This window comes from Variovorax beijingensis (genome assembly GCF_007828835.1).
Lineage (GTDB): Bacteria > Pseudomonadota > Gammaproteobacteria > Burkholderiales > Burkholderiaceae_C > Variovorax > Variovorax beijingensis_A.
This window is the reverse complement of record NZ_VIVL01000015.1, coordinates 53,921-110,958: the sequence shown is the minus strand read 5'-3', so window position 1 is coordinate 110,958 and position 57,038 is coordinate 53,921. Positions and strand designations below refer to the sequence as shown.

At 62.8% G+C, this 57,038-nt stretch carries 57 protein-coding genes and 1 pseudogene (1 of these 58 cut by a window edge); 49 read left to right on the top strand and 9 right to left on the bottom strand.

Going from position 1 to position 57,038, the window contains the following annotated elements; genetic code table 11:
* Window positions 1-131 precede the first annotated feature (131 nt).
* From FB547_RS29730 to FB547_RS29645, 18 genes and pseudogenes are all read left to right on the top strand, one after another.
* On the top strand, window positions 132-935 hold the full coding sequence (locus FB547_RS29730) for an ABC transporter ATP-binding protein (protein WP_410000823.1): 804 nt from the start codon (window positions 132-134) through the stop codon (window positions 933-935).
* Window positions 928-1,632, top strand: a complete 705-nt coding sequence (locus tag FB547_RS29725; protein ID WP_145747218.1) for an ABC transporter ATP-binding protein — start codon at window positions 928-930, stop codon at window positions 1,630-1,632. The genes FB547_RS29730 and FB547_RS29725 overlap by 8 nt, the downstream gene beginning before the upstream one ends.
* 8 nt (window positions 1,633-1,640) lie before the next feature.
* Window positions 1,641-2,528, top strand: a complete 888-nt coding sequence (locus FB547_RS29720; RefSeq protein ID WP_145747217.1) for a branched-chain amino acid ABC transporter permease — start codon at window positions 1,641-1,643, stop codon at window positions 2,526-2,528.
* Window positions 2,529-2,535: 7 nt separating this feature from the next.
* Window positions 2,536-3,552: a branched-chain amino acid ABC transporter permease gene (locus FB547_RS29715; protein WP_145747216.1), complete on the top strand. Its 1,017-nt coding sequence runs from the start codon at window positions 2,536-2,538 to the stop codon at window positions 3,550-3,552.
* Window positions 3,553-3,667: 115 nt separating this feature from the next.
* Window positions 3,668-4,894 (top strand): ABC transporter substrate-binding protein, encoded by a 1,227-nt coding sequence (locus FB547_RS29710; protein WP_145747215.1) that lies wholly within the window; start codon window positions 3,668-3,670, stop codon window positions 4,892-4,894.
* A 31-nt stretch (window positions 4,895-4,925) separates the two neighbouring features.
* Window positions 4,926-6,020, top strand: a complete 1,095-nt coding sequence (locus tag FB547_RS29705; protein WP_261380451.1) for an Ldh family oxidoreductase — start codon at window positions 4,926-4,928, stop codon at window positions 6,018-6,020.
* 92 nt (window positions 6,021-6,112) lie between these two features.
* Window positions 6,113-6,691 (top strand): pyridoxamine 5'-phosphate oxidase family protein, encoded by a 579-nt coding sequence (locus tag FB547_RS29700; protein ID WP_186454292.1) that lies wholly within the window; start codon window positions 6,113-6,115, stop codon window positions 6,689-6,691.
* A 145-nt stretch (window positions 6,692-6,836) separates the two neighbouring features.
* On the top strand, window positions 6,837-7,691 hold the full coding sequence (locus tag FB547_RS29695) for an alpha/beta hydrolase (RefSeq protein ID WP_186454291.1): 855 nt from the start codon (window positions 6,837-6,839) through the stop codon (window positions 7,689-7,691).
* 140 nt (window positions 7,692-7,831) lie between these two features.
* Entirely contained in the window at window positions 7,832-8,218 is a 387-nt protein-coding gene (locus FB547_RS29690; RefSeq protein WP_145747212.1) for a hypothetical protein, read from the top strand.
* Between the two features lie 2 nt (window positions 8,219-8,220).
* Entirely contained in the window at window positions 8,221-9,036 is an 816-nt protein-coding gene (gene proC / locus FB547_RS29685) for a pyrroline-5-carboxylate reductase (protein ID WP_145747211.1), read from the top strand.
* 404 nt (window positions 9,037-9,440) lie between these two features.
* Window positions 9,441-10,655 (top strand): CaiB/BaiF CoA transferase family protein, encoded by a 1,215-nt coding sequence (locus tag FB547_RS29680; RefSeq protein WP_145747210.1) that lies wholly within the window; start codon window positions 9,441-9,443, stop codon window positions 10,653-10,655.
* Entirely contained in the window at window positions 10,652-11,467 is an 816-nt protein-coding gene (locus FB547_RS29675; protein ID WP_145747209.1) for an enoyl-CoA hydratase/isomerase family protein, read from the top strand. Before FB547_RS29680 ends, FB547_RS29675 begins: the two co-directional genes overlap by 4 nt.
* A gap of 442 nt (window positions 11,468-11,909) precedes the next feature.
* Complete coding sequence (locus tag FB547_RS29670; RefSeq protein ID WP_145747208.1) at window positions 11,910-12,878, top strand: Bug family tripartite tricarboxylate transporter substrate binding protein; 969 nt, start codon at window positions 11,910-11,912, stop codon at window positions 12,876-12,878.
* 90 nt (window positions 12,879-12,968) lie between these two features.
* Window positions 12,969-13,234, top strand: a pseudogene (locus FB547_RS29665) (IS3 family transposase); the annotation flags it as partial.
* A gap of 148 nt (window positions 13,235-13,382) precedes the next feature.
* Complete coding sequence (locus tag FB547_RS29660) at window positions 13,383-13,754, top strand: tautomerase family protein (protein WP_145747207.1); 372 nt, start codon at window positions 13,383-13,385, stop codon at window positions 13,752-13,754.
* Window positions 13,755-13,815: 61 nt separating this feature from the next.
* Window positions 13,816-15,171, top strand: a complete 1,356-nt coding sequence (locus FB547_RS29655) for an MFS transporter (RefSeq protein WP_145747206.1) — start codon at window positions 13,816-13,818, stop codon at window positions 15,169-15,171.
* Complete coding sequence (locus FB547_RS29650) at window positions 15,155-15,907, top strand: SDR family oxidoreductase (protein ID WP_145747205.1); 753 nt, start codon at window positions 15,155-15,157, stop codon at window positions 15,905-15,907. Before FB547_RS29655 ends, FB547_RS29650 begins: the two co-directional genes overlap by 17 nt.
* A gap of 32 nt (window positions 15,908-15,939) precedes the next feature.
* Window positions 15,940-16,863: a 3-keto-5-aminohexanoate cleavage protein gene (locus tag FB547_RS29645; protein WP_145747204.1), complete on the top strand. Its 924-nt coding sequence runs from the start codon at window positions 15,940-15,942 to the stop codon at window positions 16,861-16,863.
* Between the two features lie 9 nt (window positions 16,864-16,872).
* Here the strand turns inward: FB547_RS29645 and FB547_RS29640 are convergent, their stop codons facing one another.
* Window positions 16,873-17,742 (bottom strand): helix-turn-helix domain-containing protein, encoded by an 870-nt coding sequence (locus FB547_RS29640; protein ID WP_145747203.1) that lies wholly within the window; start codon window positions 17,740-17,742, stop codon window positions 16,873-16,875.
* 71 nt (window positions 17,743-17,813) lie between these two features.
* Window positions 17,814-18,293 carry a winged helix-turn-helix transcriptional regulator gene (locus FB547_RS29635; RefSeq protein ID WP_145747202.1) on the bottom strand — a complete coding sequence of 160 codons (480 nt, stop codon included), beginning with the start codon at window positions 18,291-18,293 and terminating at the stop codon, window positions 17,814-17,816.
* A 108-nt stretch (window positions 18,294-18,401) separates the two neighbouring features.
* Between FB547_RS29635 and FB547_RS29630 the strand changes: the two genes are divergently transcribed.
* From FB547_RS29630 to FB547_RS29585, 10 genes are all read left to right on the top strand, one after another.
* Entirely contained in the window at window positions 18,402-19,385 is a 984-nt protein-coding gene (locus FB547_RS29630) for an MBL fold metallo-hydrolase (RefSeq protein ID WP_145747201.1), read from the top strand.
* 8 nt (window positions 19,386-19,393) lie between these two features.
* On the top strand, window positions 19,394-20,287 hold the full coding sequence (locus FB547_RS29625; protein WP_145747200.1) for an alpha/beta hydrolase: 894 nt from the start codon (window positions 19,394-19,396) through the stop codon (window positions 20,285-20,287).
* A gap of 61 nt (window positions 20,288-20,348) precedes the next feature.
* The gene (locus FB547_RS29620; protein ID WP_145747199.1) at window positions 20,349-20,759 is read left to right on the top strand and encodes a hypothetical protein; all 411 of its coding nucleotides are present in this window, start codon (window positions 20,349-20,351) and stop codon (window positions 20,757-20,759) included.
* A 62-nt stretch (window positions 20,760-20,821) separates the two neighbouring features.
* On the top strand, window positions 20,822-21,235 hold the full coding sequence (locus FB547_RS29615) for a tautomerase family protein (RefSeq protein ID WP_145747198.1): 414 nt from the start codon (window positions 20,822-20,824) through the stop codon (window positions 21,233-21,235).
* Window positions 21,236-21,466: 231 nt separating this feature from the next.
* The gene (locus FB547_RS29610) at window positions 21,467-22,087 is read left to right on the top strand and encodes a flavin reductase family protein (protein ID WP_145747197.1); all 621 of its coding nucleotides are present in this window, start codon (window positions 21,467-21,469) and stop codon (window positions 22,085-22,087) included.
* Window positions 22,088-22,244: 157 nt separating this feature from the next.
* Window positions 22,245-23,141, top strand: a complete 897-nt coding sequence (locus tag FB547_RS29605) for an alpha/beta hydrolase (protein WP_145747196.1) — start codon at window positions 22,245-22,247, stop codon at window positions 23,139-23,141.
* 30 nt (window positions 23,142-23,171) lie between these two features.
* Window positions 23,172-23,960: an enoyl-CoA hydratase/isomerase family protein gene (locus FB547_RS29600; protein ID WP_145747195.1), complete on the top strand. Its 789-nt coding sequence runs from the start codon at window positions 23,172-23,174 to the stop codon at window positions 23,958-23,960.
* 162 nt (window positions 23,961-24,122) lie between these two features.
* The gene (locus FB547_RS29595; protein ID WP_145747194.1) at window positions 24,123-24,887 is read left to right on the top strand and encodes an SDR family NAD(P)-dependent oxidoreductase; all 765 of its coding nucleotides are present in this window, start codon (window positions 24,123-24,125) and stop codon (window positions 24,885-24,887) included.
* Between the two features lie 135 nt (window positions 24,888-25,022).
* On the top strand, window positions 25,023-25,790 hold the full coding sequence (locus FB547_RS29590) for an SDR family NAD(P)-dependent oxidoreductase (RefSeq protein WP_145747193.1): 768 nt from the start codon (window positions 25,023-25,025) through the stop codon (window positions 25,788-25,790).
* Window positions 25,791-25,844: 54 nt separating this feature from the next.
* On the top strand, window positions 25,845-27,221 hold the full coding sequence (locus FB547_RS29585) for an MFS transporter (protein ID WP_145747192.1): 1,377 nt from the start codon (window positions 25,845-25,847) through the stop codon (window positions 27,219-27,221).
* 251 nt (window positions 27,222-27,472) lie between these two features.
* Here FB547_RS29585 and FB547_RS29575 read toward each other — a convergent pair whose 3' ends face one another.
* The 6 genes from FB547_RS29575 to FB547_RS29550 all read right to left on the bottom strand — a co-directional run bounded on the left by FB547_RS29575 (window position 27,473) and on the right by FB547_RS29550 (window position 33,081).
* Entirely contained in the window at window positions 27,473-27,925 is a 453-nt protein-coding gene (locus tag FB547_RS29575) for a cupin domain-containing protein (RefSeq protein ID WP_145747191.1), read from the bottom strand.
* A gap of 82 nt (window positions 27,926-28,007) precedes the next feature.
* Window positions 28,008-29,027 (bottom strand): Gfo/Idh/MocA family protein, encoded by a 1,020-nt coding sequence (locus FB547_RS29570; protein WP_145747190.1) that lies wholly within the window; start codon window positions 29,025-29,027, stop codon window positions 28,008-28,010.
* A gap of 77 nt (window positions 29,028-29,104) precedes the next feature.
* Window positions 29,105-29,962, bottom strand: coding sequence for a shikimate dehydrogenase family protein (locus FB547_RS29565; protein WP_145747189.1), 858 nt, complete (start codon window positions 29,960-29,962; stop codon window positions 29,105-29,107).
* Window positions 29,959-31,281 carry an ABC transporter substrate-binding protein gene (locus FB547_RS29560; protein WP_145747188.1) on the bottom strand — a complete coding sequence of 441 codons (1,323 nt, stop codon included), beginning with the start codon at window positions 31,279-31,281 and terminating at the stop codon, window positions 29,959-29,961. The genes FB547_RS29565 and FB547_RS29560 overlap by 4 nt, the downstream gene beginning before the upstream one ends.
* 49 nt (window positions 31,282-31,330) lie before the next feature.
* Entirely contained in the window at window positions 31,331-32,164 is an 834-nt protein-coding gene (locus FB547_RS29555) for a carbohydrate ABC transporter permease (protein ID WP_145747187.1), read from the bottom strand.
* Between the two features lie 5 nt (window positions 32,165-32,169).
* Entirely contained in the window at window positions 32,170-33,081 is a 912-nt protein-coding gene (locus FB547_RS29550) for a carbohydrate ABC transporter permease (RefSeq protein ID WP_145747186.1), read from the bottom strand.
* Window positions 33,082-33,213: 132 nt separating this feature from the next.
* Here FB547_RS29550 and FB547_RS29545 point away from each other — a divergent pair, with 132 nt between their 5' ends.
* The 6 genes from FB547_RS29545 (at window position 33,214) to FB547_RS29520 (ending at window position 38,071) form a co-directional block, all read left to right on the top strand.
* Entirely contained in the window at window positions 33,214-34,035 is an 822-nt protein-coding gene (locus FB547_RS29545) for an IclR family transcriptional regulator (RefSeq protein WP_209536940.1), read from the top strand.
* Between the two features lie 185 nt (window positions 34,036-34,220).
* A complete protein-coding gene (locus tag FB547_RS29540) occupies window positions 34,221-34,898 on the top strand; it encodes a hypothetical protein (protein ID WP_145747185.1) in 678 nt (225 codons plus the stop codon).
* A 92-nt stretch (window positions 34,899-34,990) separates the two neighbouring features.
* Complete coding sequence (locus FB547_RS29535) at window positions 34,991-36,052, top strand: ABC transporter ATP-binding protein (RefSeq protein ID WP_145747184.1); 1,062 nt, start codon at window positions 34,991-34,993, stop codon at window positions 36,050-36,052.
* A 23-nt stretch (window positions 36,053-36,075) separates the two neighbouring features.
* The gene (locus FB547_RS29530) at window positions 36,076-36,354 is read left to right on the top strand and encodes a hypothetical protein (RefSeq protein WP_145747183.1); all 279 of its coding nucleotides are present in this window, start codon (window positions 36,076-36,078) and stop codon (window positions 36,352-36,354) included.
* Complete coding sequence (locus FB547_RS29525; protein WP_145747182.1) at window positions 36,351-37,130, top strand: hydratase; 780 nt, start codon at window positions 36,351-36,353, stop codon at window positions 37,128-37,130. The genes FB547_RS29530 and FB547_RS29525 overlap by 4 nt, the downstream gene beginning before the upstream one ends.
* Window positions 37,131-37,180: 50 nt before the next feature.
* Entirely contained in the window at window positions 37,181-38,071 is an 891-nt protein-coding gene (locus tag FB547_RS29520; RefSeq protein ID WP_145747181.1) for a fumarylacetoacetate hydrolase family protein, read from the top strand.
* A 91-nt stretch (window positions 38,072-38,162) separates the two neighbouring features.
* Here the strand turns inward: FB547_RS29520 and FB547_RS29515 are convergent, their stop codons facing one another.
* On the bottom strand, window positions 38,163-38,759 hold the full coding sequence (locus FB547_RS29515; protein ID WP_145747180.1) for a TetR/AcrR family transcriptional regulator: 597 nt from the start codon (window positions 38,757-38,759) through the stop codon (window positions 38,163-38,165).
* Window positions 38,760-38,842: 83 nt separating this feature from the next.
* On the opposite strand from FB547_RS29515, the gene FB547_RS29510 reads away from it, so the two are divergent.
* From FB547_RS29510 to FB547_RS29440, 15 genes are all read left to right on the top strand, one after another.
* Window positions 38,843-39,730 carry an SDR family oxidoreductase gene (locus FB547_RS29510; RefSeq protein WP_145747179.1) on the top strand — a complete coding sequence of 296 codons (888 nt, stop codon included), beginning with the start codon at window positions 38,843-38,845 and terminating at the stop codon, window positions 39,728-39,730.
* 365 nt (window positions 39,731-40,095) lie between these two features.
* The gene (locus tag FB547_RS29505) at window positions 40,096-41,712 is read left to right on the top strand and encodes a flavin-containing monooxygenase (RefSeq protein ID WP_145747178.1); all 1,617 of its coding nucleotides are present in this window, start codon (window positions 40,096-40,098) and stop codon (window positions 41,710-41,712) included.
* A gap of 124 nt (window positions 41,713-41,836) precedes the next feature.
* The gene (locus FB547_RS29500; RefSeq protein ID WP_145747177.1) at window positions 41,837-42,793 is read left to right on the top strand and encodes an alpha/beta hydrolase fold domain-containing protein; all 957 of its coding nucleotides are present in this window, start codon (window positions 41,837-41,839) and stop codon (window positions 42,791-42,793) included.
* On the top strand, window positions 42,790-43,677 hold the full coding sequence (locus FB547_RS29495) for a MaoC/PaaZ C-terminal domain-containing protein (RefSeq protein WP_145747176.1): 888 nt from the start codon (window positions 42,790-42,792) through the stop codon (window positions 43,675-43,677). The genes FB547_RS29500 and FB547_RS29495 overlap by 4 nt, the downstream gene beginning before the upstream one ends.
* 46 nt (window positions 43,678-43,723) lie before the next feature.
* Window positions 43,724-44,392 (top strand): nitroreductase, encoded by a 669-nt coding sequence (locus tag FB547_RS29490; protein WP_145747175.1) that lies wholly within the window; start codon window positions 43,724-43,726, stop codon window positions 44,390-44,392.
* Between the two features lie 12 nt (window positions 44,393-44,404).
* Window positions 44,405-45,547, top strand: coding sequence for a CaiB/BaiF CoA transferase family protein (locus FB547_RS29485; protein ID WP_145747174.1), 1,143 nt, complete (start codon window positions 44,405-44,407; stop codon window positions 45,545-45,547).
* Between the two features lie 350 nt (window positions 45,548-45,897).
* Entirely contained in the window at window positions 45,898-47,106 is a 1,209-nt protein-coding gene (locus FB547_RS29480) for an acetyl-CoA C-acetyltransferase (RefSeq protein ID WP_145747173.1), read from the top strand.
* Window positions 47,107-47,128: 22 nt separating this feature from the next.
* A complete protein-coding gene (locus FB547_RS29475) occupies window positions 47,129-49,249 on the top strand; it encodes a 3-hydroxyacyl-CoA dehydrogenase NAD-binding domain-containing protein (RefSeq protein ID WP_186454290.1) in 2,121 nt (706 codons plus the stop codon).
* A 15-nt stretch (window positions 49,250-49,264) separates the two neighbouring features.
* Window positions 49,265-49,684 carry a PaaI family thioesterase gene (locus tag FB547_RS29470; protein WP_145747171.1) on the top strand — a complete coding sequence of 140 codons (420 nt, stop codon included), beginning with the start codon at window positions 49,265-49,267 and terminating at the stop codon, window positions 49,682-49,684.
* Window positions 49,685-49,724: 40 nt separating this feature from the next.
* Complete coding sequence (locus FB547_RS29465; RefSeq protein WP_145747170.1) at window positions 49,725-50,888, top strand: acyl-CoA dehydrogenase family protein; 1,164 nt, start codon at window positions 49,725-49,727, stop codon at window positions 50,886-50,888.
* A 47-nt stretch (window positions 50,889-50,935) separates the two neighbouring features.
* On the top strand, window positions 50,936-52,597 hold the full coding sequence (locus FB547_RS29460; protein WP_145747169.1) for a CocE/NonD family hydrolase: 1,662 nt from the start codon (window positions 50,936-50,938) through the stop codon (window positions 52,595-52,597).
* Window positions 52,598-52,718: 121 nt separating this feature from the next.
* Window positions 52,719-53,435: a nitroreductase gene (locus FB547_RS29455; RefSeq protein WP_145747168.1), complete on the top strand. Its 717-nt coding sequence runs from the start codon at window positions 52,719-52,721 to the stop codon at window positions 53,433-53,435.
* 478 nt (window positions 53,436-53,913) lie between these two features.
* Window positions 53,914-54,891 (top strand): Bug family tripartite tricarboxylate transporter substrate binding protein, encoded by a 978-nt coding sequence (locus tag FB547_RS29450; protein ID WP_186454289.1) that lies wholly within the window; start codon window positions 53,914-53,916, stop codon window positions 54,889-54,891.
* 130 nt (window positions 54,892-55,021) lie between these two features.
* Window positions 55,022-56,098 carry a phosphotransferase gene (locus FB547_RS29445; protein WP_145747166.1) on the top strand — a complete coding sequence of 359 codons (1,077 nt, stop codon included), beginning with the start codon at window positions 55,022-55,024 and terminating at the stop codon, window positions 56,096-56,098.
* A gap of 40 nt (window positions 56,099-56,138) precedes the next feature.
* Window positions 56,139-57,038, top strand: the 5' portion of a protein-coding gene (locus FB547_RS29440; protein ID WP_145747165.1) for an acyl-CoA dehydrogenase family protein. 321 nt of this gene lie beyond the right edge of the window; 900 of the gene's 1,221 nt are visible here — the first part of the coding sequence; the start codon lies at window positions 56,139-56,141; its stop codon lies beyond the right edge, outside the window.

The window sequence follows — 57,038 nt, the reverse complement described above, 5'->3', positions numbered from 1 at the left end:
CCGCGTGTCTTAGAGAGGTTCCTTGGTAGGCACAGAATATGCATCATAGGCAAAAAGAGATCAATAAATTTCCCTATAGACAAATGTGCATGTCATGCACATCATTGTGTTTCTCATACAAACTTGAAACGATGACAGCTCCAGGCATTTCAGCCGGCATGACGGAGAACCTCCCCGACGCAGTGGGCAGTCACGCGCTCGTCGTCGAAGGCTTAACCAAGGACTTCGGCGGCTTCACCGCCGTGAACAGTGTGGACCTTCGAGTACGGCGCGAGACCATCCACGCCCTGATCGGCCCCAATGGCGCGGGCAAGACGACCTGCTTCAATCTGATCACTCGATTCATCCGGCCCACCTCTGGCCGCATCTTCTACAACGGGCAGGACATCACTTCGGCTGCGCCCGAAGACGTTGCCAGTCGGGGTCTCGTGAGATCTTTTCAGATCTCCGCCATCTTCCCGAAGCTCTCGCTTGGCGAAAACGTTCGTGTGGCGCTGCAGCGCCGGCTGGGAACGACGTATCACTTCTGGAAGCCGCTCTCCAGCCTCAAAGCATTGGATGCGGACGTGGACCGGCTTCTCGAGTCGGTCGGCTTGCTTCATCAGCGCGACCAAGTGGCAGGAACGCTGTCCTACGGCCGCAAGCGCGCACTGGAGATTGCAACGACTCTGGCGCTGGACCCCCAGGTGCTTTTGCTCGACGAGCCGATGGCGGGCATGGGACGCGAGGACATCGAGACCGTCGCGGCGCTCATTCAAAGGGTCTCGAAGGGGCGGACCGTCTTGATGGTCGAGCACAACCTGGGCGTGGTCGCGCGGCTCGCGAACACGATCACCGTTCTGTGTCGCGGGGAGGTGCTCGCGGAAGGAACCTACGAGGCCGTTTCAAAGAATCCCGAGGTCGTGTCCGCCTATATGGGAGGCGCTCATGGCTGAGGCCCATCTTCGTGTCGGCGACCTGCACGCGCAGTATGGCGAGAGCCGGATTCTGCATGGAATGAACTTCACCGTTCATCGAGGCGAGGTCGTCACCCTCCTTGGCCGAAACGGTGCAGGCAAGACGACGACGCTTCGCGCCATCATGGGCTTGGTCGCCAGGAAAAGCGGTTCCGTAGTGTTCGAGGGCCGGGAACTGATGGGGCGGCTTCCCGAGGCAGTCGCCCGCGCCGGCATAGCGTGGTGCCCAGAGGAGCGGGCCATCTTCTCCGGCTTGACTGTGCAGGAAAACCTCATGCTTCCGCCCGTGGTGCGCCCAGGAGGCATGGGCGTCCAAGAAATCCTGACGCTGTTCCCGAATCTGGCTCCGCGCATGAAGAGTCCTGGAACGAAGCTGTCCGGTGGAGAGCAGCAGATGCTTGCCATCGGCCGCATCCTGCGCACCGGCGCGCAGCTGCTGTTGCTCGATGAGCCGAGCGAGGGATTGGCTCCGGTGATCATCGAGCAGATCGGATTGACCATCCAGAAGCTCAAGGCGCGTGGCATCTCCATCCTACTGGTTGAGCAGAACGTGAGGTTCGCGACCAGCGTAGCCGATCGTCACTACGTCGTGGAGCATGGCGAAGTAGTCGACACGTTCTCCAGCACAGAGATCGACAACAAGAGCGCTCAGTTGAGCGCCTACCTGAGCGTGTGAGGCGCCACATGGGCATCGAATCAATTTTGGGCATCCCCACAAATGCGTTCATGAGTCAGCTCCTGCTGGGTCTGATGAACGGGGCGTTCTACGCCATGCTGAGTCTTGGCCTCGCAATCATCTTCGGCCTGCTCAATGTGATCAACTTCCTGCACGGCGCTCAGTTCATGGTCGGAGCGTTCGTGGCCTGGATGTTGTTGACGTGGGCCGGCGTCGGATATTGGGTTGCGCTGCTGGTGGCGCCGCTTGCCGTCGGGCTGGCAGCTGTGCTCGTTGAGCGGCTGCTGCTGCGTCACCTGTATCGCCTGGACCACCTCTACGGGATGCTGTTGACCTTCGGCTTGATGCTGATCGTCGAGGGCGTGTTTAGGAAGGGCTTTGGCTCATCGGGACTGCCTTACCCGAACACCATGCCAGGAGGAATGGACCTGGGATTTATGTTCCTGCCTTACTACCGGGCCTGGGTGGTGGCTGCGTCGTTCGCGGTCTGCCTGGCTACATGGCTTCTTCTCGAGAAGACCCGATTGGGAAGCTACCTTCGGGCCGCGACCGAGAACCCTGACGTTGTGCGGGCATTCGGAATCAACGTTCCTGTCTTGCTCACGCTTACCTATGCCTTTGGCGCGGGCCTCGCGGCACTGGCTGGGGTCATGGCGGCTCCGATTTATCAAGTCAGCCCGCTGATGGGCTCCAACCTCGTCATCCTCGTCTTCGCGGTCGTCGTCATCGGTGGCATGGGGTCGATCATGGGTTCCATCCTGACGGGATTCTCGCTGGGTGCCATCGAGGGACTGACCAAACTCTTCTATCCGCAGGCGTCCGCCACCGTGATCTTCCTCGTCATGGTCATCGTGCTGCTCGTCAAGCCGGCGGGACTCTTCGGAAAGATCAAGTGAGAACACCATGAGACAAGACGCTTCTTTGACACTTCGCCCGATCGTCTTCCTATTGGCGGCTGCAGTGATTGCGCCCGCGCTGATCTACCCCATCTTCCTGATGAAGGTGATGTGCTTCGCGATATTCGCGTGTGCGGTCAACTTGCTCGTCGGCTATGTTGGGCTGTTGTCACTCGGGCATTCCATGTTTTTTGGCATGTCTGCCTATGTCACGGCGTATACCCTCAAGGAATGGGGTTGGCCGTTCGAGATTGCGCTGCTCTGTGCCGTCCTGGCGAGCACGGTGCTGGGCTTTATCGCCGGCGCGATCGCGATCCGAAGGCAAGGAATCTACTTCGCGATGATCACGTTGGCCCTGGCACAGATGGTCTATTTCTTCTGCCTTCAGGCGCCGTTCACTGGTGGCGAGGACGGTCTGCAGAAGGTTCCTCGGCCAGTGGTCCTCGGCCTGCTCGACACCGCCAACGACAAGGCCCTCTATGTCATCGTGCTCGTGATGTTCCTCGCGGCGTTCGCCATCTATCACCGGACGATTCATTCACCTTTCGGCCAGGTGCTCGAAGCCATACGCGACAACGAGCCGAGAGCCGTCTCGCTGGGCTACAAGGTCAATCGGTACAAGTTGCTGGCGTTTGTGCTCTCGGCCGCGCTGACCGGGTTGGCTGGCGGAACCAAAGTGCTCGTCTTTCAGCTTGCTTCACTCACAGACGTGAATTGGCACATGGCCACCGAAGTGGTTCTGATGGTGCTGGTCGGCGGCATGGGTACCGTCCTGGGTCCCTTGGTGGGAGCGGTCTGCATTCTCGCCATGCAGGAATACCTGGCTCCGCTTGGTGAGTGGGTGATGGTGATCCAGGGGGTGATCCTGGTCACCGTGGTCATGGTCTTCCGTCGCGGACTGGTGGGTGAATTCGAGGTATGGCGCGCTCGCAAGAGTTCACTGACCGAGGCTGCTGAACACCCTGGCCATCAAGAACACGCTGTCGGGCTTGCCGCCCCGAAGGGTGCGAATCCACACCGCTGATCTCCACTTTTTTTGATTTTCAGTTTGCATGAGATGCAAAAGCGTTGCCCTGGACGCACGCGAGTGCAGACACCTTTTCCATGACCACTACCAACTTCCTCAGAAAGGAATGAACATGTCCTCGAAAGCGCTCAAGTTCTTCGCAGCCGGCTTGGCTGCGCTCACCGCCATCGCGAGCGTTGTTGCCTCGGGACCTGCCAGCGCGCAAGTGTCAGGCGATGTCGTGAAGATCGGCATCCTGAACGACCAGTCCGGCCTGTACTCAGACTTGGCCGGCGTTGGCTCGGTGGAGGCCGCCCGCCTCGCGATCGAAGAGTTCGGTGGCCAGGTGCTCGGCAAGAAGATCGAACTTGTCTGGGCGGACCACCAAAACAAGGCGGACATCGGCGCAGGCATCGCGCGAGCCTGGTTCGACAAGGACGGCGTCGACGCGATCGCCGATTTCTCGAACTCCAGCGTGGGGTTCGCCGTGCAGGCACTCGCGAACGAGCGCAAGAAGATCACGCTGATCACTGCAGCGTCCTCCGACTTCACTGGAAAGGCGTGCACGCCGTTGTCCACCCAGTGGGTCTACAACAGCTACAGCAACGGGTATGGCCTCGCCCGTCTCATGACCCAACGCGGCCTGGACTCCGTCTATCTCCTGACGGTGGACTACGCGTTTGGCCATGCCTTTGCGAACGATGTCCGAAAGGCCGTCACCGACAACGGCGGAAAGGTCGTCGGCGAGTTGCGTTTTCCCCTCAACTCCTCGGACCTGAGTTCGTACCTGCTTCAAGGGCAGGCCTCCAAGGCCAAGCTGATCGTGGCGGCGAGCGCCGGCAGCGACATGACCTCGATCGTCAAGCAGGCGACTGAGTTCGGCATCACCCCGAAGCAGGCGCTGGCGGCGCCCTCTGTCTTTCTGACGGATGTGCACAGCATGGGGCTGCAAGCCGCGCAAGGCCTGCAGTTCCTGACGGCGTTCTACTGGGACCGAACCCCGGACTCACGCGCATGGTCGGAGAAGTTCTTCGCGCGCCGCAAGGCGATGCCGACGATGACCCAGGCGGGGGTCTACTCCGCCGTGCGGCATTACCTCAAGGCCATCGAGGCCGCCAAGACCGATGACGCGGCTGCGGTCGCCGACAAGATGCGCGAACTGCCCATCAAGGACATGAACATCGAGAACGGCCGCGTCCGCGAGGACGGGCAAGTGATGCACGACATGTACCTCGTCGAGGTCAAGAAGCCGGCCGAATCCAAACGCGCCTGGGACTACTACAAGGTCGTTGCCACCGTCCCTGCAGAGCAAGCGTTCCAGCCGCTCGCCACCAGCGCCTGTCCGCTGGTCAAGAAGTGATCAATTTCCAAACCCTTCCAAGGAGAAAAAAGTGAGCGATTCCATCCGTATGAAACTCGACGAGGTCCATGAGCTCGCAACAACGCTGTTGCTCGCCCAGGGCTTCAACCAGGCCCACGCCAACGCCATCGCCAACACGGTGACTGCGGCCGAGCGCGACGAGTGCCGCCATCACGGCTTGTTCCGCATTCCCTTCTACGTCAATGCATTGCGCGCTGGGCAAGCTTCCGGTGATGCGGAGCCGACAGTCGACGACCTTGCGCCTGCCGTGGTGCGAGTCGATGCCCACTATGGCTTCTCACCGCTGGCGCTGGAAGTCGGCGATGAGCTCCTCGCCAAGCGGGCGCAGGAGACGGGCATCGCCGCACTGGCCGTCAACAACGCCCTCAACGTGGCGGCCTTGTGGCCAGAGGTCGAGCGCCTGGCGAACCGTGGCCTGGTCGCGTTCGCGTTTGTCGCCGCAGCGCCCTACGTTGCGCCGCATGGCGGCACCAAACCGCTTTACGGCACCAACCCCATGGCCTTTGCCTGGCCCCGGCTCAACAATCCGCCGATGGTCTTCGACCAAGCTTCGAGCGCAAGCGCACGCGGCGAAATCCAGGTTCGTCTGCGTGATGGCAAGCCACTGCCCGAAGGGTGGGCGGTGGGCCCGGACGGGAAGCCGACAACGGACCCGAAGGCCGCTCTTGCAGGCGCTCAGCTGCCGTTCGGTGGTGTGAAGGGCGCCTCCATTGCGATGATGGTCGAGTTACTCGCCGGTCCGTTGGTCGGTGATCTGCTGAGCTACGAGGCTGGCGAGAAGGATGCCGCGAACACCGGCGCGCCGTGCGGCGGCGAGCTGATCATTGCCATCGACCCTGTTCGATGCCTCAAGAACGGCAACCGCAAGGCGCAGTTGGAACACGGGGAACAGCTGTTCAGCAAGATCCTCGAGCAGGAGGGAACGCGGCTGCCGTCGCAGCGCCGGTATGAAGCCCGCGGACGTACGGTGGTGGAAGGCGTCACCGTGCCGAAGTCACTGTACGACACGCTGAAGCTGTTCAGCACCGGCACCTATGTGCGGCAGGACAACGCCTACGAGGGCGACGACCTGCTGCGTGGAAAGCCTGCAAAGGCAGTGGCCTGAGCATGGTCGCCCCAAGCCAGACTTCCCAGTACGCGCCAACGCCGCGTACCCAAGTCCGACGTCGGCCGGAGCGTGCCAGCTACGATCGTCAGTTGGTCCATTCGATCATCGACGAGGCGATCGTCTGCCACGTGAGCTTTATCTACGAGGATCAGCCGTGCATCATTCCGACGACGATCCTTCGCATCGATGAAGACATCTATCTCCACGGCAGCCCGACGAATCGAATGCTGTGCGTCCTCGCTCAAGGTGTACCGGCTGCCATCGCCGTCACCCACATCGATGCGGTTGTGGCGGGTCGGTCCGGGTTCGGTTGCAGCGTGGACTATCGATCCGCCATCATCTACTCCAGCGGGCAACTCGTGGAGGGACCGCACAAGGCGGAGATCGTCGACCGCGTGATTCAGTCCGTCGTGCCGGGTCATCGGGTGCGTGCGCCAAAGCAAAAGGAGCTCGACGCCACGATGGTGCTGCGCTTCCCAATAGTCGAGGTCTCGGCAAAAGTCCGCGACCTCGGCGTGCGCGACTACGAAGAGGACCTGGGGCTGGACCTGTGGGCCGGCACGATACCGTTGCGCGTCGTGGCCGGAGCACCGGTCAATGCGCCGGATCTGCGGCCGGGCATCAGGACTCCGGATTACGCGCTGAACTACCAACGCGGCCGGGGCTAGTCGCGGTTTCGGCTGACTGCGCACAAGGACCAGCATGTGCATTCGCGGCGTACGGAGGTCTGCTGCGCCGGCATGCCCCGGCGCCCGGCCGCCGCCTCGACAAGGGTGCACAAGCCTCTTCCACTACTTTCCATTTCGTCACCTCATGGCCACTAGAAGCTACCGTCAGCCGGCAACGCCGCTTGACTATCGGAACCAGGCAGCGGTTCCGGACCATCAACGCTATTCGGACAATTGGCGCGCGATGAGCGAGGCAACGCGAAGGCGCCTGGTACATTGGTCCGACGTACCGTACGGGCGGGGAGAACTGCAAACGTGCGACATCTTTCCTGCTCGGAACAACAATGCGCCGGTCTTCGTCTTCATTCATGGCGGCTGGTGGCACTTCCTGGACAAGTCGGACTACAGCTACGTTGCGCAGCCGTTTGTCGAGCGCGGCGCGGCATGCGTCTGCATCAACTATCCGCTTGCCCCGAAGGCAACGATCGGTGAGATCGTCGCCAGCGTGCAAGTGGCACTGCTATGGATACATCACAACATCCGTGAATATGGAGGTGATCCCGGCAGAATCGCGGTGGGCGGGCATTCTGCGGGCGGCCACCTATCGGCCATGTCTGCGTTCACGAACTGGGACAAGCTCGGCGGACCGGAGAACCTGGTCAAGGTCAATTGCGCCATCAGCGGTCTCTACGACCTTGTTCCCATCCTCGACACACCCCACAACGAGAAGATCCGGATGGACAAGGCGACCGCGGACGTGGCGAGTCCCGTCGATCTGGTCCGCCCTTCGGTTGCAAAGCACATCCTGTGCGTCGGCGCCGCGGAAACCGCTGGCTTCCTCTGGCAGCACGACACCTTTGTCGAACTTTGCAAAGAGCGAGGGTTGATCGTCGAGGATCTGCGCCTTGCAGGTGAGCATCATTTCAGCGTTGTCGACCAAGTGGCCAACGCTGAAAGCGAGTTGTTCAAGTCGCTTTGGACCGCGATGACTGCGGGCTAGCGAAGCGCTGCGCGTTGCTGGTCAGGCGCTCGATATGCCGCCATCCTGCAGTTCGCGCAGTATGCGGCGATCTACAGTCAAGTTCGCTCAAGGCCGTCAATACTTTGAATAGTTCTGCGAAATTCGAAAAATTCGAACAAATGTTCGATCGCTACAACTTGATGATAGCGAACAAGACATACCCTGCCATGCCCATGAGCACCCCCCCTGTTCACGTCTGCGAAACCTTCTTTCAGTCCTCTGTGTTAGCCGTGGGCGCGCGCGCGATCTGGCCCTTGGAGGCAGAAGCCCTCCTGCAGAAGCTGCCAATCGAGGTCGCTTTGGATTCCGTACTGCTTCCTGAGGCGGCGGATGAGGTCGAGCGCATTCAGCACCAGCTTGCTCGTCGTGACGGACCCGTCGTTTGCGTCGAACGCATGCAGCCCGGGGATGCAGACGTACCGCTCGAGCGCCTCATGATCGAGCGTGCCTTGAGCGTCAACACCGCGGCTGCCGGTGGGAATGCTTCACTTATGTCGATCGGTTGACTATGCACTATCAAATTGCGTTCGTGGGTGGCGGCAACATGGCCCAAGCGATGGTTTCGGGTCTGCTGCAGGTGGGGGTGCCTCCGCACGAAGTTCTCATCATCGACCCCGATGTCCAACAGTTGAAGCGAGTGCAGGAAGCCTATGGCGTGCGGGTTGCTGACACGCCGGAAGGGAATCTCGATGGCGTGGACTTGATCGTCTGGGCGGTAAAGCCACAGGTGCTTCGCTCGGCGGCGGAGAAGGCACTGCCTCCCGGCCTCGATGTCCTGCACCTGAGCGTCGCTGCGGGAGTGCGGCTCTCCGAGTTGACGACGTGGCTGCGGTCCGGGCGCGTCGTGCGCGCCATGCCGAATACGCCTGCCTTCGTCCGGGCGGGCGTGACGGCGCTACAGGCAGCCTCGGGTGTGGACGAGTCGGAGCGCCGCCTGCTCGAGCGCCTGTTGGGAGGGATCGGCCGAACATTCTGGGTGAACACCGACGCAGAAATGGACGGCGTCACTGCGGTCAGCGGCAGTGGACCGGCGTACGTGTTTCACTTCCTCGAAAGCCTCCAATCGGCCGGTGAGGAGCTCGGCTTCTCGCCCCAGATGGCGCATGATCTGGCGCTCTGGGTTGTGGGCGGCGCAGTGCAGCAGGCAGGCGCCAGCCCTGAACCGTTCGCGAAGCTACGCCGCCGGGTCACTTCCAAGGGCGGAACGACGGAGGCGGCGCTGGAAGTGCTGCACGCACGCAATTGCAAGAGCGCACTGGCTGAGGCGGTGAAAGCAGCGGCGGATCGCGCACGCGAACTAGGCGACCAAGTGGCACAGGGGTGACGAGGCGATCCGTCGCGGACGACGTCAGGGCCGGACGAACGCAGGCGAGATCACGCTCATGAAGGCGGTGGGGACCGCGCTGGAAGGCCGGTCCGCCGTGTCACTGGCTTTCGATGCGCTCCAGCCGGACGCGATGGGCGCTCCCGCAACGTCAAGCAACGGCGTCTGGACCAGACTGGTTGTTGCCAACCACCTCCTTGCCGGACGCAAGACGCGAAAAAACCGGTCGGGTGCTTCAAGAGGTGCATCGCCCGCAGATGCCGTCTCGCAAAGTGGCACCGTCCGAAAGCCATAAGTGGCCAGTAGGTCTGCGAATTGCCAGCCTAAGCTCAACCCGCGCCAGAGTGATTGGCACTCCGATCAAAAGATCGCGAGGTGGCGATCTTCTTCGAAACCCACAACGTATGTCATTGCCTAACGCCTCTGTCTTGGAGGGTGTTCTCGTTCTCGATGCGGCCACCTACATTGCGGCGCCGTTGAGCGCGGCGATCCTCTCGGAGTTCGGCGCTCAAGTGATCAAGATCGAACACCCGCGCTCCGGGGATCCGCTGCGGCGCTTCGGAACGAAAGGGACTGATCCCGGGGCCTCCATGCAGTGGCTCAACGAGAACCGCAACAAGCGATCGGTCACCATCGATCTCGGCAAGCCCGAAGGGCGAGACTTGTTCATTGCACTCGCAAAGCAAGCCGATGTCGTCGTGGAGAATTTCCGCCCCGGCACCTTTGAGAGATGGGGGTTGTCCTGGGAAACCCTTCACGCCGCCAACCCGCGTCTCGTGATGCTTCGGCTTTCCGCATTCGGCCAGGACGGGCCGCTCAGGGAGCAGGTTGGACTTGCGCGCATCGCGCATGCATTCAGCGGAGTCATGTCCATCAGCGGTGAGCCGGATCGGCCCCCCGCGAATCCGGGGCCGACTTCCCTCGCTGACTACGTCGCGGGCGTCTACGGTGCGCTCGGCCTTCTCCTGGCCCTCTTGGAGCGAGAGCGGTCGGGGCAGGGACAGTTCGTCGATCTGGCACTCTATGAACCCATGTTGAGGACGATGGATGAGGCCTTTGCCGTCTTCGATCGGACCGGCTTCATTCGCCAACGCTTCGGATCGCAAGTTGCCACTGTCGCACCAACGGCCAACTATGAATGTGCTGACGGCCGTTTCGTCACGATAGGCATTCCCGATGAGAAGATGTTTGCGCGTCTTGCCTGCGCGATGAACTTGCCCCATTTGGCACAACCCGGCTCCCAATTCTCGACCAACGCGATGCGCGTCGCGCATAGGACCGAGATCGAAGGCATTGTCCGCACTTGGGTCGGGTCGCATGACCGCGACACCGTGATCCGGTTGCTCCAGAACGCCGACGTTCCATGCTCGCCGATACTGGACGTGGGGGAGCTTGCGCGGCACCCGCACGTCGCGGCCCGCGAGAACTTCGTCACGCGCCCGGACGGTTCCGGCGGAACGATCACGATGCAGGCTCCCGTGCCGAAGCTTTCGCGCACACCCGGTCGGGTCTCAACCTCCGGCCCCGCGCTAGGGGAGGCGACAGACGAAATCCTGACCCGCCTGCTTGGATTGGGCGAGATGGAACTCGCTGATCTGCGTGCGAAACAAGTCATATGAGTTCGCACTTTCGGCAGTGCTCTACACTTGAACTTCACCGTTGCGACGGTGTGCTCGTGGTTTGTCTGAACCGTCCCAAGGCTCTCAACGCCATCAACCGAACGATGCGGGAAGAACTGCGCCAAACGCTTGGCGAAGCGCAGCGCGCTAGCGGCATATCGGCTCTTGTGCTGACAGCCAGCGGCAGGGCATTTTGTGCTGGGCACGACATCAAGGAACTACTGGCGCTCTCTCCATCCGCGGCGAGTGCGGTCATGCTGGAGATTGGCGACCTCTACCGTGACTTGCGCGCCTTCTCCAAACCCCTGGTCACTGCGCTCAACGGCATGGCCCTCGGGGGCGGCGTGGCGTTGGCGCTCTTGTCGGATACGCGTCTCGCCACGCCTGATTTCGAGTTCGGTTTTCCCGAGATTGACCACGGCCTGGTGACGGCACTCGGGCCGTGGTTGCTCGGGCTCTTCCTGCCGCCGGCACTTGCACATCAGATTGTGCTGAGCGGCGCGCGCCTGTCGGCCGAACAGTGCATCAAATACGGACTCGTCTCAGAAAGCGTCGAGCCGAACGATCTGCTCTCGAAGGCCATCTCCTGCGCGTCATCATTGGCAGAGAAGCCGCAGAGCGCGTTCTCCATCATGAAGGCGCGATTTGCTGCGGTCACCGACGCCGGTTTTCACGAGGCATTGGCAGCTGGTGCCGGAATGCAAGAGGTCGCGCATACGGCGCGATTGGAGGTCCGCTCACACTCGGAGAAGCACGAGCATGGTCCGGTCGAAGGAATCAGACCCCAACATTGCCAACGATCCAGCTCCTGATTGCACCTCTCGCTTCTGCCGCTTCCATCTCACTGTTCGGGCTGCCTGAAGAAGCCTCGCACGAACGCTTGATCTTCGCGACGAACCCGGACGGACTCCGATGCATCGTCGCCATCCAAAACACCCAGCGCAGTTCAGCGTTCGGCGGCTCACGCCTATCGAAATACCGGCAACGATGCAGATGTGATGGTCGAGGTCGGCTTGATTGGGGCGCGCGTCGTCAAACTTTTCGATCGCATGCGCAACGGAATTTCGCACTCGCGTGCAGCCGAACTCTGGGCCCGAAAGAAGCCTGGCATGGCGTAAGCGACGGCGCATTGAACCAAGAATCCTCTAAGTCCTTCAGCGTGCGCGAACTGGCCCCCCATATCCGAGCGAAGTGGTTTGCGCGGGGGGCGGGCTGCACAACTAGAGTGGCCAGGTCATTCCTGGGGAACCAACCATGTCTTTTCGCAATCTCGCACTGGGCGCCGTTTTGGCTGCCTTCCTGCTGCCGGTATCTGCACAGACCGACAACTTTCCACAGCGGCCCATCAGGCTTGTCGTGCCTTGGTCTCCTGGAGCTCACACCGACGCAGTTGCCCGCCTCATGGCCGATAGGCTGACTACCAGGCTCAAGCAGCCGGTCCTGGTCGATAACAAGCCGGGCGCCACCGGGATCATTGGCGCTACCCTGGTGGCTCGTTCGCAACCTGATGGGTACACGTTGCTGTTTGCGCTGCCGGAAACGAACGTGCTGAACCCATTGATCTACAAGAACATCGCGTACACCGCCAAGGACTTCGACGCAGTGGCGTTCATGGGCGTCGTGCCGTTTGCGCTCGTTGCCAACCCAAGCTCGAAAGCGAGCACGGTGTCCGACTTCGTTCGGCTGGCGAAGGAAAAGCCTGGAGCGGTCTCGGTTGCGACCTGGGGTATCGGGAGCACTGCGCATGTGGCTACTGCGTTGATTGAGCAGTCCGCGAACGTGCAACTGCTGCACGTTCCGTTTCCCGGATCCGCCCCCGCGCTGACGCAACTCCTCAGCGGGCAGGTCGACCTCATGTTCATGGGGACCCAAACCGCCGCAGACCTGGCCAAGGCAGGGAAGGTGAAGGTGCTCGGTGTGACGTCGGCCAAGCGGATGGACGCGTACCCGGAATTCCCGACGCTTGCCGAGCAGGGCTTGCCAATCGATGTTGCAGTCTGGTACGGCTTCATGGCTCCCGCAAACACGCCGGCGGCCATCAAGGACCACTTGGCCAAGGAGATTCTGGCAGTTCTGCAGGACCCTGCCGTGCTGAAAGAACTGCGCGATCGCACGATGGTGATCACGCCGCAATCTGCCGCCCAGTTCTCACGATTCCTGAGTGACGAAGAAGCGCGCTGGACCAGCCTCATCAAGGCCAAGAACATCCGAATCGACAACTGACGCGTTCCGCCTGGTACCGGAACTGGCCGAGATGGAGCGACAACTCGAATCGCTGCAGCGTGACATCCGGCATCTGCAACTCGAACGCCGATCTCCGAGAAGGTTGTGCAGCGGCTGATGAAGCAAGAGAGCCTGATCGTCGCCAAGCCCAAGCGGCGTCGGTACGGCTCATATCTGCGGGAGATCGGTCCAGCGCCCGAGAACCTCATCAATCGCGACTTCCACGCCGCAGCGCCAAACGAGAAGTGGCTCACCGACATCACTGAGTTCTAGATCCCGGCCGGCAGGTATACCTGTCGCCCGTCATCGACTGCTTCGATGGTCTGATCCTCAGCGGGTCCATCTGGACGCCGCCGGCGATGTCTTTCACGCATGCGCAAGCCTCACCAGCCGGAGATCCATGCGGTGGCACTTCGAAGCAAGGTTGGCGCTGCGCTGCAATCACCAAGGGCGACGTTCCGAGAGACTGGGGGCCTCAGCAACCCATCTTCACGGAGACACAACATGCCCGTCATTGTTTGCGAATGCAAGGTCGGAATTCAACCCGGCGTCAAGGCCAAGATCGCCACCGAAATCACGAGTGCGATCAGGGAAATCATCCTTTCGCCGCTCGACTTGATCAGCGTCGTCTTTCATGAAGCCACGTCCGAGAACACCTACCGTTCTGGAGAGCCCACCTCCGAAACGCTGATCTTCTGCCACATACGTGACGGGCGCAGCGACGGCGCCGTGCTGTCGCTGGCCAAAAAGGTGAGCGCGATCTGGAGCGCATGCACCGGCGCATCCGAGGACGAGGTCGAGGTTCTCGTCGCACTGTATCCCGCCAAGTACGTCGTGCGCGGCGGTGAACGCCTGCCTGAAGCCCCTCGCGTCTGAGGGTGGTGCGGCTGTAGCGCCGCACCTGAACGTCGCGCCAAAAATCAAAGGAGACAAGTCAATGAAATCACCCCGCCCGATAGATGTTCACAAACTGGCCGACGAGGCGAAGTTCAACAGCTTTCACCGATCCGTACTGCTCTGGTGTTCCGTCATCCTGGTCCTCGATGGCTACGACCTGGCGGTCGCCGGCACCGCGCTTCCGTCAATCATGAAGGCGATGAATGTCGACGCAGCGACTGCGGGCTTCATGGCCAGTTCGGCGCTGTTCGGCATGATGTTCGGCGCGGTCGGGCTCGGCGCCCTTGCCGACAGGATCGGCCGCCGCTGGGCGATCGCGATCTGTATGTTCATGTTCAGCGTGTTCACCGCCGCCGCCGGGTTCACCAGCGACCCGATCACCTTCAGCGTGATGCGCTTCCTCGCCGGGCTCGGCATCGGCGGCGCGATTCCGACTGCGGCCGCGCAGATGACCGAGTATTCACCGAAGAAGGTGCGCGGCCTGATGGTCACACTGATGTGCTGCGGCTACGCGCTCGGCAGCATGCTCGCCGCGCTGCTCGGCAAGCAATTCATCGAGACCTACGGCTGGCAATCGGTGTTCATCGCCGCAGGGGCCCCAGTTGTGCTGGTCCCGTTCATCCTGAAGTACATGCCTGAGTCGCTGCCGTTCCTGATCAAGCAGCACGACGACGCGCGTCTGCGCGAAGTGGTCCGGAAGATCCGGCCGGACATTCGGTTCGAGCCGCACGAGGAGTTCCTCGTTCCTGCCGGGGACAAGGCCGAAAGTTCGAGCGTAGCCAGGCTATTCCTGGACGGCCGCGGCTTCAGTTCGGTGATGTTGTGGATCGCCTTTATGACCTGCCTGTTCATGCTCTATGCGCTCAGTTCGTGGCTGGTCAAGCTGATGGGCATGGCCGGCTATAGCCTGGGTTCGGCACTGAACTTCCTGCTCGCCTACAACACAGGTGCAGTCGTCGGCGCCGTCGGTGGCGGTTGGCTCGCCGACAAGCTGAACATCAAATGGGTGACGGCGGCGTTCTTCGCGGTTGCCGCGGTCTCGCTGACTTTTCTCGGCTACGGCGCGCAGCCGCTGTTCCTGATCGTTGCCATCGTGGGCGCATCGACGCTGGGCACCCAGATTCTCCTTTACGCGTATGCCGGGCAGTTCTACCCGACGTCGATCCGTTCGACGGGCCTTGGTTTCGCCTCGGGAGTCGGGCGCATCGGCGCCATCGCAGCGCCCATCGCGATCGGCCTATTGGTCTCCATGGAGTTGCCGCTGGTGCACAACTTTCTTGCCATTGCACTGGCCGCCGCGATCGGAGGTGTCGCGGTCGCACTGATCAATCACAAATCGTCGGACACGCTCCGACCTACAACCAACCAAGGAAAATTCCATGTCTCGCAAACTTGAAGGCAAGATCGCAATCGTTACTGGTGGATCCACGGGAATCGGGCTCGCTACCGCCAAGCGGTTCGCTAGTGAAGGAGCCCACGTCGTTATCACCGGTCGCCGACAAGCCGAACTCGACGCTGCGGTCTCCGCGATCGGTGACGCTGTCGGCATCCGGGTCGATTCATCGAACATGGCCGAACTCGACACGCTGTTCGATCGGGTGAGGCGGGATAAGGGTCGGATCGACGTATTGTTCGTCAATGCCGGCGGCGGCTCGCGGCTGCCGCTCGGGACCATTACAGAGGAGCAGTATGACGACACATTTGGCCGTAACGTCAAAGGCGTGCTGTTTACTGTACAGAAGGCGCTGCCGTTGCTGGCGGACGGCGCATCAGTCATCTTGACTGGCTCCACCGCCGCCAGCGGTGGCACCGAAGCATTCAGTGTCTACGCCGCCTCAAAGGCCGCCGTACGCTCATTCGCCCGCAATTGGATTCTCGATCTAAAAGGCCGCGGCATCCGGGTCAACACGCTCAGCCCTGGGCCGACCAAGACACCAGGCTTCTTTGACCTGGCCGGGCCCGACGCCGCACGGCAACAGGGAATGCTCGATGCTATGGCCACGCGGATCCCGATGGGCCGCGTCGGCGAACCGGACGAAATTGCGAAAGCGGCAGTCTTTCTTGCCTCCGACGATTCGAGCTTTGTCAACGGCATTGAGTTGTTCGTGGATGGCGGCAAAGCCCAGATCTGAGTACGCAGCAAGCGAGAGAAGCAGAACATGTCATGAGCAAAGTCATCATCACCTGCGCTGTCACGGGTGCAATTCATACGCCCTCGATGTCACCCTATCTCCCGGTCACACCGGAAGAGATCATCGAAGCCTCTGTCGGCGCCGCCGAGGCGGGCGCGGCAATCATTCACCTTCACGCACGCGATCCGATCACGGGCAAGCCGGATCAGAGCCCAGAGGCATTCGGCCGATTCCTGCCGCAGATCAAGGCACGCACCGATGCGGTGATGAACATCACCAGCGGCGGCTCGCCTTACATGACGATCGAAGAGCGCATTCAGCCGTCAATACGCTTTGCGCCCGAGGTGGCCTCGCTCAACATGGGCTCCATGAACTTCGCGCTGTTCCCGATGTTGGCGCGGTTCAAGGAATTCAAACATGCCTGGGAGCGCGAAGCGCTCGAAGCCAGTCGAGACCTGATTTTCCGCAACACCTTCAAGGATATTGAATACGCCCTGGCCGAATGTTCTGCCAACGATACGCGCTTCGAATTCGAGTGCTACGACGTGAGCCACCTGTACAACCTGGCGCACTTCGTCGAGCGCGGTCTGGTCAAGGCGCCGTTCTTTGTTCAGACGGTGTTCGGCATCCTGGGCGGTATCGGCACGCACCCGGAAGACGTGTTGCACATGAAGCGGACGGCCGACCGGCTGTTCGGCAATGACTATCGCTGGTCGGTTTTGGGAGCTGGCAAGGATCAGCTTCGCCTCGCAGCAATGTCTGCCAGTATGGGCGGCAATGTGCGCGTTGGATTGGAGGACAGCCTGTGGCTGGGACGCGGCACGCTGGCCGAGAGCAACGCAGCGCAGGTGCGGCAGGTGCGACAGATTATCGAAGGGCTCGGTCTCGAAGTCGCCAGCCCGAAAGAGGCAAGGGAGATCCTGAAATTGAAGGGAATTGGGCAAGTCAACTTCTGAGGCGACGCATCAATGTGTTGCAGCCCTGCGGAATTCGGACGGCGTCATGCCAGTTGCCTGCTTGAATGCGGTGCTGAAGTGTTGAGCGTGACTGAAGCCGCAGTCCAGCGCGATTTCAGTTGCGGTGCGACGGGGATCCAGAAGGAACTCCTTAGCCCGCTCGAGACGCAGACTGTAAACAAAGCGTAGGGGTGTCTGCCCGGAACTCTCGCGAAAAGCCCGGATGAAATGCCGGGGACTGACACCGGCAACTCGCGCCAAGTCCTCGATCGTGAAGGGCCTGGACAAGTCGGCCTCGATGTAGTCGACTATGCGCCGGAAGCTGCTGGGGGCAAGTCCACCGCTCGGACGGACGGTGGCTGCCTGACTGCCGTCAATTCGCGCCAGAAGAGCGAGCGCCTGCATTGCCCAGCCCTCCGCGAACAACCCGTAAAGGCTGTCTGCATTGCGCGCCTCACGGCAAAGCATTGAAAGGCTACGCTGCAAATCTTCGCTGCCGAAGCCAATCAGGGGCCGATCGAAATGGCAGCCGGCGTCAGACGCAACGGCCGGGTCGAGGAAGGCTACCGTATAGTCGAACGAGGGCGCGACCTCGAACTCGCCTACGACGGAGGTCGAGGCCGGGAGCAGCGTCAGGCTTGTTCCCTTTCTGATCTCCGAGTCGATGCGGCGCCCGTCAAGTTCCAGATGCAGCTCTTTGAGGCCGCTGCGAAACCAGAACAGCGCAATCCGCGGTTGACGGAAACGCCAGGAGATGGGCCCGGTGGCTCGGCGCGCGAGGACTTCGACATGTGTGGTGCGCGAGTCGGCAATGGTGCCGGAGACGAGTTCACCTCCGACCTCTCGGTACTCGGTTTGTGGGTCCAGGTGACCATGCATTGCTTACCTCCGGCATTCTGGCGTGGATGGCTTTGCACTACACGATCTATGTCATGACGCAAAGATCGGTGCTAATTGGCGATTGCCGTCTCGTGGTCGGTCCGGAACTCCCCCAATACTGAGCGCGCGGGACGCGGTGCACCGAGATGCAGGTAACGTAGTTCATCCATCAAGGCACTCCAAAGCGAAGGGCCGCCCTTTTCCAGCAACTCCGAGCGCAAAGACGCCTCCGGATGCGTATGCCGAAGGCCCCAGGCTGCCATGCATGCGAGCAGAGGTACAAGCTGTATGGCCGCTTCCGTGAGGCTGTAGATGCCTTTCTGCTGATGATTCGGATCCGAAGATCGTGTCAGCAGGCCAGACGCGGTCAAGTGCTTCAGCCGGCTTGCGAGGATGTTCGAGGCGATGCCTTCCTTGTTTTGCTCAAGCAGAGCGCCATAGCTGCGCCTGTTCTCGAACATGACATCGCGGATGACGATCAGGCTCCAGCGGTCGCCGATCTGCTCAAGCGTCAGGTTGATCGGGCAGCCCGATCGTCTTGTTTGCGACAAAGCTCTCTCCTAAATTTCTACTTGCATTATGCAAGTTGTAGGCGTACCATTCAACCACTTGCACAATGCAAGTGCCGTAGAGATCTTGGCAGATCGTTAGGAAACACTATGAAATTCTTCACCATCACTTCGCGTGCCGTGCTCGCGGTGTCGCTGGCATTCGCTGGCACCTTCGTTGCGGTAGCGCCGGCCCAAGCTGCAGCGCCGCTGCAGCACAAGCAGGTACCGGGCTTCTATCGCGCGATGATTGGCGACTATGAAGTCACCGCGCTCCATGACGGCGGCGCCGGCATTGACTCCAGCCTCCTGCATGGCGATCCGGCGCTCATCCAGTCCCTCCTGGCGCGCTCCTTCCAAAACGATCCCAAGAATGTCTCGGCCACCGTCCAAGGCTACCTCGTCAATACCGGCTCCAAGCTCGTTCTCATCGATACGGGTGCAGGCGGCCACTGGGGCGGCCCGACGCTGGGCAAGCTCGTGCAGAACTTGAAGGCCTCCGGCTACAAGCCGGAGCAGGTTGACCTGGTGCTGGTGACCCATCTTCACGCCGACCATGTTGGCGGGATCTACAAAAACGGGAAACGCGTCTTCCCGAACGCGACCGTGATGATGAAGAAGGCCGACGCCGACTTCTGGCTGTCGAAGGAAATCACGGCCAAGGCCCCGGAAGACGCAAAAATCTTCTTCAAGGTGGCACAGGATGCCGCCGCGCCTTACATCGCTGCCGGCAAGTGGAAGCCGTACGAAGGCATGGACGAAATCGTCCCCGGCATCGCGCCGTATGCCATTCCCGGCCATACACCCGGTCACACCGGCTACATGATTTCCTCGAAGGGTCAGTCGCTGCTGGTCTGGGGTGACACCGCTCACGTCCTCGCCGTCCAGATGCCGCACCCGGAAATCGGCATCGCCTTCGACTCGGACGGCCCGATGGCCATCAAGACTCGTGAAGACCTTCTGGTGAAGCTTGCTGCGGACAAGACGATGATCGCCGCCGCCCACATGCCGTTCCCTGGCCTGGGCCGCGTTCGCAAGGCCGACACCGGCGCTGGATACGACTGGGTCCCGGCGACCTTCCTCAACCTGAAGTGAGATGAACCATGACCTACGATTCATCTTCCGTCCGCAAGCTCCGCGATGCGATGTTCGCCTTCAACATTGCGCATCCCGAACAAACCATCGAGACGCTCCGCGTTGGCATGGAGGCAATTCCACAGGCAAACCCGCCGGCGGCTGACCTGGCCGTGGAGCCGACCGAACTCGGTGGCGTGGCCGCGGTAGCGATCACGGCTCCCGGCGCATCCAAAGACCGTGTCATCTACCATTTCCACGGTGGTGGCTGGGTGGCTGGCTCTCCTGCCTCGCATCTGGGGATGCTCGGAGAGCTGTCTCGCACGGCAAAGTCCCAGGTCATCGTTCTGGACCACGCCAAGGCACCAGAGCACCCATTTCCGGCTTCCTACGACGAGTCCATCCGCGGCTACGAAGCACTGCGTGCACTTGGCAAGCCGTTCGCCGTGACAGGAGACTCCAGTGGCGGTGGCATGGTTCTCAACGTTCTTGCCTACGCGTCCTCGAAGGGCCACAAGGACGCGCGAGCAGCGCTGCTGATCAGCCCATGGGCAGACTTAACGCTGACGCTGCCCTCGTTGACGCAGTTGGCCGACCGCGACCCCATGGTCAACGCGAGTGCAATGCGGGAGATGGTCGAGGCTTACGCTGGCAACCACGATTTGAAGGATCCGCGCATCTCACCCATGTTCGCCGACATGCACGGTTTTCCTCCACTGCTCATCCATGTCGGAAGCGACGAGGTACTTCTCGACGACGCGCTTGAAATTGACCGAAAGGTGCGCGCGGCCGGCGGCGAGTCGCACCTTGAGGTCTGGCCGGAGATGCTGCACGTCTGGCACATCCAGACAGGCTCATTGCCTCAGGCCCACGACGCGCTGCAGAGAGCCGGCGAGTTTCTCGTCGGGCACCTCGAGAAATAGAAGTCGTAGACATGCGATGGGAATATCGCAACGACTACCGAGACCAACCTAGGAGATTGCAATGACTACTGACACCAACGCGCCAGGAACGGCATGGATGCAAATCGTCAAGAAGAAAGGAACGAGCGAGTTCGCGGCGTCGTTCACCGCTGACGCCAGCCTTCAGACCTCCCCCCTCAGCAAGGCCGTGGTCGGCCCGACACTCATCGGGGCGTTCTTTACCGCGACGAGCACGATGTACGAAGACTTCGTGTTCACTGCGGAGACGGTCGACGGTGGGAAGACTTACCTTGAGTGGGAGGCCATCCACGGTGGCAAGCCGATCGCCGGCGTCACCATACTCACTCGGAATGAGTCTGGCCTCATCAACAACATCAAGCTCTTCCAAAGCCCGTTTCCCGTCGTTCGTGAGTTCTCGTCTGGCCTCAAGGAGCGACTCGCAGGATCACTCGGTAAGGAATTCTTTAGCTGAGCCGGGAAAACAGCCAGCTTCATCGCCTCATTCAACCTGAACAACACAACCGAGGAACACTCGTGCCAACATTTCACGCCCACATTCCGGCTCAAAAGTTCTCCAGCGAAGAGAAGCGGGCCCTGGCGGATGCCTTGAATCTCGCTCTTCATGAAGCCATGGATACGCCGATGGATGACCGTTTCGTCATCATCAGTGAGCACAAGGACGATGAATTCTTCATCCATCCGACCTTTCCGGCCATGGAGAGATCCGACAAGCGCATGGTCGTAACGGTGACGTTCGGTACGAGCAGGACGGTGGAGCAGAAACGCAAGCTCGCGGAGTTGGTCACCCGATACGCAGTAGAAAAGGTTGGCGTCAGCGAAGACGATATCAGCCTGATGATGTATGGCATTCCCTTGGAGAACATGAGCTTCGGCCGTGGGAAGCTGGTCTCTGACATCGACCTCTCTATGCCTTGGGTAAATAAGTAAGAAACACGAAGCTGCCCTGTTCCTTGGAAGCGTGGCAGCGAAATTGACTTGAAACGGATGTCTCGTTCGTTTCTCAGGCGTGGGTCTCATCTGGCTTCGATCCGACACCATTCTCTGGACGGGTATCGGAATGAATACAGCCACCACTCCGGCCCTGGTGCCGCGGACGCGCACCGAGCCGGAGGCGTTGGAGGCCGCATTCCTTGCGCCCGTCCCAAAAGAAGTAAAGCTATGACCGACTGGCATTTCTACGAACCGGCGCAAGGGCATTCCCTGCGTCACGATCCGCTCAACGCCATCGTCGCTCCGCGACCGATTGGCTGGATCAGCACGGTCTCCAACGACGGCGTGCGCAACCTTGCGCCCTACAGCTTCTTCAACCTGTTCAGCTACAAGCCGCCGATCGTCGGCTTTTGCTCGCTTGGTGCGAAGGACTCGCTCGCCAACGCGCGTGACACCGGCGAGTTCGTATGGAATCTGGCGACGCGTGAACTCGCCGAGGCGATGAACGCCTCCGCGGCGATTGTGCCAGCACACGTCGATGAGTTCGAGTTGGCCAAGCTGGAGACGCTGCCTGCTGCCAGGGTGCGGCCATCGCGCGTTGCGGCTAGTCCGGTGCAGTTCGAGTGCGTGGTCACCCAGATCGTGCAGCTCGAGGCGCAGGACGGCGCGGCGCTCCCGGCGTGGCTGGTGTTGGGCGAAGCAGTAGCGATCCACATTGACCGGCAGCTGATCAAGGACGGCGTGTACCAGACTGCGCGGGCGCGCCCGATCCTGCGCGGCGGTGGGCCGGCCGACTACTTCGAAATCGGCGCGGGGCAGCTCTTCACGCTTGAGCGACCGGGTGATTGACTCGACGTCGAGCGAAATCGTGCACGCAGCAATTCATCGCCGGCCGCTTGATGGCGTCCGGAAATTTTCCGCGGAACTCGGCCGCCGTCTGCAAGGCAAGGTCGATGCCAGTCACTTTGACGGCGTCGCCTGACATCTTTCTACAAGGAGAACTCCCATGTTTCACCGTACCGATATCGCGTTCGAAGCCGAGGGCGGCGTCACGCTGCGCGGCTGGCTCTATGTGCCCACCGGCGGCACTGGCCCCTATCCCGCCATCACCATGGCGCATGGCTATGCTGGCGTGAAGGAGCACGGCCTGGAGCGATTCGCCGAGAAATTCGCCTCCAACGGCTTTGTCGTCCTCCTGCACGATCACCGCAACTTCGGCGCCAGCGACGGCACGCCGCGACAGGATATCGACCCATGGCGTCAGATCGCCGATTGGCGGCGCGCGATCAGCTTTCTCGAACACCAGGACGTCGTCGATGCGAAGCGCATCGGCTTGTGGGGCACGAGCTATTCTGGCGGCCACGCGCTCGTGCTTGGCGCAACCGAACGCCGCTTGCGCGCGGTCGTCACGCAGGTGCCGACGATCAGCGGCTTCGAGCAAGGACTGCGCCGCATTCCGCCCGACGCCGTCGCCGCCATTGAGGAGGCCTTCTCGGCGGACGAACGCGCGCAGGCGCGCGGCGAGCCGCCGCGCCGGCAGACGATCGTCAGCGCCGATCCGGCCGTCCCTGCTTCATACCGCGCCAAGGACGCCATCGAGTTCTATCTGCAGCCCGTGCCGGAGGGCGCCTGGGAGAACAGCGTCACGGTGCGCTCGACGCGCGCCGCGCGCATGTACGAACCGGGCGCGTGGATTGCGCGCGTGTCTCCCACGCCGCTGCTGATGATCGTCGCGCTGCAGGACACGATCACGCTGACCGATCTCGAGCTGGCCGCCTACGAGCGCGCCCTTGAGCCGAAGCGCCTCGTGACGATCCCCGGCGGTCACTTCGATCCGTACATCGCCAGATTCGATCAATCCAGTGCCGCCGCACTGGATTGGTTCAAGGAACACCTCGCATAACCGCAACTTGCGACAACACAGGAGCCTGACATGTCTCATCTCACCCATGCCATCGAGCATGGCATTGCCACGATTGTTCTCGATCGCTCGTCGCAAAACCGCATCGGCGACCAGATGGTTGACGAACTGGCCACGGCGATCAACGCGATCGAACGCAGTGACGCGCGCGTCGTGCTGGTGCGTGCCGAAGGCGAAAACTTCAGCTTTGGCGGCGACATCATGCCCTGGCCCGACGACACCCCCCGCCAGTTGCGTGCGCGCTTCGAGGGTTACATGGACGTCTTCAATCGCTTCGAACGCCTGCCCTTGCCTGTCATCGCGGTGGTGCACGGTTTGTGCGCCGGCGGTGGTTTCGAGCTGGCGTTGCGCGCCGATGTCATCTTTGCCGCCGAAAGTGCAACGTTCTGCCATCCGGAACAGTCGCTTGCCTTGGTGACCCTGCTGGGCGGCATCTACCGCGTCGCCGAACGCGCAGGACGCGCACGTGCCATGGAATGGGCACTGACTTCCGAGCGCGTCCCCGCCCCAACGATGGAGCGCTTCGGCGTGATCAACCGCGTCGTCGCTGATGCCGAGCTGCTTGCAGAGGCGCATGCCTTCGCCGCGAAGTTCGTGCACGGCCCGACACGCGCCCACGCCGCGCACAAGGCCTTGCTGCGCGCCTGGGCCAACGGCGGTGTTCAGGCGGCCGACGATGTGATGTTCAACGTTGCCATGCCCTTGTTCGAGACAGAAGACGCTAAGGACGGGCTTGCCTCGGCCATCAATGCCCTGAAGGCCGGCACGCCCCGCCCGCTGCTCGAATTCAAGGGCCGTTGATCCGCCACGCAAGCCCTGTCAAGGAGCGGAACATGCACGAGTTGCTGGAGCGGGTGATCGAGGCCCACGGGGGGATTGGCGCGCTGGACGCGGCATGAAACGCTCAGCGTCGTGACGGGTTGACCTGCCCCAGTCCTCACTTACTTAACCGAAGGAATTCACATGCCTCATCCATTCCCCGATTTTCGCCTTACTGGCCAGGTCACCGTCGTTACCGGTGGCGGTAGCGGTATCGGCCGGGCCCTGGCACATACGTTTGCTGGCGCGGGTGCCCGGGTCGTTGTACTGGATACAAATGGCGCGGCGGCAGAGCAGGTGGCCAGCGAGATTGGCTCGATGGCACAACATGCGGTTGCGGACGTGTCCAATGAAGACGCAATCGAAAGCGTCATGAAGGACGTCGCCCGCCAACACGGTCGAATTGACGTGCTATTCAACAACGCAGGTATCAATCGGCGCAACACCTCGTTTGATTTGACCATCGCGGATTGGAATGCGGTTGTAGCAGTAAACATGACCGGCATGTTTCTTTGCGCCAGGGCCGCCGCGCGGCATATGCGCGATGGCGGCGGCGGGCGAATCGTCAACACTGCATCGATACTTGGTATTTCCGGCGGTTGGTATCCGAATATTGTCTACCAAGCTACTAAAGGCGCAGTGGTCAATATGACCCGTTCGTGGGCTGTCGAATGGGCGCCCTACAACATCCGCGTCAACGCTGTAGCGCCGAGCATTATTCGCACTCCAATGACCGAAGCGCTCACAAGTCAACCGGAAGCGGTTGCGAAGTTCGAAGCGCTGACACCGCTAGGACGACTGTGCGAACCTGCGGACATGACTGGGCCAGTATTGTTTCTTGCTACTGCCGCATCGAGCATGGTTACCGGCCATATCCTTCCCGTCGATGGCGGCGTGTTGGCGCAATAAGAGTTGAACCCAACCGATCCAACAGATCGTCGATCCAGATTTGGGCCACGGGTTTCCTGTGCAGTACGCCACACAATTTGCCGGTTCTGCCCCGCAATTTCTGAATTAATTAAATTGAGACATGGAGAAAACACTATGAATTACAAGGGGTTTGACCTTGCTGGAAGAGTCGCAATAGTAACCGGCTCGACTTCCGGAATGGGGCTGGCCATTGCTCGTGGCTTGGCCCAATGTGGTGCGCAAGTCATTGTATCCAGCCATCTCCAGTCGGACACCGATGCGGCAGTGTCGTTATTGGCAAGCGAGGGTTTCGACGTCAAAGGTATCCCCTGCGACATCACAAATCTGGACGGCGTCAAACGCTTTGCCGAAGAATCCAAACGCGCTTTCGGTCGCGTCGATATTGTCGTTTGCCACGCGGCCGGCCCGGTCCCGGTCGGACCGATTGCCGATACCGACATTGATCAGCTGGGCGCTTTGCTCCTCACAACAGTGCGAAATAACCTGGTGTTGGTCCGTCAATTCTTGCCGGAGATGGCCGAACGCCGCTACGGGAGCGTTCTCATGACGTCCAGTATTGCATCGGAACGCGCCAGTCCGGCCCTCGGCGCCTATGGTGCCGCCAAGGCTGCGCTGAACGGCGTGGTACGCAGCATCGCGGCGGAATGGGGGCAATGGAACGTTCGCGCCAACGCCTTAGCCCCGTCGATGGTACGCACGGCGTTCTCGCAAATCATGTTGAACACCCCAGAAGCTGAAAAAGCGATGGCCGCAAAATCGCCCTCTAACCGCATCGCCGAACCAGACGATGTCGTCGGCGCCGCGATTTTGCTGGCGTCGCCAGCCGGATCGTACATATCTGGCCAAACCCTGCTCATCGACGGCGGTCGTTCAATCATTTAACCCATACTACGGCGCGCTTTGCGCTGACCCACGCAAAAAAAAACGGAGACAACCATGTCGGAGAATCAAAAAATTAATGTCCGTTCATTCATCGATGAGCGGCCGGTCGGACGCTATCAAATCTTTATTATTATCCTGGTTTTTCTGGTCGTTGCATTTGATGGCATGGATGTCGCGATCATGGGTTTCGCTGCGCCGGAAATCATTCGGACTTGGGGCATTACAAAGTCGCAAATGGGCTCGATCTTGGGAGCAGTTTTCTTCGGCGTAGCGGCCGGCGCCCTCATTGCAGGCCCCATCGGCGACCGCTACGGCCGCAAGCTCATTCTGACCGCGAGCGTGTTCTGGTTCGGCCTGCTGACCTTGGTTTCCTCTCAGGCGGCAGACGTCAATACGTTGATCACGCTGCGGATCTTGACAGGCCTTGGCCTCGGCGCGGCATTGCCGAACGCTGTTACGCTGATTTCCGAGTATGCACCCATGAGAAAACGCTCGCTGATCGTCACGATCGTCTACAGCGGCTTTACTGGCGGGGCTGCCGTTGCCGGGCTGATTGCGGCATGGCTACTTCCGGCATTTGGATGGCGAGCAATGATCGCAATCGGGGGGCTTCTCCCGATCGCATTGGCCTTCGTCCTGGCCATGTGGCTGCCCGAATCGGTCGCATTTCTCACGCTGAAAGGAAAACGTCTTGCGGCGATCCCTAAAATTCTCCGCAAAATCGACAAAGGCTCCAGCGCCCTCTCGGATGCCACGTTTTGGATTCCGACGCCCGTTGATCAATCAAAGGGATCTGTCGCCATCTTGTTCACAAAAGCATATGCCATGGGGACTTTTTTGCTCTGCTTGGCGTATTTCATGGGCGTATGCGCCACGTACGTCATGGTCAACTGGCTGCCAGTCATTGCCAAGGACGCTGGTTTCACCCTCGGGCAGGGCGTGGTCATCACGTCCCTGATCACGCTTGGCGGCCCGATCGGATCGATCTGTATCGGTGCGATCATGGATCGAGTACGTCCGCACTGGGTACTGGTACCGACGTTTCTGATCGCTGGTGCATTCCTCGCCTCCCTCAGCGTCGCACCAAGAAATTTTGGTGCCTTGTGCGTATTGATGTTTGCCTTGGGGTGCTTCTTCCATGGATCAATGACTGGCTTGCAGGCGCTCTCGGCCATGTCGTTCCCAACGGCGGCCCGCTCGACAGGCATTAGCTGGATGCATGGCTTCGGCCGCTTGGGTGCTATTGCCAGCGGCTTTATCGGCGCAACCATGATGGGCTGGGGATGGGGACTCGGACAGATTTTCCTGGCGCTGGCGGTGCCGATGGTCGTCGCATCCTGCGCCGTCGCTCTTTTGGGCATGCGCAATGAGCGCACTCGTATTGGGCGTATCGAGATAGGTAACTCACAGGCACTCAGTTTGCGAACCTGACCCAGGCACCGGAGCATCGGCGCTGCGGTGAGCGAATGCCGCAGCGCCAGTATTGCAGGTCACCGCCAGAGGTAATAACCGAGGCCGCCTGCCCGGCAGCTCAGCCCAGAAGTGCTGCAAGTTTGCAGGCAATGCGGGCCTAATTGGACGCCTTTATGCAATGTATAGAGGAGGCATCAATGCATCGATCTGGATCACTCCAAGGCACCCAAGGACCCATTTCTGCCGTCCTACGCCGAGTCCATCTGCGGCTACGAAGCAGTGCGCGCGCTTGGCAAGCCAGAACATTCGACCGTCACATAGTCAGCGGGCGTGTTGATCTCTATCAGCTCTAGGTCATCAGACTGGCGAATGACGTTGTGCGCCACGCCGGCGGGCTGACTGAGGCAGGAGCCGGCAACGACGGTCACCGGTTCGGGCATGCCGTCAAACCTGAATTCGACCCAGCCTTTCAGCACGTACACGAAGTGCGCGGTCATGTCGTGCCAGTGCCAACCGGTCTCCTTGTCGAACGGCTGGACAGCGCGGATGTGCTTGGCGCTGATTCGACCCCCCGAAGCCTCCGCCATTCCGAGATCCCGGTACTCGACATTGGCGCGGGGGCCATCCCGATGAAAGCGGCTGTCCTCCAGAGGGGTGAGAACAAACTTGGATTTCGCCTGATCGAGCGGCAAGGGACCTTGGTATCGCGCAGTCTTGCTCATCGAATTTCCTTTCAGTTGATTGGTCAGCGAGTGCTGCCGAGATGCACGGCGCTGGCTTAGGTGCGATGGGCGGTTGGTCGGATCACACAGCAATCGGCGCCAGAGTCTGGAGCGCGCCCCCTTGCCGGGCCGAAGCGTAGGCCGCGTCCATGATCTGCATCATTGCCTCGGCGTCGTGCAATGACGCGATCGGCTTTGCACCTGTGCGAGATTCAGCAAGGACCCGCTTGACGAACAGGGGGTAGTAGGCGTCGGTGTCCAACTCGAGGCGCAGACTCCGGGTGCCGGCCGCCAGATGGGTTCGGTCGCGGAACTCGATCCGGTCGGGGCCCGATTTCGCGTACATGCGATCGGACGAAAGGGTGAACGAGAATTCGCGCTGTTCGTCCGGAGTGCTGGGGAAGCTGTATCCGGTCTCCACGAGTCCGATCACGCCATCTTCGGTCTGCATCGTCAGCAACGAATAGTCTTCAATCTCGCCTCGGTGCGTCCGGGCGTTCATGGTCGCTGCGACGCGCGTGACTTCCTTGCCGGTCAGCAATCTGAAGAGGTCAATGAAGTGCGTCGCGACATTGATCGTGGATCCGCCACCGGAAAATGCGGGATCGAGCGCCCAGCCTGCGCCTGCAGCTTCGTAACGGCCAGGCGGACCTACGATGAACCGGAAGGACATGTAGTTGAAGTCCGAAGGGATGCGACCCTCGGCACCGTGGAGCGCATTGAGCAGGTCGCTCATGCGGAAGATGAGCGGTACCGCGCAATAAAGATCGGCTTCCTCGGTCAGTTTCCGCAGCCGGGTCACCTGCGACATGTTGACACCGCAGGGCTTCTCCAGCGCAAATGGAATTCGCCGCGCGATCACCGCTTCGGCGAGCTTCGGCATTTCGGAATGCCGACCGAACACAAACGCGAAATCGACTTCCTCGCGCTCGAGCAGTTCATAGGCCGACGAATACAGCGTGCTGCCGAATCGCGCGGCAATGGCCTCTCCTTTGACATGCTCCGCGTCCGAGACGGCGACCACCTGAATCCCGGGCGACTCGAGCGCATCGAGATAGAGCGGGACATGCCAATGGCTGGCTTCCAGCAAAGCAACTTTCATGCGTGTTCTCCCCTCGCGCGGCGAGCCGCACGGAATGCAGCGGCAACCCTGCAAAGCCTATCCATGACATCTTCCTTTCATTGAGATGGCCACAACTGCGTGGTTTCGGGCCCGTCTGGCAGCGACTTCCCGTCAGGTCGGTAATCGAATCCAAGAAAACGCAGGGCGTGCAGTGCCTGCCCTTCATGCATGGGGCGTCCGCCTTGGGTGCGGCAACCGCGCGCATGGGCGGCGCGGCAAAGCGGCGTCGGCTCGGGCGCGTTGATGATGTCTACGACGACGCTGCCGGGCTCCAGCCGCTCGGGATCCACGGGCATGGCGTCCGTCGCGTTCATGCCCAGCGGCGTGGCATTGATGACGATCTCGAATCCGTCTGGATCGGGTGGGCCGGAACGTGTGCTGCAGCCGGTTGCGGCGGCGACGGAGGTGGCAAGTTCGTCGGCGCGGCGCTCGTCGACATCGAAAATGGTCAACGCCCGTGCTCCTGCGGAAGCGACTGCAAATGCGATGGCTCTGCCCGCACCTCCGGCGCCGACAAGAAGAACGGACTTGTTCGCCGGATGGTTCCCCTCCCACTGCATGCCGAGCACGCAACCGAGACCATCGAAGATGGCGCCGACCCAGCGCCCATCCTTATCGCAACGGATAACGTTGAGTGCGCCGACCTGGCGGGCCGTCGGATGGAGCTCGTCGACAAAAGCCAGCATCCGTTGCTTGTGAGGCATCGTGACCAGCACGCCGGAGAGATTGCCCAACGCCCGTGCACCGGTGACGAACGCCGGCAGGCCATCGTCCTTGACCACGAATGGGATGCACACCGCGTCTGCGCGCTGCTCGAAAAAGAGCCGGTTCAATAATTCGGGCGACTTGGCTGTCGTGAGCGGATCGCCCACCAGCCCGTAGAGCCGGGTTGTTCCTGTGACATGCGGCATCATGCTTTGGCCAGTGCTTCGGTATAGCGCGTGCGCACCTCAAGCGCCACGGCGGCAGGCGCCAGATCACGCAGGATCATGCGCTGGAAGGCTTCGCCGCAGATCTGGTTGAAGGTCGACTGGATGATGGAGTAGTTCACCATGCGGCCGCGTTTTTCCACCAGCGCCTTCCAGCCCAGTTGGTCCTCGGCTTCCGGCGTCTTGAAGTACGGGTCCTTGTAGGCGCTCGCGCGCGCCACCACTTCGCCGCCCCGCGCGGCGATCGCCTGAGCGGCGGGGCTGGCCATGAACTTGACGAACTCCCATGCACCGCCCTGGCGTGGCGAATGGCGGTTGATGCACATCTGGAAACCGTACACTGCGTGCTTGTCGTCGGGCTCCACCGAAGGGGCCGGTGCCCAGGCCAGGTCGTCGGCCACGGCGGCCTTCAGGCCACGGTAGCGGTACAGCCCGAAGGTGGCGGATGCCACCGTGCCCGCCCGCATCCCATCCTGGAGCTCGTTGTACGCGAACTGCAGGCTCACGGGCGTCGCCGCCTTCTTCTGGAACAGGTCCTTGACGATGGCGGCGGCCAGCAGCAGCCGCTTCTCGCTGAAGCCGATCTCGCGGCCGCTGGGTGCGAAGAACGGATCGCTGTTGCCCGCAACGATGGAGCTCACGATGAACTCCATGAACGCCTGCGCGCCGCCGATCCCGCCGCTCAGGCCGATAGGGACGCCGTAGGCCATCTGGTTCTGTTTGGTCAGCAACGGGCCGAGCGCGCTCACTTCTGCGTACGTGCGCGGCGGGGTCGCAATCTTCGCCTCGTCGAACTTGCTCTTGCGGTAGACGAAGATCGGGATGCGATAGTCCTGCTGCAAGCCCCAGATCTTGCCGTTGACGCGCGTCTGGTCCATCCCGATCAGCCAGTCCGTGGTGTCCACCTTGTCGCGCGCGATCAGCTCGTCGATGGCCAGCACCGAGCCGGTGGCCACGAACTCCGGCATCTGGAAGTTGTTCACGCGGATCACGTCGGGGCTGTCCGACTTGGCGCGCGCCGCGCGCACGCCGTTTTGCCCGGCGGGGTCCACCACCACGCGCACCTTCACGCGCGGCTGGCTGGCCTCGAAAGCCGCGATCATCTGCGTCTGCGCCGCCGCACGCGGGTCTTTGGTGTTGGCCGGGTCGAGAAAGGTGTCGTAGGCGATGGTCTCGGTGGTCTGCGCGAAGGCCCGGCCCGCGGGTGCGCCCAGCACCGCGGCCATGCCACCCAGGAAGACGCGCCGGCTCGTACGGGGCGCGGGTTTGTCTTCGTTCATGCTTGCTGGTTTCTGCTCGTTCATGTGGGTCTCCTGGTTTGAGTGCGCATGTTGGAGGTGCGCATGGGGTGGACTAGCCTTTGACGGCGCCGGCGGTCAGGCCGCTGATGAACCATCGCTGCGCGAGCACGAAGATGGCGACGATGGGAAGGGAGGACACCACGGCGTAAGCCATGACGTACGACCAGGTGATGCCGATGCTGTCGAACACCTGGTTGACCAGGGCCACTTGCAGCGTGCGGTGCGCGACCTCGGGCGCGAACGCGGCCACGGTGATGTAGTCGTTCCAGGTCGTGACCATGCCGATGACGGCGCTTGCGGCGATACCGGGCCGTACCAGCGGCAGGATGACCTTGGTGAAGGTCTGCCAGTGGTTGGCGCCGTCCACCTGGGTGGCCTCATCCAGCTCGCGCGGCACGGCGTCCACGAAGTTCTGCATGAACCAGACCGTCTGCGGCACCAGGCGCGCGGCCTGCACCACGATGATGACTGCCGCGTTGTTGAGGAGCCCCAGCGCGTCCAGCAGGAAGTAGGTCGGCACCAGCAGCGCAACGCCGGGGATCATGGACGTGGACAGGATCAGCAGCATCACGGTGCGCTTGCCGCGGAACTCGAAGCGTGAAGCCGCGTAGCCGGCGGGCGCGGACAGCAGGACCGCCAGCGCGACCGCACCGACCGCGTACAGCACCGAGTTGAACAGGTCGGAGCCGAAGGTCTCGTTCCGGAACACCGCCTTGTACGCCGAGAGGCTGGGCTCGGTAGGGAAGAAGGTGGGCGGGTAGGCCATGACGCTGGCCTCGCTCTTGAGCGAGGTGAATACCGCCCAGGACAGCGGGATCAGCACGACCAGGATCAGGGCGGCCAGCACCGCCCAGGACAGCATTTTTTCGGAACGACGGATATGCATGATGTTCAGCCCGAGACGCGGCCGGTGAGCCGCGTGTAGAGGTAGCCAAGGAAGAGATTGACCGCGAGCACCACGACGGAGATGACCGACGAGGGAGACAGGTCCACCGAGCGGAAGGCGCTGGAGAACACTTCGAAGCTCCACGTGGCGGTCGAGCCCAGCGGCCCGCCGCCGGTAAGCACCAGGATCAGCGTGATGAGCGTGAGATAGAGGATGCCCAGCGCCAGCGCGGTGCTGCCCAGCGTGGGCGCGATGTGCGGCCACACCGCGTGGCGCAGGCGCGCGCGCAGGCCGCCCCCGTCGATGTCGATCGCCTCGTACAGCTCGGCCGGGATGCTTTGCAGCGAGGCGCTCATCATCACCATCACGTAGGGGAAGGACCACCACGCGGTGACCAGGATGACGAGCACGAGCGCCAGCGAAGGATCGCCCAGCATCAGGCCGGGCTCCATGCCCATGGACCGCATTAGGTAGCTCATGGGCCCGTACGAGGGATTGAGCAGCCACAGCCAGAAGCAGCCCACCACGCCCATGGACAGCGTCCAGGGCAGCAACAGCAGGGTGCGCACGTACGCAGCGCCGCGCGCAATGTTCTGCAGCGCAAGGGCGCTGGCCAGACCCAGAGGCAGCACCACGGCCAGCGCGCCGAACACGTACAGCAGGGAGTTGAGGCTGAGTTCGAGGAAGGCGGGAGAGGTGATCACCGAGACGTAGTTCGCCAGGCCCACGCCTTCCACCACTTCATAGAGGCGCGTGCGGTGGACGCTCAGCCACAGCACCACGGCCGTGGGATAGAGCGTGACGGCGAGCAGCACGGCGACGGCTGGCGCGAACCAGGTGAAGCGCGCCCAGAAGCCCGGGGGCCGGGGGTCCGCCTGCGCCACGGCCGCAGCCTCCGCGTAGGGAATGGCATTCATGAAAACGACCTCTCATAGAACATCGTTCCAATGTAGTTGCTTGACTGCAAGGCGCCATGCGGGATATCCCGCGGTGCTGGGCCAAGTTAGGGTGCTACATTGGAACCCTGTTCTAAATATATGGAGATCTTCGTGGCCACTGGCGACATGATCGAACGCGTGCTGGACATCCTCACGCTGCTGGCCGACTACCCCCAAGGGCTGCCGATCAGCGAGGTCGCGCGGCGGCTGGACCTGCCCAAGAGCGCCGTGCACCGGCTGCTGTCCATCTTGGTCAGGCGTGGGCTCGCGGTGCAGGATGAGTACAGCCAGCGCTACCGCATGACCGTGAAGCTGGCCGCCATCGGCTTTCGCTTCCTCGCGGCCTCCGGCATCACGGAGATTTGCCAGCCCTCCCTGGACCGGCTCGCCGCGCGTACCGGCGAACTGGTGCGCCTGGCGTTGGTGGAAGACGATGCGCTGATCTGGATCGCCAAGGCCCAGGGTGCGCTGTCCGGGCTGCGTTACGACCCCGATATGGGCCAGCCCGTGGTGCTGCACGCCACGTCGACCGGCAAGGCCTGGCTCGCGACCTTGGACGACGCGCAGGCCGTGGCCCTGGTGAAGGCGCGCGGCTTCGTTGTGCCTTCGCGGTTCGGTCGGCCAGTCGTGCGCGACGAGGCCAGCCTGCTTGCCGAACTTGCACTGACGCGCGAGCGCGGCTATGGCACGTCCATCGAGGAAGGGGAGCCAGGCACGTGCGCAGTGGGTTGCGCCATCGTGGATCCGCAAAGCCGCCGCGCCATCGGCACCGTCAGCGTGGCCGGTCCGGTGGCGCGACTGCCACCGGAGCGCATCGCCGCCATCGCGCCGGACGTGCAAGCCACCGCGGCGGAGATCGCCGACCTGTGGCCGAGTCGCAAGGTGATGGAAGCCATGATGGGGATCACGCCGCTGAAAGTCTCCAATGGCTGAAGGCCTTCCGCGCCGGAAGCTCGCCGGAGTCTTGTCCTGCGCGTGCGCCGCACCAGGCGCCGCTTTCATTCACAGGCGTCCATCTTGCGCGGCCGCACGGGCGGCTGCGCTGTGTTTCCGAAGGGTCGGCCAAGTCGCGCCCAGCTTGCGCGAAGCCGTGCCCATCCCATTCAAGGAGCAAGAACATGCTAGCAGGTGAAGGTGCAGTGGCTATCTGGAACGACATCGCCGAGGCCGGGCGCGCAGAGTTCTACGCTTGGCATCTGCACGAACACATGCCCGAGCGCGTCGGCATTCCCGGCTTCGTGCGGGGGCGCCGCTATCGCGCTGCCGATGCAGCGACGCAGCCGGAGTTCTTCACCCTGTATGAAACCGCGAGCTTCCAGGTCATCCAAGGCAGCGACTACCTCTCGCGCTTGAACGAGCCTACGGAGTGGACGCGTGCGACCACCGCCCATTTCCAGACGACCACGCGATCACTCACGCGCGTGGTGGCCAGCCACGGTGTGGGCTCGGGTGGCGCGATGTTGACCGTGCGCTTCGACATCGCGGACGACACGGTGCGCGACGCGGTGCCGCGTCTCAGTTCGGCGCTGGAAGCCGCTGCGCGGCTGCCGCGCGTCAGCGGTGCGCACCTGCTGGGCTCGGACGTCGGCATGTCGGGCCAGCGCACCGCCGAAAGCAAGGACCGCAAGGACCTGCAGGCCCCGGCTCGCTGGGTGCTATTGCTGGAAGCCTGTGATCCCGGCGCCTTTGACGCGGCCCTTGCGCTGTTGCAACAGGCGACCGAACTGCGTGACGCGGCCGTGGGTCGCTATCTGCATGAATACACGAGGCTGAAAACCGCCTGGCAAGCGGGGTGAGGGATCACAACCTCCTTCGACCCGGCGTGCGCCCGGCGGCACGCGGCCGGCCGTGCACGACACCGGCTTCACTTTTTGAATGAGGAGACAAGATGGCAACAGTTGAGATCCAGGACGTCGCCAAGTCCTTCGGTAGCACGCAGATCATCCGCGGCGTGAGCATCGACATCCGAGACGGTGAATTCGTCGTGCTGGTCGGCCCGTCGGGCTGCGGCAAGTCCACGCTATTGCGCATGGTCGCGGGCCTGGAAGGCATCGACGGCGGCGAGATCCGCATCGGCGGGCGCCGCGTGAACGGTCTGCTGCCCAAGGATCGCGACATCGCCATGGTGTTTCAGAACTATGCGCTGTACCCGCATCTCACGGTGGCGGACAACCTCGCGTTCTCGCTGAAGCTGCGCCATGCGCCTCAGCAGGAGATCGAAGAGCGCGTGGCCCGGGCCGCCAAGATCCTGGGACTGGAGCCGCTGCTCACGCGGCTGCCCAAGCAGCTCTCCGGCGGCCAGCGCCAGCGCGTCGCCATGGGCCGAGCCATCGTACGCGACCCCCAGGTCTTCCTGTTCGACGAGCCGCTGTCCAACCTGGACGCCAAGCTGCGCGTGGCCATGCGCGCCGAGATTCGCGAGCTGCACCAGCGCCTGAAGGCCACCACCGTCTACGTCACGCACGACCAGATCGAGGCCATGACCATGGCGGACAAGATCGTGGCCATGCACGACGGCATCGTGGAACAGGTGGGTACGCCGCTCGACCTGTTCGACCGGCCGCGCAACGTGTTCGTCGCGGCCTTCATCGGCTCGCCGTCGATGAACCTGCTGCCTGTCAAGGTGAACGGCAAGGGGGTCGTGGACAACGCGGGCAACCACTGGACCGTGCCCGGCGTGCCGGCCACGAGCGGGCAGGCCCTCACGCTGGGCGTGCGGCCCGAGCACCTGCGGCTGGACGCCGAGGGCGTGGAGGCGCGCGTGCTGGTGGTGGAGTCCACCGGCTCGGAGACGCACCTCATCGTCGATGCGGGCGGCACCAAGCTCACATGCGTGCTGCGCGAACGCGTCGGTGTGCGCCCTGGCGACCATGTGCGACTGGGTGTGGACAGCGCGCATGTTCATCTTTTTCGCGCGGACTCCGGCGAACGGCTCGAGCCGTTGCACTGATCCTTGCAAGGATCGCAAGAGGCATGCGACTCGTCCGATTCAGTGCGCGCGGCCGGGACGAACATCGGATGACAGGCGTTCAGGGCGCTTTGCTGCAACAGGCCAGCGGCGCGCTGGGCTTGGTCTGGCGGCAACATCAGTCGACACAAGGAAACAGGCAAATGAACGGTATCCAGATCGAGCGCGCCAACAGCGCGACCGGCGCTTCTTCGACTTGCGACGAGATCCACGGGATCTTTTTCAACCGAGATGTGCTGAGCCGCTCGGACAAAGCGGCAGCGCATGCGAGGCTGGCCGCATGACCAGCCTGGAGCCGAGCGCCGTCGAGGCCGCCGCGCGCTACCTGCACGCACTTCAGTCGTCGGGTCGCTTCGGTGCAAGGCTGGAAGGTGGTTTGCGCCCGGCCACGCCGGAAGACGGTTGGCGCATCCAGCGGCGAATCAGCGAATTGCGCGGCAGCCCCGCCATCGGCTGGAAGTGCGGATTGCCCCCGGGCGATCGCTGGGTCGCCGCCGCGCTGCATGATGCCAGGCCATCGGGCGGTGTGGCTGCCGCGCCTGCCGGACCGACGGGCGCAGCGCGCATCGAACCCGAACTGGCATTCGAGCTCAAGCAAGGCCTGCCGCCACGGGCCTCCCCCTACACCCGCGCCGATGTCAACGCCGCCATCGGCAGTGTGCGGCTGGCAGTCGAGGTGCTCGGTTGTCGCTATGACGATGCTGCAGGCGCCAGTGGCCCTGAACTGATGGCCGACAGCCTGTGGCACCAAAGCGTGGTGCTGGGGCCGACCGTCGCCGTGGACTTGGCGCAGGAGCCATTTCCTGGTCCCTTCGAGATTGCACTCTCGGTGCAGGGCCAGGACGACATCACATTGGCAGCCAGCCACCCCAACGGCGACCCGCGCTTGCCTCTTTACTGGCTGGCCGAGTTTCTGCGCAGCCAGGGCATGGGTCTGGAGGTCGGGCAGGCCGTCATCACCGGCTCATTGGCGGGGGCGATCGACCTGCCGTTCAAGCGTCCCACCGTGCTTCGCTATGGCAACTTCGGCGAGCTTGCGCTGACGCTCGAGCCGCTTTGACAACGCGTCCTCCAACCTGATAGCTACTTCAAAAGCCAAAAGGATTCCTCATGCGTCTCGTTCGATTCGGCCCCCGTGGCTCCGAAAAACCCGGCCTCATTGATACACAAGGCACCTTGCGCGATTTGTCCTCCGTCGTAAGCGACATTCACGGGCCAACACTTTCACCCGAGAGCCTTGCCAGGCTGCGCGCCCTCGATACCTCGAGTTTGCCCGCCGTGCCTGCCGACACACGGCTCGGCCCCTGCGTCGGCCAGGTTCCGAATGTGGTTTGCATCGGCCTCAACTATTCCGACCATGCGGCAGAAACCAACACGCCGATTCCCACGCAGCCGATTGTCTTCAACAAGCACACCAGCGCGCTGGCTGGCCCCAACGACCCGGTCCTCATCGCACCCGGGTCGGGCAAGCTGGATTGGGAGGTCGAACTCGCTATCGTGATCGGTCGTCCGGCCTGGCACGTCAGCGAAGCAGAAGCGCTGCAATATGTGGCCGGCTATTGCCTTTGCAATGACGTGTCAGAGCGTGCCTGGCAAATCGAAATGGAAGGCCAGTGGACCAAGGGCAAAAGCTACCTGGGCTATGCGCCGATAGGCCCCTGGTTGCTGACGGCTGACGAAGTGCCGGACCCGCAGAACATCGACCTCTGGCTCGACGTGAACGGAACTCGCCGGCAGACCGGCAACACCCGCACGCAGATTTTCGGCGTTGCCACCATCGTGTCCTATCTCAGCCGCTTTATGGCGCTTCGGCCCGGCGACGTCATTCCAACCGGTACGCCGCCGGGTGTGGGCCTCGGCCAGAAGCCGCCTGTGTTCCTGAAGGACGGTGATGTCATGACCTTGGGCAGTGACCTGCTCGGCATGCAGCGCCAGCAAACCATTGCCTACAGCGACGCCATGGGCGCGGCCTGGCGCGCTGGCCAATTGCCTGCGCTTTGAGGCGGTTGCCTGCACGAGCGCAGGCCCGAGGGCGGCGGCGAGGATGGAAGCCGCATTCGCACGCCGGCGACCGTCGAGCCGGTGTACATGCCTAGCTTCTCGTCTGCCCGATACCGGCAGCCGGCCACGCCAGCATGGCAACGGCGATCATCCGGTCCATTTCGCTCCTCGTCGCACCCGCCTGCGGTAAATCCAAAACCGCTTGCATCACCCCGAGAAAATACCAAGCCAGCGCGGCGACATCGGCCCCCCGGGGCAGTTCCCCACCTGCAATTGCTTCCCGGAGCAGGTCCTCGAGCAGATGGCGCTGCTGACTCATCCCCGAGATTGCCGCTTTCCGTCCTTCCGGCGGCAGATCGACGAGCTCGGCACAACTACGTGCGAGCAGGCAACCCGGCGGGCGACGAGGTCCCGTGGGCAGCAGCCCGCGCAGCAGGGCCTCGAGCCGCGCACGCGAACTGCCGCCCTCGTGCGACTTCATCCTGCGCAGCACCCGATCCGTATAGGTTGCCAGTGCGGCCTGGAACAGGCCGTCCTTGTCCTGAAAACGCTGGTAAAGGCTCGAACGCGACAGCCCTGTCGCTTCCGTCAGCACATGGATCGTCGTCGCCGCGTATCCGTGACGCCAGAAGGCATCCACGGCCGCATCGATGACCGCACCTTCGTCGTACTGTGGCTTTCCGCTCATTTGAAGAAATCTTTGACAAGTTGGAATAATCGTTCCAAGATATATGGACCGCTCGTTCCATGATACTTCTCAAAGGCGCAGACATGCTTGATCGCTCGAACTCCAATCCCAGAAAAAGACCTCGGATCGCCATTGCGGGTGCAACGGGGCGCGTTGGCGCCAGATTGACGGCGTTGCTCGCCGACGAACCGGTCGACCTCGTGGCGCTGACGCGCCAATCCAGCCCAGCGCAACTGCCCGAAGGGGTGGCCATTTCCACGGTCGACTTCAAACGCGCGGAGACGCTCGACAAGGCCCTGCGAAGCGTCGACCGGCTCTTCATCGCGCATGGCACCTCCCTTGAACAGGTCGCCAACGAAATCGCGTTGATCGATGCAGCCGTCGCGGCAGGCGTTCGGCACATCGTCAAACTGTCTGCCCTCGGTCCTGCGACCCGACTTCTTCCCCTCGCTTGGCATATGCAGATCGAGGCGCACCTGGCACGGCAGCCGATCGCATCTACGGTCTTGCGGCCGACGGCCTTCACCCATGTGCTCAAGCGCGTGGGGCCGCACATCGCCACCGGTTCCTGGGCTGGCGCCGCGGGGAATGGCCGGGTGAACTTCATCGATACCCGCGATGTTGCCGAGGTGGCCCGCATCGCATTGATGGAGGAGATCGAGCCAACGTCGCAACGTGCGTACCACCTGTCTGGGCCACGTGCATGGACCATGAAGCAGGTGGCAGGGGAGTTGGCCCGCCTGCTCGGGCATCCGGTGACCTATGTCGACCGTTCGCCTGCCGAGCAGCGAGAGGCGCTGCTCGGCGCCGGACTTTCTGCCTTGGTAGCCGATCTTCTGGTTGGCCTCGACCAGATGTTCCGCGAGTCAACGATCGCCGAAACAACGTCGACGGTCGAGGAACTGACCGGCAAAGCTCCTCGCTCGTTGACCGAGTGGTTGATCGACAACCTCAGCGAATTTCGAGCCTGAACTCTCCGTTCCCCCGGCGGGAATCGAAACATCGGTCGCAGGCGCGCCGGGGCCCCGAGTTGGCCCACTGGCGCGAATCCGAAACGGCACCTGCGTCGGTGCGTGGGACGCATCGGCGCACTGCAGCCGGCGCGGAATGCAGGTGAACGAACCATCAGGTCAATCGCGACCAGACCCTTCGAAGGAGAAACACCCCAAATTTACGGGTTTTCCATAGGTAAATACAGATTTACTTTTAACGGAGAAGCGGCGTCTAATGGATTCCCATGTGAGCAGCGAGCGCGCTTCAGAGTCCGCCTTGCCGGTCCAAAAACCCGCGGCGACCCGCGCCACGGCTTTGCTCTCCGAACCGAAAGACCCAGGAAATGAACGCATCCAATCAGGCCATGTCGCTCGACGTCGTCATCGTCGGAGCCGGCTTCGCCGGCCTCTACCAGCTGTACCGCGCCCGCAAGGCAGGACTGACCGCCCGCGTGATCGAGGCGGGCGAGGACGTCGGCGGTACCTGGTACTGGAATCGCTACCCCGGCGCCCGATGCGACGTCGAAAGCCTCGACTACTCGTTCTCCTTCGACAAGGAACTCGAGCAGGAATGGACCTGGAGCGAGCGCTATGCGACGCAGCCGGAAATCCTTCGGTACATCCAACATGTCGCCGAGCGCTTCGATCTGGCGCGCGACATCCAGTTCCGTACACGCGTGACGCGCGCAGTCTTTGACGAGCAGCGAAAGCGCTGGACCGTGGGGACGGACGCTGGCGAATCGTTCGACGCGCAGTTCTGTGTTCTGGCCACCGGATGCCTGTCGATCGCCCAGGCGCCGGATTTCAAGGGCCTGCCCAGTTTTGCCGGCAAGTGGTACCACAGCGCCGATTGGCCCAAAGAGGGCGTCGACTTCACCGGCAAGCGGGTCGGCGTGATCGGCACCGGGTCCAGCGGCGTGCAGATGATTCCGCTGATCGCGGAGCAGGCTGGCCAGTTGACCGTGTTCCAGCGCACCGCCAACTTCAGCGTGCCGGCCCAGAACGAATCGCTGGACGAAGAGGCTGTTCGACATGCCAAGGCCCACTATGGTGAGCGGCGGGCCTGCGCGCGTGAAAGCAGCAACGGCCTCTATCTGGAGGCCAACGACAAATCGGCGCTGGAAGTTTCCGAAGACGAGAGATTGCGCGAGTTCGAGTTCCGATGGAAGGGCGCCGGTGGCGGGTTCCGGATGCTGCGCGCCTTCAACGATTTGCTGCTCAATGAAACGGCCAATGCGTACGCGGCCGACTTCGTGCGATCGAAGATCCGGGCGATCGTGCGCGACCCGAAGGTGGCGGAGCTGCTTTGCCCGAAAAAGGACCTGCGGTTCGGCACCAAGCGCCTCTGTGTCGACTCCGGCTACTACGAAACCTTCAACCGGCCCAATGTGACCCTGGTCGACGTGAAGGCTGCGCCGATCGAGGAAGTGACGCCGCGCGGGCTGCGCACCACCGAGGGTGAGCATGACCTGGACGTCCTCGTGTTTGCCACCGGTTTCGACGCCATGACGGGCGCGCTGCGCGCCATCGATATCCGTGGCATCGGAGGGCAATCGCTGCGCGAGCGATGGACGCACGGTCCGCGTACCTACCTGGGCATCTCATGCGCCGGATTCCCGAACATGTTCATCATCGCGGGGCCTGGCAGCCCGTCGGTGCTCAGCAACGTCGTGCACTCCATCGAAGAGCACGTTGATTGGGTCACCCGACTGATTCAGCATGCGCGCAAGCGCAACGCAGACCGCATCGAGGCCGAGGCCGAGGCGGAGAACGACTGGGTCCACCACGTCAACGAGGTGGCTGACCGCACGCTCTACCCACGCGGCAATTCATGGTACGTCGGCGCCAACATCCCCGGCAAGCCTCGCGTCTTCATGCCGTATGTGGGCGGCGTGCCCGCCTACCGCAAGATTCTCAAAGAGGTGGCCGAAAGTGGTTATCGAGGGCTCGTGTTTTCCTGAAGCACCTTGAACACACATTGACTTGCATCAGTCATGACGATTCAGAGACGCACACGGATGCAGGCCGCGGCCGTCGCTTTGGGTGCACCAGTGCGATGAGTGGCTCGCGTCCATCCGCAACCGCATGAACACTTCTCCTGCCATCGAACTGGATCCACAACTGCGTGCCGCCCTCGGCGAAGCAGCGAGGCTGTCCGAGTCCATCGGGCCACCTGCGCCTGGAATCGACGGCCTGCGCGAACATGCGGCGTGCAGTCGCCGACACTGGAACCAGGGCGGCCCCGATGTCCCGTACGGGGAGCGCACTGTCCCCGGACCGAGGCGTGAGATCCCCGTCGTCATCTACCGTCGGCAAGCCTCCCAGGCGCCCCTTCCGGTGTTCGTGTACCTGCACGGTGGCGGCTTCACGATCGGCGACCAGTGGGCCAACGACCGCCAGATGCGTGAACTGGCGCAGGCATGGGGAGGCGTCGTCGTCAGCGCGGACTACCTGCATGTGCCGGAGCACGTGTTTCCATCCGCCGTGGAGGAATTTGCGGCCCTGCTGTGCTGGCTGCATCGGCACGGCAACGCCTGGGGCATCGACGGCGAGCGCATTGCGATTGGCGGCACGTCGGCGGGGGCCGTGGTGGCGTTCGGCGCGGCCGTGGCGCTCGCCGGCCCCGGCTGGCTGCGCGCTGCCGTGGGGGTGGTGGGGGCATTCGCGGCCGATCCCGATAGCCCGTCGATGCGAAGCTATGGCGACGTGGGCCTGTTTCCAGCGGCCGCCGCGGTGGCGCCCATGTTCGCGAACTACCTGCCGGGGACCGGCGACCGGGATGATCCACGTGCGAATCTGCTGCTTGCGGATCCCGCGCTCTTGCCACCCACTTTTCTTGCGGCGGCCGAATACGATGTGTTCCGGGACGGGTCCACTGCACTGGCGCAGCGGCTACGAGGAGCCGGCCGGCTGCACGCCTGCAAGGTCTACCCAGGCATGTCGCACCTGTTCTTCGGCTTCAGCCGGAGCGTCGAACGCGCCTCGGAATGCGTGCTTGATATCGCCGCATTTCTGCGCGAGCGGCTGGGGGAGGCCGCGTGAGAACCCTCGACGTTGCCGCACTTCTTGGCTGGCCCTTTCGCGACGTGCATGTCGCGTACGCGCAGGAGCGGACCATGCTTCATGCGCTGTGTATTGGTTTGGGCGGTGATCCCTGCGACGAGCGGCAGCTGTGCTACGTCTACGAGCCGAGACTGAAGGCGTTCCCCACGCTCGCGCTGACTTTGGGTCTGACCGATGACGCCGGATTCCTGCACGACGAGCGCGTCGGGATCGACTTCTCTCGCATGCTGCACGGCCAGACCGGTCTGCGCTGGCACAAGCCCTTGGCTGCGGCCGGGGAGGTGACCAGCAGATTCGCCATTGAAGGCCTGTCGGACCGCGGAGTGCTCAAGGGCTCCTTGCTGCGCTTTTCCCGCACGCTCCGGGATCGCGCGACTGGCGACCTGCTCGTCACGGAAACCGGCGTGTACATGCTGCGCGGCAATGGCGGCTTTTCGTCTGGCCTTGACGCCGGCGAGCCATCCATGGCGCCGGTTCCCATCCCCGCGGGGCCTCGCAGCCAGTGCATGGAACTCGACACACTGCCGCAATCCGCCTTGCTCTACCGCTTGGCGGCGGGGGACCGCACCGGCCTTCATGCGAGCCCGGCGCTTGCGCGGCAGTCTGGCTTCGAGCGCCCGGTTCTGCAAGGGGGCTGCAGCTTCGGCGTGACCGCCCACGGCCTGGTGGCCATGTTGTGCGACTACGAAGGCGACCGATTGCGGGCCATGGACGCACGCTTCACAGCCCCGGTCTTTCCAGGCGAGCGCTTGAGGGTGGAGGTATGGCGCCAGGGGCCGCGCTCAGCGGCCTTCCGCACCACGTCGCTGCCCAGGGGCGTGGTCGTGCTGGACAACGGGACCTGCGAATTCGAAGCACCATGATTGATTCACTGGGTACATCATTTTTTTTAACTTTGAAGGAGAGCTTATGAACGTTTCGAAAGCCCTGGAGTCGCGATCCGCCGTCCGCGCATACTTGGACAAGCCCGTTCCCGCGGATCTGCTCGAGGAGATTCTCGTGGCCGCGGCCCGGTCTCCATCGGGGGGGAACCTCCAGCCGTGGAACGTATGGGCACTCACGGGCGATCATCTGAATCGGTTCAAGGCCACTGTCGCGGAGAGGGCGCAAGCGAACCCGATGGGGGAAGGCACCGAATACAAGATCTATCCCGACAATCTCGCGGAGCCGTACAGGACGCGCCGATTCAAGAATGGCGAGGATCTCTACCGCTCGCTCAACATTCCCCGTGAAGACAAGGCAGCGCGGCTCGGACAGTTCGCGAAGAACTTCGGCTTTTTCGGCGCTCCCGTCGGACTCATCTTCACCATCAACCGTCAGATGGAGCCGGGCCAATGGGCGGATCTCGGCATGTACATGCAATCCGTGATGCTTCTTGCGCAAGAACATGGATTGAGCACCTGCCCGCAGGAGGCCTGGGCGCTGTGGCACAAGACCATCCGGGAGTTCGTCGGCCTTTCCCCGGATCTCATGGTGTTCGCCGGCATGGCGCTCGGGTATGCGGACAACAGCCATCCCATCAATCTGTGGCGCAGCGACCGGGCTCCCACGTCGGAGTTCCTCACGATCCTGAGGTAGTGGACGTCTGGCATGAACAGCACCGGACCGCTTCACGGGTACCGCATCGTCGAGTTTGCAGGCAAGGGTCCGGGCCCTCTGTGCGGCATGTTGCTTGGCGACATGGGCGCGGAAGTGATTCGCATCGAACGGCCCGTCGAGCGGGGCGCAAGTCAGGCATCGGAAGACGCACTCGATCTCGTCAACAGGAACCGCCGTTCGGTGGTACTCGATCTGCGGCAGCCGCAGGCACGCACCGCCGCCTTGCGAATCGCAGCGTCGGCCGACGGGTTGATCGAGGGATTCCGCCCCGGAGTGATGGAGCGGCTGGGGCTCGGGCCGGACGAATGCCTGTCCGCCAACCCACGGCTCGTGTATGGGCGAGTCACGGGGTGGGGGCAGACCGGCCCGCTCGCCGCCCGCGCCGGACACGACATCAACTACCTCGGGCTCACCGGAGCGCTACATGCCATCGGCCCGCGCGACGGCGCTCCCGTTCCACCGCTCAACCTGGTTGCTGATTACGGTGGGGGCGCAATGTACCTGGCATTCGGTCTGGTGTGTGGTTTGCTCGAAGCGAAGCAATCCGGCATGGGGCAGGTGATCGACGTGGCGATGACGGACGCGGTGTCGAATTTGATGACGCCGATCCATGGGCTCCACGGGGCCGGTTGGTGGAAAGACAGGCGCGCGGCCAACTTGCTGGACGGAGGCGCGCCCTTCTATGGCGTGCACGAAACCCGCGACGGCGGATACATGGCCGTCGGACCCATCGAGCCCGCTTTCTTCACAGCGTTCATCCAGCGCCTCGGTCTGTCCGAAGACGAATTCGCCGACCGGATGAATCCAGCCAACTGGCCATCGCATGCGCTCCCGATCCGAGCCGCATTCCGACAGAAGACGCGTGCGGAATGGGAGGAAGTGTTTGCAGGCAGCGACGCCTGCGTCACGCCCGTGCTGTCGTTGAGCGAAGCGCCCAGCCACCCGCACAACCGGGCGCGTGGCACCTTTGCGGAGCTGGACGGCCTCGTGCAGCCCGCTGTGGCGCCACGGTTCTCGCGCACGCCCGGCACGCTGCGTTCAGCGCCGCCCAAACACGGCGCGGACGGACGCGCGGTCCTTGAAGAGGTCGGGTACGCACCGGAAGAGATCGACAGGATCCTCCAGCCGGTCTAGCCGTTCGGCATGAACGGCTTGCGTGCCAACAACTCCCCATTTGCGTGAACTGCCTGCCAGGCGCTGGTCGATGGGGCGCCGCCGCCTGGAAAGTGCCGCCGCATGGCCGCGGCGGCGGTTGAGACGCGACGTGCAGTCCGGGACAGAACATAACAGTGACGGCGTATTCAGTCCTTGATTGCCCGCCTGGACCCCTGACGAGGGCGGTCTCCTCCCTTTGGAAACTAGGTCCATCCACATATCTCTTGATCTGGATTAAAAATAAATGTACATTTATTTTTATGGTGCTCATTGCCCCGAAGTGACGGCGCAACCGCAGCCATGCCACCTGGTCTAACCAAGGAAAAATTTTGGAAGCATTCATCTACGACGCCGTGCGCACGCCACGCGGACGCGGCAAGGCCAACGGGGCGCTGCATACGGTCGCGCCGCTCGAACTTGGGGCGGCCGTCCTGAAGGCGCTGCCGCAGCGCGGCGCCTTTTCACCCGACCTGGTGGACGAGGTCATCTTCGGCTGCGTCGAGGCGGTGGACGATCAGGGTGCCAACTTGGCGCGCTCCGCCGTGCTGGAAGCCGGCTGGGGTGATTCGGTTCCGGGCTTCATGGTCGCAAGATTCTGCGGCTCTGCCCTGGATGCGGTGAACACCGGCGCCGCCAAGGTCATGTCGGGACAGGCCGACTGCATCGTCGCCGGCGGCGTCGAGATGAATTCTCTCGTGCCGATGCTGGTGGGCACCGGCGGCCCCTCCGTCAGCGACGTGTTCTTCAACGACCGCGTCATGCAAACACCGCAGGGCGTGGCCGCAGATCTGATCGCCACGCTCGAGGGGTTCTCGCGCGGCGACGTGGACGCGTTTGCCGCCGCCTCGCACCGCCGTGCCTACGAGGCGAAGAGCGCCGGCGCCTTCCGGCGCTCCATTGTCCCGGTTCACGACCGCGTGGGCCGCCTGCTGCTGGCCGAAGACGAACTCGTGCGCAACGACGTCACGGCCGAAAGCCTGGGCAAGCTGAAAGCGTCGTTCGCCGAGAGCGGCCAGAAGATGGGCTTCGATGCGACCGTCCGCTACCGCTACCCGCAGGTGGACCGCGTCGACCACATCCACCACGCGGGCAATTCGTCGGGCATCGCCGACGGCGCGTCGGCCGTCCTGATCGGCAACGAAGGCGCGGGCCGGAAGCTTGGGCTGGCGCCGCGCGCACGCATCGTGGCCACCGCCACCGCGGCCAGCGACCCTTGCATCATGCTGACCGCGCCTGTGCCGGCCGCCGTCAAATGCCTGGAGCGTGCGGGGCTGCGCGTTGAAGACATTGATCTGTTCGAGGTGAATGAAGCCTTCGCATCGGTCGTTCTCCATTTCATGCGCTACATGAAGGTGCCTCACGATAAGGTGAATGTGGTCGGCGGCGCCATTGCGCTGGGCCATCCGGTGGGTGCCACGGGCGGCATGCTGGTGGGAACCATGGTCGACGAACTGGAGCGCCGCAGCGCCAAGCGCGCGCTGGTGGTGATGTGCACCGGCCTGGGCATGGCGGTGGCGACCATTGTCGAGCGCGTCTGAACGACCCCTACAGGAGCATTACGTGATTGATTATTCTGTTGGCAGCGATGGCATCGCTCAAATCGTCTGGAACAACCCGAACGGCCCGGTCAACGTCAAGAACGCCGAGGCGAGAGCCGCGTTCGTGCGGGCCGTCGATGCGGCATTGTCCGACGCGGCAGTGGTAGGCATCGTCATCAGTTCGGCCAAGAAGGACTTTCTGGCAGGTGGCGACATCGACGAGATCTACGCCGTGCGCACGCCGGAAGAAGCCATCGCCAATGTGCGCGACGTGGGCGCATGCCTGCGGCGGATGGAGCGCGGCGGCAAGCCGGTCGTGGCGGCGCTGAACGGATCGGCGCTGGGTGGAGGGCTCGAACTCGCGCTCGCCTGCCACTATCGCGTCGCGGCCGACGAGCCGCGCCTGCGCGTGGGGTTGCCCGAGTCGACCCTCGGTCTGATCCCGGGGGCGGGCGGCACGCAGCGCCTGCCGCGCTTGATCGGGATTGGCGCCGCCTCGAAGCTGATGCTCGACGGAAAGGCGATCAACGCGAAGGAAGCCAAGGCCCTGGGCATCATCGATGCCATCGTGCCCGCCGATGAGCTGATCGAGAACGCACGGGCCTGGATCCTGGCGCACCCTCAGGCCGTGCAGCCATGGGATGCCAAGGGCTTCCGCTACCGTGACTTCGATCCGCAGTCGCGCGAAGGCCGCTGGTTCTTCTTCTACGGATGGCCCAAACTCCGAGGCAGGTCGCCGGCCGGTGATCTGGCGCCCGGCGCCCTGTTGCACGTGCTGGCACAAGGGCTGGAGCGCGGCATCGATGCGGGGCTCGAGATCGAGGCCCGCTACTTCGGCCTGGTGGCGACCTCCCCGTCGGCAAAGAACCGCATTCGCAGCACCTTCATGGCGGCGAACGCTGCGCGCAAGCTCGAGCGCAGGCCTGCGGGCGTGGCGACCTTCGCGCCCCGTCGCGTCGGCGTCATCGGCGCCGGCCTGATGGGCGGCGGCGTCGCGCTGGTGTGTGCCCGTGCCGGACTGGCGACGGTGCTCATCGACACGACGGACGAAGCGGCGCAGCGCGGCAAGGCGCGGATCGCCAAGACCTTCGATGGTGCCGTCGAGCGCAAGCTGATGACGCCGGAAGCGCGCGATGCAGCGCTTGCCCGGCTCGAGGCCGGCAGCGACATGGCGGCACTGGCCGGTTGCGACCTGGTCGTGGAGGCGGTGGTCGAATCGACCGACGTGAAAACCCAGGTGTTCCGCAGGATCCACGAGGCGGCGGGACCGCAGGTGCTGATTGCGTCCAACACGTCGTCGCTGTCGATCAATGCGCTCGCGCAGGGCGTGGATCAGCCTGCCAACTTCATCGGGCTGCACTTCTTCGCGCCGGTCGACCGCATGCAACTGGTGGAAGTGATCCTCGGCAGCGACACATCGCCTACCACCCATGCGCATGCGCTGGACTTCGTCAAGCTGCTGGGCAAGACGGCTGTCGTGGTGAACGACGGACCGGGCTTCTATACCTCGCGGGTGGTCAGTGCCTACACCCGCGAAGCGCTGATCATGCTGGGCGAAGGCATCTCGCCAGCGCTGGTCGACAACGCCGCCTTCGTCGCCGGCATGCCGATCGGGCCGCTGGCGATGGGCGACCTCACGTCCTACGACCTGTTGACGGACATCCTCTCCAGCGTCGCGCGCGCAGGCCGCGGCACGGCGTGCGAGTCCGACAAAGCGTTGGCCGCGGCGAAGAGGCTGGTCCAAGCCGGGCGTGTGGGCCGCAAGGGACACGGCGGCGTGTATGACTATCCCGAGAGCGGCAAGGTGCTGTGGTCCGGACTGACCGAACTGTTCCCGCCCTTGCCGCAGCAGCCCGATGTCGCCGAGGTGGTGCAACGCCTGATGCATGTGCAGTCGCTGGAGACCATCCATGCGATCGACGAAGGCATCGCCGACAACGCGATGGAGATCGACCTCGCTTCGGTGCTCGGCTGGAGCTATCCGGCCTGGCGCGGTGGTGTGCTCGCCCATGTGGACGACACCGGCCTTGTTGAATTCGTGCGCCAGTGCGATGTTCTGGCCGAGCGGCACGGGCGCCGCTTCCGCAGCCCCGAGTCGTTGCGTCGCCGCGCGGAAGCGGGCGAGACGTTCCATGTGCATTGAGGCCAAGGTGTCGGCATGACGGGCGAATTCACCATCGAACAAGGCGCCCAGGTGCTGGCCGAGACCATGCCCGGTTGCGTGCGCGAGCTCGGGTTCACCGTGGAGCACCTGGGGGAGGGGAGCGCGACGCTGCGCATGCGGCCCACGGCGATGGCCTGTCGCGAAGGCGACATCTACGCCGGTCAGGCGCTGGCGGCGCTGGCGGACACGGCCATGTGCTTTGCCATCTGGACCGACGGCCGTGGCCGCCGACCCGTGGCCACGGTGGATCTGCACGTGACATTCCTGCGTGGCGGCGGCCAGGAAGACCTGTTGGCCAAAGCAGAGATCGTTCGCTCGGGCCGCACGCTTTCGTTCTGCAAGGTTTCGATGGTGTTGGCCGATTCGGGCAAGGACGTCGCTTCCGCGGTGGGCACATTCAGCCTGCCCGCCTGAGCCGTTCCGCCAACCATCAACGTGAAGCGATAGGTGACCGATGATTGAACGCACTCTCTTCAGCCCCGAGCATGAGGCTTTCCGTGACAGCTTCCGGCGATTTCTGGACAAGGAAGTGGCGCCTTACCACGCCGCCTGGGAAGAGCAAGGCTACGTCGACCGCGGCGTCTGGAAGACGGCAGGGGACAACGGCTATCTTTGCATGTCGCTGCCCGAGGAATATGGCGGTTCCGGTGCGGACAAGCTCTACTCGGTGATCCAGATGGAAGAGCTGGCGCGAGGCGGCTACAGCGGGATCGGCTTCAACCTGCACAGCGAGATCGTCGGCCCGTACATCCTGCGCTACGGCACGCAAGACCAGAAGAAGAGGTTCTTGCCCAGGCTCGCGAGCGGCGAGATCATCGGCGCCATCGCGATGACCGAGCCGGACGCCGGCAGCGACCTGCAGGGCATCAAGAGCACCGCGATCAAGCAAGCCGACGGCAGCTACTTGCTGAACGGCACGAAGACCTACATCACCAACGGCTGGCACACGGACCTGGTCATTGTCGTTGCCAAGACCAACCCCGCGGCCGGCGCGAAGGGTACGAGCCTCCTGCTGGTCGAACGCGGCATGAAGGGCCTGACGTACGGCAAGCCGCTCAAGAAGCTGGGCCTGAAGGCGCAAGACACCGGTGAATTGTTCTTCGACGACGTCAGCGTTCCCGCCAGCAACCTGCTGGGCGGCGAGGCCTTGGAGAACAAGGGCTTTGTCTGCCTGATGGAGCAGCTGCCCTGGGAGCGCACCCAGATCGCGATCAGTGCCGTGGCCACTGCGCAGACCGCGATCGACCAGACGGTGCAATACGTCAAGGACCGCAAGGTGTTCGGCCGCACCGTCGCCGAGTACCAGAACACCCGTTTCGTCCTCGCTGGATTGCAAACCGAAGTGCAGATCGCCCGCGTATTCGTCGACAAGTGCATGGACCTGGTGCGCGCGGACAAGCTCGACGCCGCGACCGCCAGCATGGCCAAGTACTGGGCCACGGACTTGCAGTGCAAGGTCCTGGACGAATGCGTGCAACTGCACGGCGGCTACGGCTACATGTGGGACTGCCCGATCACCCGTGCCTACGCCGACGCGCGCGTGCATCGCATCTACGGCGGCACCAACGAGATCATGAAAGAGGTGATCTCCAGGTCGATGGGGCTGGCTGGGCGCTGACCGCCCAACGTCGACATTCGGAAAAACCGTTGAAGGTGGAGTTGAAGATGGAAAAGACTGATTTCGAATTGCGCTTTACTCGCGGCAAGCATCCCTCCGGGGGCGGATACGCCGGACTCCGGCCCGGGTACCGGGTCGACGAGAAGCTGGGCATGATCTGCGAGTACGACGTGCCGGTCACCCTGCGCGATGGCGTGAAGATCTACGTCAACATCTTCCGCCCCAAGGCAGAGGGACAGTACCCGGTCGTGCTGGCGTGGGCGCCTTACGGCAAGCACGAAGGCGCGGACGACTACTACGCGATGCTCCCGGGCTGTGGCGGATCGAAGGCATTGCATTCGGAATACGCCCGCTTCGAAGGGCCGGACCCGGCGGATTGGTGTCCCTATGGTTTCATCATCGTCTATGTCGATCCGCGCGGCGCCTGGGGTTCCGAGGGCGATCTGACCTTCATGAGTCCGCAAGAGGCACTCGACGGCTACGACGTCGTCGAATGGGCGGGAACCCAGGCCTGGAGCAATGGCAAGGTCGGCATGAACGGCGTCTCCTATCTGGGCTGGAGCCAGTGGAAGATCGCGGCGATGAATCCCCCGCACCTGGCGGCGATCAATCCCTGGGAAGGCGTGAGCGACTTCTATCGCGAACTGGTCTTCCATGGCGGGATCCGCAGCAACTTCACCGCGATGTTTCCGGGCACGATGTGCCGCCCCCGCAAGCGCGCGGAGGATCTGCTGGCGATGGCCAAGGAGCACCCGCTGTTCGACGAATATTGGGCCAGCAAGAATGCCGACCTGTCGAAGATCACGGTCCCGGCCTTCGTCGTCGCGAGCTGGTCGGACCACGGCCTGCATACACGGGGCACATTCGAAGGCTTCAAGAAGATCTCTTCGAAGGAAAAGTGGCTCAGGGTCCATGGCCGCAAGAAGTGGGTCGACTACTACGACCACGTGGACATGCAGAGGCAGTTCTTCGACAGGTTCCTCAAGGGCATCGACAACGAAGTGAAGTACTGGCCTGCGGTCAACCTGGAGGTGCGCCAGAAGTACAACGTCGGCAACTACCGCCAGGAGAACGAGTGGCCGCTCGCCCGCACGCAGTACACCAAGTTGTTCCTGGACGCGAGCAAGAACGAGCTCAACACCTCGCCTTCGAGCGAGGTCGCGCAGAGCCGGTACAAGGCCGACGATCCGCGAGACAAGAGCCAGAACGCGGTCTTCGAGATCAAGTTCCCGCAGAAGACGGAGCTGACCGGCCACACCAAGCTGAAGCTCTGGGTCGAGGCCGTCGGAAGCGATGACATGGAGCTGTTCGTCGTGATCGACAAGTTCGATCGCACGGGCGACCGGGTGAACTTCCCGTCACAAAGCGGCTTCGACCATGGACCGGTTGCCTATGGCTGGCTGCGCGTGTCGCATCGCGAGCTCGACATGGAGAGATCCACACCCCATCAGCCGGTTCTCAAGCACCAGAAGGAAGCCAAGCTGAAGCCCTCTGAAGTCGTTCCTGTGGAAATCGAGCTGTGGCCGGCAAGTGTTCTGTTCGAGGCAGGTGAAAAGTTGCGCGTGACCGTTCTCGGCAGCGACCTGCATGCCCACGTGGCCTGGGAGCACACCATCAGCGCGAACCGCGGAGAACACGTCATTCACACCGGGGGGGACTTTGACTCGCATCTGCTCGTGCCGGTCATTCCTTCCATTGGGCATGACTGAGGCCCAAGCACGTGGGTTCCTCGTCGCGCTGCGGCTGAGTTCCTATCAGCGGCACGCCGACGTCACCGGCGATTCGTGTCGCAAGCGCCTCGTCACGCCGTTCACTTTCTAGGAATATTCGATGTCGCCCTGCACTGAATCCATCGCCACCGTCGACCTCGCGATCACCTCGCGCCGCTCCGTGCGCGCTTTCCTGCCGACGCCGATCCCGCGCCGAACGGTGGAAGACATCCTTGAAGTCGCGTCGCGCGCGCCGTCTGGCACGAACATCCAGCCGTGGAAAGTCTACGTGCTGGGCGGCGAGGCGAAGGCAGGGCTGTCGCGCAAGATCCTCGATGCGTACAACGACCCGGCCTGCCTGGCGCAGCACACCGACGAGGTCTCCAGTCACCCGACCGAATGGGTTTCGCCCTACATCGACCGACGGCGCAAGGTCGGCTGGGACATGTACAACCTTCTCGATATCGCGAAGGGCGACAGCGCACAAATGCACGCGCAGCGCGGCCGCAACTATGATTTTTTTGGTGCTCCCGTGGGGCTGATGTTCACGATTGACCGCATCATGCCCCGCGCGAGCTGGCTCGACTACGGCATGTTCTTGCAGAGCGTGATGGTGGCCGCGCGTGCGCGCGGGTTGCACACCTGCCCGCAGGGAGCTTTCCTGAAATTTCATCGCATCGTCATGGAGCACATCGCAGCGCCAGCGGGCGAGACCCTCGTGTGCGGCATGTCGATGGGGTATGAGGACGTTGCCGCGCCCGTCAATGCGCTGGTCAGCGAGCGCGCACCGGTAGCGGAGTTTGCGAAGTTCATCGAAGTGCCCGGCCAGAGCCGATAGCCCAACGAACTCGGCGAACGGCCGAGCTTCCGACCATTTCGAACAGGAGGCGGCGCGTCCTGGCACGCGTTCAGAAGCAAGCTGCTTCCCGCGAACCCGTACAACGCCGCGCTGCAGCCGGCGTCCATGTTCTGTCTCCTTCAGGGGCTGCGTACCTACGTCCCCAATGTGCGCTGACGGACCTTCCACACCGCAAACGTTCCGACCAACCCATCCCCTGGGTGAGCGGCGTTCGCCGCCGCCCCGCATCCTCAGGTTAGGGTTAGCGATAACTGAATGCAGATTTACTTTTATGGTCGGTTGCCGTGTAATCCATGCACGAGTGGAGTTGGCTTCCGACGATCAAGCATCGAGACCTGACTTGCACTTACGTTTTAGCGGATGGCTACGTTGTGCGACACCTGACGGTGCTCACATTGAACTTGCACTGCAGCGGGCAATAAGTCTTGCGGCATCTGCCGCCTTTTCTGGAGCGTTAATGATGCTGAACCGTAGACAGGTCAATCTGGGTCTTGCTTCCCTTCCCATGCTGGCTCACCGTGCGGCACGCGCAGAGCCGGAATATCCCAACCGCCCAGTGCGGCTTGTCGTGCCATACGATGCGGGGGGCGGCGTTGATGCTGCGGCACGCCCCCTGGCGCGCGCCCTTTCAGAGGGATGGGGTCAGCCCGTGATCGTGGACAACAAGCCTGGTGCCGACTCGATCATCGGGACCGGAGAAGTCGCGCGTGCCAAGCCCGACGGCTACACGATCCTGCTGGGTATTCTGTCGATCGTCCAGAATCCCCATCTTCGCGCGAAGATGCCTTTCGACACGCTGGCCGATCTGGCCCCGGTCGTTCAGGTTTCCACTGAGCCCTTGTACCTGGTCGTCACCAAGACCCTTGGCGTCACCACGCCGGCGGAGTTCATTGACCTGGCGCGCCGCAAGCCCGGAAAGCTTTCCTTCGGATCGTGGGGAAACGCATCCACGGGACACTTGCTCCTGAACTCCCTGCAGCGCAAGGCGCAAGTCGACATCACGCACGTTCCCTTCAAGGGAATGGGGGTCGCCGTGCAGACCATGATCGCCGGTGACCTCGACTCCGCCATGGTGCCCTACGCCATTGCTCGCATTGGGCTGGAGACCGGCAAGATCGTAGTCATTGGTGCGGCGGGTCCGACGCGCTCCCCGGTATTGCCACAAGTGCCCACCTTGGAGGAGTCGGGGCTGCAAGGTTTCTCGCGCGCCCAATGGATGGGGCTGTTCGCACCGGCGAAAACGCCAAAGTCCATCGTCGACAAGATCGCCAAGGACGTCACCGCTGCGTTGAGCAATCCCGCATTGGTGTCGTGGCTTGCGCAAGGAGGTGCAAGCCCGGCCGGCGGCACGCCAGAAGCTTTTGCGCACATCGTCCGGCAAGACTCCGAGTACTACCGCGAGCTGATCAAAGCCGCCAACTTGCGGCTGGAATGACCGCTTGGCGCCGGCAATGACCCAGGGCCTTCCTCGGAGGTCGGGGCCTGGCGTCGCGCCACGCGAAACGAGAAGTGCCCGCTGATGGCGGGCCGAGTCAGCAAAAACATCAACGAACCGATCTCACACCATGGACCCATTTAGCGGGACAAAGGCCGTCATCGAGCGGCATGCGTTCGACGTCGTCGCGCTGGAGCGCTTTCTCACTGGACGCCTCGACGGTTTCGCCGGGCCGCTGACGGTCGAGCAGTTCAAAGGGGGGCAGTCGAACCCAACATACAAACTCGTCACGCCGGGCAAGGCCTATGTGATGCGCGCGAAGCCCGGACCTGCGGTGAAGTTGCTTCCATCGGCGCATGCGATCGAACGCGAGTACCGAGTCATGAGCGCGCTCGAAGCAACCGACGTGCCGGTCGCGCAGATGTATCTGCTGTGCGAAGACGAGTCCATCATCGGACGGGCCTTCTACATCATGGAGTTCGTCGAGGGCCGCGTGCTATGGGACCAGTCGCTGCCGGGAATGACCAACGCAGAACGAGGTGCCATCTACGACGAAATGAACCGCATCATCGCGGCGCTGCACTCTGTCGACGTCGACGCGGTCGGCCTTTCCAGCTTTGGGAAGCCGGGGAACTATTTCGAGCGCCAGATCGGGCGCTGGAGCAAGCAGTATGTCGCCTCGGTCGTCGAGCCGATCGACGCGATGAACGACTTGATGCAGTGGCTGCCGGCGCATATCCCGGCGGCCTCGCGGGACGAAGCGCAGATCACGATCGTGCACGGCGACTTCAGGCTCGACAACCTGATCTTCCATCCGACCGAGCCCCGTGTGCTCGCCGTGCTGGACTGGGAGCTTTCGACACTCGGTCATCCCCTTGGCGATTTCAGCTACCTCTGCATGGCATGGCACATCGCGAGTGGGGCTGCGCCCGGCATCGACCATCTGGACATCGCTGCGCTCGGCATCCCGTCGGAGCGCGACTACGTGCGGCGCTATTGCGAACGCACCCGGCGCGGTGACGTCGATGCCGTGATGGCGGATTGGAACTTCTACCTCGCCTACAACATGTATCGCGCCGCCGCCATCATGCAAGGCATCGCCAAGCGCGCGCTCGACGGCACGGCGTCGAACACGCAGGCTGCGCAGGCCGGATCGGGTGCGAAGCGCATGGCCGCACTTGGCTGGCAATTCGCGCAGGCGGGGTGACGGGCACGGCGCGCCATTTCTCAATTCAAAGGACAAGCGCATGGACTTCAACTACTCGCCGCGAACTATCGAGCTGCAGAATCGGCTGCGCGCCTTCATGGACGAGCACATCTATCCGGCCGAGACCGCGGTACTCGATGAACTGCGGGCGAACGCCGCAGCAGGTAAACGCTACGCCCCGTTGCAGGTCATCGAGACGCTCAAGTCCAAGGCGCGCGATGCTCGACTATGGAATCTGTTCCTGCCCGAGAGCGAATACGGAGCGGGCCTCACCAACCAGGAATACGCGCCTCTCGCCGAAATGATGGGTCGCGTCGTGTGGGCGAGTGAAGTCTTCAATTGCTCGGCACCTGACACCGGCAACATGGAAATCATCGCTCGCTACGGCACGCCGGAGCAAAAAAAGCAGTGGCTCGAGCCCCTGCTCGCGGGCGAGATTCGAAGCGCGTTTGCAATGACCGAACCCGGCGTTGCGTCGTCGGACGCCACCAACATCGAGTCCCGGATCGAGCGCGACGGCGACCACTACCTCCTGAACGGGCGGAAGTGGTTCACCTCCGGGCCTGCCGACCCGCGCTGCGCGGTCATCATCTTCATGGGGAAGTCGGACCCCGATGCGCCGCGTCATACCCAGCAGTCGATGATCTTCGTTCCAAGCGATGCCCCGGGCGTGAAGGTGGTGCGTTCGCTGCAAGTGTTTGGTTACGACGACGCACCGCAAGGTCACGTGGAAATGGTCTTCGAGAACGTCCGGGTTCCCGCGTCGAACATGCTGCTTGGCGAGGGGCGAGGCTTCGAGATTGCGCAGGGCCGCCTTGGCCCCGGACGCATCCACCACTGCATGCGCCTGATCGGCCTCGCGGAGCGGGCACTGGAGATGATGTGCCAACGCGCGACGGCCCGCATCGCCTTCGGCCGGCCACTGTCCGATCAGGGTGTG

Coding starts and splice junctions, on each gene's coding strand:
- FB547_RS29730 (WP_410000823.1), top strand. CDS start 132: ATGACAGCTCCAGGCATTTCAGCCGGCATGACGGAGAACCTCCCCGAC.
- FB547_RS29725 (WP_145747218.1), top strand. CDS start 928: ATGGCTGAGGCCCATCTTCGTGTCGGCGACCTGCACGCGCAGTATGGC.
- FB547_RS29720 (WP_145747217.1), top strand. CDS start 1,641: ATGGGCATCGAATCAATTTTGGGCATCCCCACAAATGCGTTCATGAGT.
- FB547_RS29715 (WP_145747216.1), top strand. CDS start 2,536: ATGAGACAAGACGCTTCTTTGACACTTCGCCCGATCGTCTTCCTATTG.
- FB547_RS29710 (WP_145747215.1), top strand. CDS start 3,668: ATGTCCTCGAAAGCGCTCAAGTTCTTCGCAGCCGGCTTGGCTGCGCTC.
- FB547_RS29695 (WP_186454291.1), top strand. CDS start 6,837: ATGGCCACTAGAAGCTACCGTCAGCCGGCAACGCCGCTTGACTATCGG.
- FB547_RS29690 (WP_145747212.1), top strand. CDS start 7,832: ATGTTCGATCGCTACAACTTGATGATAGCGAACAAGACATACCCTGCC.
- proC (WP_145747211.1), top strand. CDS start 8,221: ATGCACTATCAAATTGCGTTCGTGGGTGGCGGCAACATGGCCCAAGCG.
- FB547_RS29680 (WP_145747210.1), top strand. CDS start 9,441: ATGTCATTGCCTAACGCCTCTGTCTTGGAGGGTGTTCTCGTTCTCGAT.
- FB547_RS29675 (WP_145747209.1), top strand. CDS start 10,652: ATGAGTTCGCACTTTCGGCAGTGCTCTACACTTGAACTTCACCGTTGC.
- FB547_RS29670 (WP_145747208.1), top strand. CDS start 11,910: ATGTCTTTTCGCAATCTCGCACTGGGCGCCGTTTTGGCTGCCTTCCTG.
- FB547_RS29660 (WP_145747207.1), top strand. CDS start 13,383: ATGCCCGTCATTGTTTGCGAATGCAAGGTCGGAATTCAACCCGGCGTC.
- FB547_RS29655 (WP_145747206.1), top strand. CDS start 13,816: ATGAAATCACCCCGCCCGATAGATGTTCACAAACTGGCCGACGAGGCG.
- FB547_RS29650 (WP_145747205.1), top strand. CDS start 15,155: ATGTCTCGCAAACTTGAAGGCAAGATCGCAATCGTTACTGGTGGATCC.
- FB547_RS29645 (WP_145747204.1), top strand. CDS start 15,940: ATGAGCAAAGTCATCATCACCTGCGCTGTCACGGGTGCAATTCATACG.
- FB547_RS29640 (WP_145747203.1), bottom strand. CDS start 17,742: ATGCATGGTCACCTGGACCCACAAACCGAGTACCGAGAGGTCGGAGGT.
- FB547_RS29630 (WP_145747201.1), top strand. CDS start 18,402: ATGAAATTCTTCACCATCACTTCGCGTGCCGTGCTCGCGGTGTCGCTG.
- FB547_RS29625 (WP_145747200.1), top strand. CDS start 19,394: ATGACCTACGATTCATCTTCCGTCCGCAAGCTCCGCGATGCGATGTTC.
- FB547_RS29620 (WP_145747199.1), top strand. CDS start 20,349: ATGACTACTGACACCAACGCGCCAGGAACGGCATGGATGCAAATCGTC.
- FB547_RS29610 (WP_145747197.1), top strand. CDS start 21,467: ATGACCGACTGGCATTTCTACGAACCGGCGCAAGGGCATTCCCTGCGT.
- FB547_RS29605 (WP_145747196.1), top strand. CDS start 22,245: ATGTTTCACCGTACCGATATCGCGTTCGAAGCCGAGGGCGGCGTCACG.
- FB547_RS29600 (WP_145747195.1), top strand. CDS start 23,172: ATGTCTCATCTCACCCATGCCATCGAGCATGGCATTGCCACGATTGTT.
- FB547_RS29595 (WP_145747194.1), top strand. CDS start 24,123: ATGCCTCATCCATTCCCCGATTTTCGCCTTACTGGCCAGGTCACCGTC.
- FB547_RS29590 (WP_145747193.1), top strand. CDS start 25,023: ATGAATTACAAGGGGTTTGACCTTGCTGGAAGAGTCGCAATAGTAACC.
- FB547_RS29585 (WP_145747192.1), top strand. CDS start 25,845: ATGTCGGAGAATCAAAAAATTAATGTCCGTTCATTCATCGATGAGCGG.
- FB547_RS29575 (WP_145747191.1), bottom strand. CDS start 27,925: ATGAGCAAGACTGCGCGATACCAAGGTCCCTTGCCGCTCGATCAGGCG.
- FB547_RS29570 (WP_145747190.1), bottom strand. CDS start 29,027: ATGAAAGTTGCTTTGCTGGAAGCCAGCCATTGGCATGTCCCGCTCTAT.
- FB547_RS29565 (WP_145747189.1), bottom strand. CDS start 29,962: ATGATGCCGCATGTCACAGGAACAACCCGGCTCTACGGGCTGGTGGGC.
- FB547_RS29560 (WP_145747188.1), bottom strand. CDS start 31,281: ATGAACGAGCAGAAACCAGCAAGCATGAACGAAGACAAACCCGCGCCC.
- FB547_RS29555 (WP_145747187.1), bottom strand. CDS start 32,164: ATGCATATCCGTCGTTCCGAAAAAATGCTGTCCTGGGCGGTGCTGGCC.
- FB547_RS29550 (WP_145747186.1), bottom strand. CDS start 33,081: ATGAATGCCATTCCCTACGCGGAGGCTGCGGCCGTGGCGCAGGCGGAC.
- FB547_RS29540 (WP_145747185.1), top strand. CDS start 34,221: ATGCTAGCAGGTGAAGGTGCAGTGGCTATCTGGAACGACATCGCCGAG.
- FB547_RS29535 (WP_145747184.1), top strand. CDS start 34,991: ATGGCAACAGTTGAGATCCAGGACGTCGCCAAGTCCTTCGGTAGCACG.
- FB547_RS29530 (WP_145747183.1), top strand. CDS start 36,076: ATGCGACTCGTCCGATTCAGTGCGCGCGGCCGGGACGAACATCGGATG.
- FB547_RS29525 (WP_145747182.1), top strand. CDS start 36,351: ATGACCAGCCTGGAGCCGAGCGCCGTCGAGGCCGCCGCGCGCTACCTG.
- FB547_RS29520 (WP_145747181.1), top strand. CDS start 37,181: ATGCGTCTCGTTCGATTCGGCCCCCGTGGCTCCGAAAAACCCGGCCTC.
- FB547_RS29515 (WP_145747180.1), bottom strand. CDS start 38,759: ATGAGCGGAAAGCCACAGTACGACGAAGGTGCGGTCATCGATGCGGCC.
- FB547_RS29510 (WP_145747179.1), top strand. CDS start 38,843: ATGCTTGATCGCTCGAACTCCAATCCCAGAAAAAGACCTCGGATCGCC.
- FB547_RS29505 (WP_145747178.1), top strand. CDS start 40,096: ATGAACGCATCCAATCAGGCCATGTCGCTCGACGTCGTCATCGTCGGA.
- FB547_RS29500 (WP_145747177.1), top strand. CDS start 41,837: ATGAACACTTCTCCTGCCATCGAACTGGATCCACAACTGCGTGCCGCC.
- FB547_RS29490 (WP_145747175.1), top strand. CDS start 43,724: ATGAACGTTTCGAAAGCCCTGGAGTCGCGATCCGCCGTCCGCGCATAC.
- FB547_RS29485 (WP_145747174.1), top strand. CDS start 44,405: ATGAACAGCACCGGACCGCTTCACGGGTACCGCATCGTCGAGTTTGCA.
- FB547_RS29470 (WP_145747171.1), top strand. CDS start 49,265: ATGACGGGCGAATTCACCATCGAACAAGGCGCCCAGGTGCTGGCCGAG.
- FB547_RS29465 (WP_145747170.1), top strand. CDS start 49,725: ATGATTGAACGCACTCTCTTCAGCCCCGAGCATGAGGCTTTCCGTGAC.
- FB547_RS29460 (WP_145747169.1), top strand. CDS start 50,936: ATGGAAAAGACTGATTTCGAATTGCGCTTTACTCGCGGCAAGCATCCC.
- FB547_RS29455 (WP_145747168.1), top strand. CDS start 52,719: ATGTCGCCCTGCACTGAATCCATCGCCACCGTCGACCTCGCGATCACC.
- FB547_RS29450 (WP_186454289.1), top strand. CDS start 53,914: ATGATGCTGAACCGTAGACAGGTCAATCTGGGTCTTGCTTCCCTTCCC.
- FB547_RS29445 (WP_145747166.1), top strand. CDS start 55,022: ATGGACCCATTTAGCGGGACAAAGGCCGTCATCGAGCGGCATGCGTTC.